Here is a 56600-nt window from a genome sequence, read left to right on the forward strand (position 1 = left end):
GTGTGCTGGTAAGTGGAGGGCCGCGGAAAGATCTTGGGTACGGTGTCGTCAATACCGGCCCAGGCGAGTCCCAGCGGAAGGATGCGGTTGACCCGGACCGAGTAGGTGTGGTCGCTTTCAATGAAGCCCGCGTTGATCCACTTGTTGACCCGCTTCCGCATGGCATCAATGGTGGTGTCAAAGTGGTAGGCGAAGTGAGCAAGGGTCAGGAGCATGTAGCCGTGGAGCAGCTTCAGCCCCACTTCGTCTTGGTCGCGGAATGAGAGCCGGCTTCCGTCAGATGTCTTGACTGCCGGGTACTTCCGGTTGGAACGCTTGTTGACCTGTGTAACCTGCACACGCTGTGATGCCTTCTTCTGAACTACCGGCACCTCATCAAAGTCAAAGTTGTTCTTGCGGGGCTTACCCTTCACCGTCGTTGCACTGACGTTGTGCTGTTCCAGTTCTTCCGCAGTCATGGGCTGACGCTTACTGGTTGCTGTTTCCTCCGGGGCGGCGAGAGTGGACACTGCATCGTCGGACACGGTTGCTACCGGTTCAGTGCTTGCAACGAGGCGTGTGGAGTAGTCGGCAACGGGTGCTTCTGATGTGTGTACACCTGCATGTGTGAGTGAGTCCTGTGTAGCTTTCAGGCGAGTTCGGGGAGTGTACAACTTAGCCATTGTTGTGGGGCCTTTCTTTTGATGCGGGAATCTGTCGATTCTGATATCGGTAGAAACCCGTCAAAAACCTCCCTGTGAATGAGAGTTGCACCAGTTTTTCGAACGGAGGACTTTTTCAACTCGATCCCAATAGCCAGTAAGGCCGCTTCAAAACTGTATTCGGCAGTACTACACCCCACTATTGAATGCAAAATCTAAGCCATTCGCCATACACACCCCTCTAATACCCCTCAGAAGCCACAGGAAGCCCGTACAGGCGTTTCTAAGGCATATACACATGAGGAGTCCACAAATGTAAACAAATTGCTTAGAAGGGCATACGGGGCTTACAGGCGATTACACATGCAAGCACGGATTACAGCCAATGGCTTAGAAAGGCACACAGCCCCTCAGGAGACTGCCTACACACGTAAGCAAGCAACCACTGTCAGCAGGATTGCACATAAGCCGCATAAGAGAGTCCCGTACCTATGAGAGGTATATGCATAAGACCAGGCACCTGTAATCAAATATGAGAAGAACTCATATGAGGGATAGTCATATACCTATGAGGAGCCATGACTCGTGTATGTGTAATGACTAAAGGCTGAGTAGTCCTGTGAGTAGGTGAATACACTGGAGGCAGGTAAGCACTATGCAAGCAGTATGGATACACGAGCATTTATTGTTGCCACTATGTAAGCGTTCATATGTGGCTATTAAGCATGTAGGGCTTATGTGTATAGGGCTTATGTGTATAGGGCTTGAGTAAGAGCCTGGACTGTGTAGGGAATGCAGCGGTATTCCTTTGAGGCTGCGTCGGGATGCCTACTTGTCAGCAGGAGGAGTACGACACAACCTGTTCCGTTGGGGGAGCAGGGAGGTTGCGTACATCCGGGGGGAGGCAAGCCTGCCGATGACGGTGGGAGCCACATCCATGCGAGAACCATGTGTTGGTGTTGGCAGTGGCAGCGTGTAGTCACCGTTGCCACTGCTTACTGTCGTTGTGGTTCAGCCGTATCGCGGGCTTGCGCACTCTGATGGAGTCCCGGCTCCCCGTTCCTTCGTCACTCCCCGGCATATGGCTCGCCGCCCTATGTACCCGCATGCTGTTCCGTCAGCATCCACGGCATAAGGTGGCTGGCCGCCCTTATGTATCCTGGCTCTTTTTATTGGGGGAGTATCGCTTCCCCCAAGCCCCCTTGCTCTCCTTTGGGTGTGCTGTATCGCCAGCACCGGACCCTTCTGTTGGGTTGTTGTGGGGGAGAGGGTTATGGGTTGTGGGGTTCTGATGGTTGGTGGGTTGGCTGTTGGGGTTTCTTCTGGGATAAAAAGTCATCGCACAGCAGCAAGGAACGCAACGATGGGGATGGCTTGCTTGTTTTCCTTCGGGGACAGAAACCTGCACGGAGTGAGATGAACTAGTTGTTCGCATTCTCTTCTGACACGGATTCAGGCTGGTGCTTCGGGTAGGGTTCGGGCCGGTACTCCTCATAGGGGTAGTCGGGATCAAGGTGGCTGTACCAGCCGCCATCAACCGGACCCTCGAAGTGAAACCGCCTGTGGTCGGCAGATGATACCCATGATGCCCTCTTGATAAGAACGTCGTTTATCATTTCCACGGCTTCCAGTAGATCTACTATCTCGTGCCAATCAACTTCTATTCTTTCCCGCTGTGGAGGGTAATCAGGCGGTAGATAGTCCGCTTGGAAGTAGCGGAACGTTCTGGCCGTAGTCAGCATCTGAGTATCGCGGATGGGCGAAGCGTCACCTTCCCCAAACCATTGCAGCAGTTCGCATTGCTGAATCCTGGTGATGGCGGTATGGATATCCGGCCCGAGGTTCTCGGTATGGTTTGCGACAACGGCAGCGTTAGTCAGAACTCGTGCGATGTCGTACCTGAACAGCGCCCGGACGGTTTCATTCTCAGGGACGGACGTAAGTACTTTTTGAAAATGGTCGCGGTTGAACTTGGGGCATCGGGGGCTGCGGCTGATGAGTTCCAGACTCCGCAGTAAGTGATGGCCGCTGCGTACTAGTTGCGTGAGGTTGTAAATCATCAGTGCGTACGTTTCCCGCCGTTGCCTGTAGCGGGGGATGGTGATGACCAGCAGGTTGAAAAAGTAGGCGGCCAAGATGCCGAGGCTGAGATCGTAAAAGATGGGCCTGTCATTTGGTTCCACCTTGAAGCCCCAGTCGTTGTTGCCTATGAGTGTGGTGGCAACGAGGGTGATGAACGCTATGCCTGCGATGACATGGATGCCTACGTCAGATGCCCATCTCAGGAACCACATGAACCACTTGCGCCTCCACGCCGTCATGCTGAACGTTGAGTGGAGTAACCATGCGGCGTTCTCTTGCCGGAACCACTCACGGAACTTCATGGCGAAACCATACCCTCACTGCCGGCGTGGGAGTGGAAAGCAGTTCAATGGTTGGGATGGCTTGCTTCTTTTCCTTCGGGGACAGAAACCTGTACGGGGAGAGAAGAACTGCCTTCCTATGCGTTTGGCTCCCGTGACTCCCGCATACGTCGTGAATGCTCAAAGTGTTCTCCCACTGCCTGTTCCTCAGCCTCATCCGCTTCGTTCTGGGCAATACGTTCCTCTGCTGTGGGCAGCGGCGTGGGTCCGGGATTTGCTGTGAGGACTTCCAATGATTTGTAGTTCAGGGCTGTTGGCGGGTACTCAGTGACGGGATAGGGCTCTCCCTCTGAATCCTTGCCGGCGTTTTCAGCATCCCGTTCCCACACGAGGTAGGTCAGGGTTGGCGTGTTCCTCCAGCGGCGGTCGGTGGGCTTGAGTGTCATCCTGCTGTTGGCCACTTCTTTCGCTATGACCCGTGTTGCCTCGTAGTACTCAATGAATTCACGTTGATGGGAATGCCACGTTTCCCGGATGTAGTCCTCCGGTTTATCCAGATGCGGGTCCCATGGGTGGCGTTCCTCTACCCTGGCTTCCTTGAGGGTGATGGTCCAGTCATGGGTACTGACGGCGTTCCTGACCAATGGGTTCTGCCTCAGCACCTGTACAGCGTGCTGGATATCCTCGCTGAGGTATTGGCTGACGTTGGCGAGATCCTCAATTGCGTTCCACGTATCCGCCATCTTGCTTTCCAGCAGGGTTGTTGTGGCGGGGTTGATGTTGGTGGCCATGAGGACTTTGCTGATGTGTTCCTCTGTTGCCGGCACTTGGTGGGGAGACCTGCTGATGAATTCAAAGTCCCGCAGGAGTTGGCCGCCTGATTCAGCGATGGTGAACAACTGCGGGCGGAAGACCTTAAAGTACTGCTTGAGTTTGCGGCGGGCAGGCAGTGATATCAGGAGCTGCTGGAATATCCATGCCCCGAGGATGGCCAAGGACAGGTCGTACAGGAAGGGGCGGTCCTTGGGTTCCAGGGTGAAGGGGGCAGGTTCCATGGAGCCAATGATGGTGGTGACTATCAGCAGGATGAGGGCGAGGGCCGCTGTGATGTTTACGGCGTAGTCAATGAAGCGATCCCCGACCGGTGAGAAGAACCGTTTGATGGCGGTACCGGTTCGCTTCAACAGCCTCTGGGTTCCATTGGTCATGGTTGTACGGTACCTACTGATTAAGGGGAGACAGGTGTTGGCCTTTCCTCTCGGGGACATAAACCTGCACGGAAGGAACTACGACTTCCTGACGAAGGGGAAGTCAGCCACAGGCACAGGCTCATCAATGAAGGCCGTGGACGCTTCAGGCGGGTAGGTGACGTAGGGCCATGTGGGATCGTTGACGTTGAGCAGGAACAGATGCATGATGCGGCCGGGCTTCACTGCCTCATCATCCAGCCGCTCATGGTTCTTGGGCAGGTACTTATCCAGCAGTACCTTGATGGCCTCGGTCGCCTTGTAGTAATCCATGATGGTTGATGCCTGAATGGCCAGCGTATCCCTGCGGTATTCTGGCCCCTTACCCGGAACCAGGAACGTGATGCGTTCAATGCTCCTGAGGTCTTGGATACTGCCGCCACGGAAGTCCTTGGTGATAGGCATGATGTCAGTGTCATCAAACTGCGTGTAAATCCAGTTCTGGCTCTCAGCCTGAAGTTTCTCCTGCAAGGGCAATGGCAGGTCTGCTGCGAACGGGATGAGCTCCCTGTATGCGGTCTTGGCGTTGGCGAGGCGGGTGGCGATGAGGTTCCGGACGTAGGCGTTGTTGTTCAGGGCCATGCATACCTTTTCCAGATGCTCCACGGTGGGGCGGTAGGCAGGGCAGTGGGCTATCTGCTCCAGTTCGCGGATGAGATCCAGACCGTTGTGGGCGATGGCTGAGAGGTGGTTTTTGAGGAAGAGGATGCGGGAGGCTTCTTTCCGCTTCGCCGGCAGGACCACGACGAGCAGGTTGAAAAAGTACGCACCGATGATCGCAAGGCACAGGTCGTACCAGAGCGTCAGTTCGGTAACTTCCATCGTTCCCGGTTCCGGGACGGGCTTGGGTACAAGGCTCAACCAGTAAACCCAGCCGACAACGATCAGGGAGATGCCGAAAGCCACATGGATGCCCCAGTGCGTCAGCAGGTGCTTGATTTGCTTCACCGGTTGAGATTACCCGGGCCCCTGCGGCAGGAACGAAAGCGTTGTTCTCCTGTGGCAGGATGGCAGCAATATGTATGCGGGGGAGTGCATCGTTCTCTCTCCTGTGTACGGTTCCCGTTCCTCCTGTGAGAGAGTTCCCTTCCTATGGCTGAGACCACCACCTTCAAGTACCTGGCCCCGGACATCTTCCTGCCCGAGGCTTATGAATCCGATGAGGACTTCTCACCTGAGGAAGCCATGTACCTGTGGGAGCGGGCTGCTGATGAAGCCTTCCTTGAACTGCCGGCTGATGGGACCACCTGCGAGGAATGCTCCAAGCCATGGAATGAATGCACCTGCCCCGGGGGAGCAACCTACGACTCCGATGTGTTGTCAACCGCGAGGACGCTGAGGAGATAGCGGGATTGTTCCTTGGTGCGTGGGAGTACTCACAGCATGTGGGTATGGATGCTCTGGATGAGATTGACCGCTCCTCCGACATCTGGCACGGGGTGACGATTGTGGTGAAGGACCTGGGCGTACTGCCGGGAGCGTTCAGGGAGGACATCATGAAGGTGAAGGCGTTCGTGGATGCGTGGGCACCCGAGGTTGAGGAGATAGGGGAAGGGTTAGCCGAGTAAGGGGTTCTTCCTCCATTGGGGATGGATGCGTGTGGGGTTGTTTGCCTGCGTGTATCCATCCCCTTTCCTGTACCCGTGAGTTGTGGGGTTGTGGGGCGTGTATCCACATGTGGATAGGGAAAGTAGACGTGAGGGTTCTTCCTCGGGCGCTGTGGGATGTTTCCATGTGGGGAAGTTCCGTGGAGCGGACGAGTACACCCACGCACTCTGTTGTGTAGGTTCCATCCCCTTCGCCTTACCCTCTGTTGGGTAGGTTCCATCCCCGTGTACTTCCCCTTGCTTCCGTGGATGTGTAAGTAGAGGGTTTCGCATGTACACCCTGCCTGCTTCCCAGTACTGGAGCGGATTTACCCTATGGGGCGGGGATGTTTTGTGCTCCTCTGAGGCGTGCTCATGTGAAGGGGAAGTGGATGAGGGTGAGGGTTGCAGGCAGGGGTTTCCATGGAGGGGAAGCTACACGCAGGCTGGATGTGGGGAAGTAAAAGTGGACGTGGGGAAGTGGAAGCAGGCGAGGGTATTTCCCACACTTGAATCCACATCAGGGGCGAGGGTTTCATCCACGCATGTACTTCCCCTACCAGTTAGGCGGGGATTGTAGGGTGAGGCTTTTCTACTCGGGCTTCCGTGAAGGAGTGGATTCCGTGCTGTGGGCAGGGGGTCTCTTACTCTCTTGACCCTTACCCTGCTTGGCACCCTCATCGTTAGCCGGATGGTCGGGATGGTTAACCGGGATGTTGATGCCTTTGGGTCGCTCAATGAATGAGGCCGGGTGGACAGCCACTATCCCGCTGACAATGCGAGGCTCACTGGATGGGGGTTCATCGCTGATGGCAGCCCTCAGACCCACTGCTTCCATCACGGATAGTTTCTTGCTTTCCTGATGCAAGGTGCGGACTTTCTTGAGCAGGCTGTTCATGTTGCGAACCTCCATCTTGCCCATCAGTTGTTTGATGATGTGTAGGACATGAGATGGCTTGACTGAAAGGCGGGTAGCGATACTGCCAAGTCGCCTTCCCCGGTACAGCCCCTCCAGGACTACCGCTTCGTATTCTGAGAACCCCAGTCCCTTGAGTTGGGATGCCGTGAGTTTGGGCTTGAGGATGCGGCGTACCCTTCCCGAACTGATGTCAGGTGGAGTGATGGGAGTATCACTTTGCTGGAACACAGGTCTGGCTGCCCCAACCCGTGCGGAGGAAGGCTTCGCTCCGACTTCAAAAGACTGCACTGGGAACCATTCGCCGTTGACGACAACATGATCTTTTCCAGCCTGTGGAGTTGCCGATTCTCCTGCGTTGTAGGACTTCGTGATGATGTTGGTGGGGGTCCAGCTATCCAGGATGGACTTGCGGGTGATGAAGTACGGATTGGAGCGTTGCTTGGGGGCTGAAGGAGTGGTGGTGACTTCGATGGATGGTTGCCCTGCGGGGCTTCCAGTGTTGGCTTCCTGCCCTTGGGATATGCCGAATGACTTATCCTGCTCTTCCTTCAGGTACCGGTAAACAGGTGCTGTGGTCCGGGACGAATGGAGTTCTTCCTGAGCCTCATGCTCAACTGCAACGGCGGCCTTCTCCTCAGCCCTTTGCTGGACAGTGCCTGCTGGAACCTGTGCTTCCTTGGCAGGTACTACGAGGAGTTCCAGTTCCTCCCGGACAACAGCCCTGAACCGTTCCTCCTCTGCCTTCTGCTGTTCACTGGCACTGGCAGGTTCCGCGGAGGACTGGAGGGTGACGGTGGCCGTGGCCATTGGTGCTTCAACGGGTGGCCTATATACGGGCCGGAGTGTGATGGCGTTGGCGAGATCTCCCCAGAAGGAATCCGCATAACTCTTGGGCTTCTGTTTCATGAGGTTGCTCCTGTGTTCTGACCCTGCGGGGGAGTGGAAGCGGGAACAGGTGCTGGGTTGTGGTCAGGAAGCATGTTGCCTGCGAGGAGGGCGAGGACCGCCATGGCTGAGATTCCTTGCATAAAGTTTCCTGCCTTGCCTTCAAAGCCCCATGAGACGGCTGCTCCCAGCAGTGCGAACAAAATGCCTGCAACGAAGTGGGCGAGGATGAACCGCCCGTACTTCAGGTTCGGCTGGGAGTGGTCAAGGCTGATGAAGGTGAGGATGAGCCGGCCGAGTGCGAGGCATGCACCTCCGAGAGCTCCTTGCAACCAGGCCTCCGTGAGCATGAAGTCAAAGTTCAAGAGTTCCCCTATGTGATGGTGCTGGCCTCTGTTCTCAGATTACAGGGCCTACATGCCTATCTACCTGACAGGCACTGCTTGTGCGAGGGGTGGGTCAGGGACGAGAAATAGGGCTGGAGCTCGTGCGGATCACGGCTTCCCGCCATGGGTACCTTTCCCTTGCTGGCTCCGGTGCTGGTCTACTCCTCCTTCTTCTTGCGGGCAGTATGAGTCGTGGAGTCGGACATATCCGCGTTGAAGTAGAACTCGGGCTTTTGCTGCACGGTCGTCTTAGTCTTGAGGTTGGGTTTCCGGCCGAGAGACACGAGCAGATAGCTGGCGACCTTCTGGTAATCCTTGGTATCAAAAACCCCCTCAAAGGTTCGTTCAACCTCTACCAGCCGATCCGCTGGAAGCCCGGTATCCTTTACGACTTCCTCACGCTTGAGGTTGCCATTGAGGATAGAAAAGGCAACAACAGTAAATTCTGGGCCAAGTCCGATATGTTGCACTTCTTCCCGCGTGACAGGAATATTCCACTTGTTCCGCTTCCCGGGACCGGAAACTGTTGCGATGTTGTGAACCCACGAGGGTATCGGATGGAAGGACTGTTCCCGCAGCTTGGTCAGGTTGGTGGATTCCCGTGCCTGCTTTTCAGAAGTAGCAGAGGACTCCCGTTCCCTGTGCAGTGTCCAGATGATATCGAGAAGCCGGTCAGGACTGGTCACCCCGAACCTGTCCATCAGTCGCGTGCGTGTGGAAAGAACAGCAATGATATCCAGACCGCTTCGAGATGCGACCTCCTCAATATCCTGACCACGGAACAATCCATAAACGACGTGTGCTTCTGCTTGGGTGAGACCCAAATCTATTAATTGTTCAAGGTCCAGCTTCCGCCAAGGACGGAAGAAGAATCTGGCTACGGATGCTTTCTTCCATCCTTCCCATGTCTGGTCGGGGAGCCCAGAGCCAATCGCCGCTGGCGGGGAAAACGCGACACGACGCTCTGAGATTGGATGATGGACTACCCCGCCTGAAGGATTCCTCAGGGCGAGCTCCTTACGGTGAGACCCATAGTGCCCGGGCGGCGTTGTTGTGGGGGCAGGTTCCTCGGACGGTGCTTGGTCCTGAGATTCAGAGGAGATTACCTCGTTGATATCCGCAATGACATACGTATCACCCTGTGCTGGCACAGCATCTTCCGCCAGGGTTTCGAATGCGAACGCCATTCGTTTCATTTCCTCTGGCCCGGGATGCTGTGGCTGGGAAAGGATGGTGTCCGGGGAGGAGTTCTCGCTGCTGGCTTGCTGGTCCGAGTGCCGGGGCCGGCGTTTTTCTGCCTTACGTTCGTCCATACGCCGGGCTGTCGCCTCAGTGTCCTCAAGCAAGTCCCTGGGGTCCTGCTGTTCCTGGCGAGGAGAATTGCGGGCAGACTTGGCCTTGGGCTTCCTGTATACGCTCCGCAGCATCAGGGTGTTGGCTAGGTCAGCACCCGGGGTGTCCTTGAGAATGAGTGGTCTATCCCTCATCGTCGGCTCCATGGATCTTGGGCATCAGGTCTCCTGCAAGCAGCGAGAGTAGGACAAGGGCTGCGATACCCGAGAAGATGTTGGCTGCTCTGCCTTCCGTTGCATAGGTAATGATGCCGCCAATGAGGGCGAACAGCCCGATGCTGACGAAGTTGATGAGCAGGAACTGAATGTACTTCGTTTCGCCCCGGGCATGGTTGATTTGCCCGAAGGTGACGATCATCCTGCCAAGCCCGAGGACGATCCCACCGAGGCCGCCTTCCAAGAAAGACTGATTCCATTGAATCCATCCGAACCACTGGCCAATGAGACTCTGAATGTCCATCTTCTCCCACCCTGCTCCCGCTGGCTATCAGGCTACAGGGCGGGCGATCTACTCAGTCGTAGGAGCGGTGGATTACTCCGTGCCCGATGAGAGAGTGCTGCCTGTATTCGGTGTACCAGGTGGGGCCTTGAGCTTTGCTTCAACAGGCGGGTTGCTCCAGCCCTGCGGATGGTAGAAGACAAAGTTCACGGCCTTGGACAGCACTGAGTACATTCCGGTGATGGCGGTGGCGGTCTTGATTCGCAGGATCTTGGTGGTGTCCTCAAGCCCGGGTTTGTTCAGGAAGGCCCGATGGATGAGGGCATAGTCTGTCATCTCATCCCGGATGGTTCGGACAGTGACGGCGTGGACTTGGTTTTGCATCCTGGGTTCATCGCTGTGCAGGTCAAGGGCCGGCAGGGTTCCATCCTTGATTCGCCGCCAGTAGGTCTTGTTCCATGCCTTCACGGACCTATCCAGCAATTGGTATAGCCGCACCTTGCGGGTGTTGCCGTTGATGATGCGGGAGGACTCATACACGGCGATGGTCGCACCGAGGGCAAGGGCTATCTGGTCCCTGACCGCACGGTTCTCCTTGGCCCGCCGTTCCTTGGTCCGCTGCAGCCACTCCCTGAGCTCCGGCGAATCCTCCAGAGCCTGCTTCACGCCAGCGAGACTGTAATAGCGGGAGGGGGTCTTGAAGTTATTCCTAGGAGCTCCCAGGATGAGGCTCTCAGGGTCGGCATCAGAGTCCCGCTGAAAACCCGGAGGCATGAACAGACCGGACTCATCACTGCTCCAGTCGTCATCCCAGTCATCATCCTCATCGGACTCGGGGGTATCCCTGTCGGGGGTGAGGTAGTGCTCAATGGCATCGTAGGAGAAGCCCAGCAGGAAGAGTTCCTCTTGGGTTAGGTTTCTGGATTCAGGGATGTCGTCAAGAGACATGTCACCATAGGCCAGCTGGAGGGAAGTGTTGTCGGCTAAGAGGGGTTCATCCTGTTTGGAAAACCGTTCCTCTACCCATCGTTCCTGCTCCTGAGATTCCATGGGTCCAGTATCGAGCCCGTTGTTGTTTGGAACCAATTTGGTGTAGGTGTGATTAGACAGGATTCGTGCCTATGGAATCAGGTCACCGATGGGCCGTCTTGCCCGCAGATCACGCGGTTTTTGGAGTGCTGGAGGTGGCTCATCGAAAGCACACCACGAGAACTTAAAATCCGCGTGTTGTGGGTTCGAGTCCCACCTGGGGTACACATGTTCCGCCATCACGGTGCCGCCACCGACTGGCGAAAGCCGCCTGCCCAGCAGGCGGCTTTCGGCGTTTAATGCCCCACAGGAAACTACTGTTATAAGGCTGTGACCTCAGTCACTTAGTTTCCTGCCGTCTATGCACTAGCTTGAACCTAAATCAGGAATACCTGGTCCCGCTCCGGGCGCCACCGCGCCCGTTCCGCACCCGCATCGCACGGTCCTGTTTCGGAAGGCAGATTAATGTACCGAAAGAAAGTCCTCACTTCGTTGGCAGCGGCAGCCACGTTCAGCATGCTGCTGTCGGCCTGCGCCAACCAAGCAGGCCCCAGCAACACCGAGAGCTCCGGCTCGTCCAACAAAGTGAACATCCCCGCCATTTCGAAAGTGGACGTCCCCGCCGACGCTGTCATGCCTGCTGGCGACGGCAAGGCAACCTGCCCCGCCACCACCACGCTGGCTTACGCCGGAGCACAGACCGGCCCCAACGCCCAGCTCGGCGTCAACATCTTCAACGGCATCCAGCTGGCCATCGACCAGCACAACAAGGCCAACCCCGGCTGCCAGGTCCAGTTCAAGAAGTTCGATACGGAAGGCGATCCGAACAAAGCCACCGGCCCCGTCACCCAGCTGGTGAGCGAGCCGGACATCCTGGGTGTTATCGGCCTTCCGTTCTCCGGCGAATCCAAAGCCACGGGCAACATCTTCGAGCAGAAGGGCCTGGTCCACATCACGCCGTCGGCCACCAACCCCGGCCTGACAGGCAACGGCTGGACCACCTTCTTCCGGGGCCTCGGCAATGACGCCGTCCAGGGCCCGGCGGCCGCCAAGTTCCTCACCGGGAAGCTCGGCGCCAAGAAGGTCTACCTGGTCCAGGATGACTCCGACTACGGCATCGGGCTTGGAACTTCCACTTCTGCCGGCCTGGGCAGCGCGCTGGCCGGGACGGAAAAGGTGACCACCGGCCAGAAGGACTTCTCGGCAGTCATTTCCAAGATCATGAACGCCAAGGCAGACGCCGTCTTCTACGCCGGCTACTACGCTGAGGGCGCACCTTTCGACCAGCAGCTGGTGGGCAAGGGGTTCACGGGAACCTTCGTGGCACCGGATGGTGTCAAGGATGACCAGTTCATCAAGCAGGCAGGCGACGCGTCCAGCAACGCGTACTTCACCTGCCCCTGCATCCCGGGTGAACTGATCCCCGAATTTGCGTCCGCGTACAAGGACATCGCCAAGGGAGCAGAGCCCGGCACGTACTCCATCGAGGGCTACGACGCAGCGACCGTCCTCCTGTCCGGGATCGACGCAGGCAAGCAAAGCCGCGCCGACCTGCTGTCCTGGGTCAAGTCCTACGACAAGGCCGGCCTGAGCAAGCATTACAAGTGGGATGCCAAGGGCGAGCTCCAGGCCCCGACCGTGTACGGCTACAAGGTGGAAAACGGCAAGATCGTTCCCGTCGGCCCCATCGGGGAGTAGCAGCCCGGCGAAAGGCAATCGGCTGTGGGGGCCAGCATCAGCAGGCCCCCACAGCCTTTTCTTCGCTTCGGCAGCAGCCCAGGACCAAGTTACGTCATTAGACACAAGTCCCACGGCCGGGCCCACAAGGCCGCGTGCAACTGGATCAGGATGTTCCCATGCTTCCCTCTCTTGTCCCACTACTCCCCACTGAAAACGACTGGATCACCTTCGACATACCGTCCCTGGCCCAGAACTTCTGGAGTGCCACCTTTGACGGCCTAACCTTCGGGGCCATCTATGCGCTCGTAGCGCTTGGTTACACCCTGGTTTACGGCGTGCTGAACCTGATCAATTTCGCCCACTCGGAAGTGTTCATTGTGGGCTGCTACGCAGTCTTCTTCACCCTCAGCACCCTGGGCTTCGGCCCCTCAGTTCCCCGGCTCGACATCTGGGCCATCATCCTGAATCTGCTGCTGGCGCTGGTCCTGGCCATGGTTGCCTCGGCCGTCACAGCCTTCCTGCTGGAACGCATCGCGTACAAACCCCTTCGGAAACGGAACGCCCCCCGCCTGGTCTTCCTGATCACCGCCATCGGTGCTTCCTTCACCATCCAGTACCTGATCTACCTGTGGCGCGGCCCCAGCCCCGAGCTTGCACTGACCATGTTCCGTCCCACGCCGATCTTCGACGTCTTCGGCACCATCGTCGATTCCCAGCAGCTGGTGATCATCATCGCCGCGGTGATCATGATGGTGGGCATCGACAGGTTCATCAGCAAGTCGCGCACGGGCCGCGGCATCCGGGCTGTTGCCCAGGATCCTGATACCGCAACATTGATGGGCGTCAACAAAGAGCGCATCATTATTACCACCTTCATCATCGGAGGCCTGCTCGCAGGAGCCGCCGCCTTGTTCTACGTCATGAAAATCCCCTCCGGTGTCCAGTACAGCGGTGGATTCGTCCTGGGTATCAAGGCGTTCGCCGCCGCTGTGCTCGGCGGCATCGGCAACGTCCGCGGCGCCCTGCTGGGCGGCCTGCTGCTCGGCCTGATCGGCAACTACGGCCAGATCCTGCTGGGCAACTCGCAGTGGACCGACGTCGTGGCATTCGTGGTGCTGGTGCTGGTGCTGCTGCTGCGGCCCGAAGGCATCCTGGGAACCTCCCTTGGAAGGAGCAAAGCATGAGCATGACGGACGGCCCCACGCCGCTGCAGACGGCGGCTGCCGAACAGGCAGCAGAGGAACGCGAAGCGTCCTCGAAAGCCGCAGGAAAAAGCGATCTCGCCCAGCGGGGCAAACGCAAACCGGGGTACTTCTCCGACCGGTGGCACGCACTGTCCCGGCAACAGCAGTGGGCGTTCCTGATCATCGTCGTGGTACTGGCCTACCTGCTCCCGCTGATGAACCCGCCCATCATCACCACCGAACCCGGCAACAACTTCGCCCTGGCCTGCTTCGACATGGCCCGGTTCGCGCTCATCGCCGTCGGCCTCAACGTGGTGGTGGGCTACGCCGGCCTGCTGGACCTTGGATATGTCGCCTTCTTCGCGGTGGGTTCCTATTGTGCGGCCATGCTGACCAGTCCCGACTCACCCTTCCTGCATATTCCGTACCTGTGGACCATCCCGATCGCCATGGCGGTCACCATGTTCTTCGGCGTGGTGCTGGGCGTGCCCACCCTGCGCCTCAGGGGTGACTACCTTGCCATCGTGACGCTGGGGTTCGGCGAAATTGTCCGCATCCTGGCCACTATCATCCCGGCCATGAAGGGCCAGGTGGGCTTCCAGAACGTCGGCCATCCTCCGGGTACCGAGGCTGACGGAACGCCGATCTTCTCCAATTCGAACGGCGTACCCTGGTACTGGCTGACGCTGACCATCATCATCATCGTCACCCTCCTGGTGGGCAACCTGGAACGCAGCCGGGTGGGCCGCGCGTGGATCGCCATCCGTGAAGACGAGGACGCCGCTGAGATCATGGGCGTTCCCACCTTCAAATACAAGGTGTGGGCCTTCGCCATCGGCGCTGCGATCGGCGGCCTGTCCGGGGCCCTCTTCGCCGGCCAGGTGGGGTTCGTCAACAACCAGAAGTTCGACGTCACCACCTCCATCCTGTTCCTCGCCGCCGTCGTGCTTGGCGGAGCCGGCAACAAGGTGGGCGCCATTCTGGGCGGCGCCCTGGTCAGCTACATCCCGCTCCGGTTCACGGCCATCGCGGAATACAAGTACCTGATCTTCGGCATCGCCCTGGTGCTGATCATGATCTTCCGTTCCCAAGGGCTGCTCCCGGCACGGCAGCGGTTACTCGCCTACGGACGGACTGCCCTGAACAAGGTCACCAGCCGTGAGGGCACTGAACCCAAGGACACGGACAATCCATCAGCCGGCGCCGGCACTCGTGCGGCCGGACAGAGAGGAGCGGAGGCATGAGCTCCGAGGAGAGGCATGCAGGCTCCAGCAGCGTGGAGGAGCAGCCGGCAGTTGACGGCTCCGCGGCTGTTGCGCCCGAGATCGATATTGAAGCCCTGGCCGAGGCCGGGGTTGATCCGGAGCTTGCCGAGAAGGTGGCCCCGGACCGCGATATCGCAGTCAAGGTTGGCGACAACATCGTTGAGGTGCAGAACCTGACCATCAAGTTCGGCGGCCTCGTTGCATTGGACAACATCAGCTTCAACATCAAGCGGGGCGAGATCCTGGGGCTGATCGGCCCCAACGGCGCCGGCAAGACCACCTGCTTCAACGCGATGACGGGCGTCTACAAGCCCACCAGCGGCAAGGTGGTGCTGGAGGGCCAGGTCCTGAACGGCATCAAGCAGCACAAGATCACCCGCCTGGGCCTGTCACGCACCTTCCAGAACATCCGGTTGTTTGGCGAAATGACGGCCCTCGAGAACGTTGTGGTGGGCCTGGACGCGCGGCACAGGACCAGCGTTGGCGGGGCGCTGCTGCGCCTGCCCACGCACATCCGGGAGGAGAAGTCAGCCATCGAGCGGGGCATGGCCCTGCTGGACTTCGTCGGCATCGGCAGCCACGCGCACGTCCTGTCCCGGCAGTTGCCGTACGGCTATCAGCGCCGCCTTGAGATCGCCCGGGCCCTGGCCACCGATCCCAAGGTGCTGTGCCTGGACGAGCCTGCGGCCGGCTTCAATCCTGCCGAGAAGGAGGAACTGATGGCCCTCATCCGCACCATCAGGGATGAGGGCTACACGGTGTTGCTGATTGAGCACGATATGAAGCTCGTGATGGGCGTGACGGACCGGATCGTCGTGCTGGAATTCGGGAAGAAGATCGCGGATGGACTGCCGCGCGAGATCCGCGAAGACCCGCGCGTTATTGCCGCCTACCTAGGAGAGCCCGAAGATGACGCTGCTTGAACTTAAGGACGTTTCCGTCCACTACGGCCGCATCCAGGCGCTGCGGAACATCTCCTTCACTGTGGACGAAGGTGAAGTCGTGGCCCTGATCGGCGCCAATGGAGCCGGCAAGACCACCACCATGCGGACCATCTCCGGGCTCTTGAACTGCTCCGAAGGCAAGGTCACCTTCGCCGGCCAGGACATCACCAAGATGAAGGCACACATCCGGGTGGTCCATGGAATCTCCCAGGCCCCCGAAGGGCGCGGGATCTTCCCGGGCATGACCGTCATGGAAAACCTGGACATGGGGACCTTCGGACGCAAGGACCGCAGCGGAGTGGGGAAGGACCTGGACCGTGTATTCGATCTCTTTCCCCGGCTTAAAGAGCGGGAAAAGCAGTACGGGGGCACCATGTCCGGCGGCGAGCAGCAGATGCTGGCCATCGGACGGGCCCTGATGTCCAACCCGAAGCTGCTGCTGCTGGACGAGCCGTCCATGGGCCTGGCACCGCAGTTCATCCGCCAGATCTTCAAGATCATCAAGGAAATCAACAACCAGGGCACCACCGTCCTGATGGTGGAGCAGAATGCCAACCAGGCCCTGGCGGGGGCGCACCGCGCCTTCGTGCTGGAGACCGGGGAGATCACCCACAGCGGCACCGGGAAACAGCTGCTCGAGGATCCGTCCATCAAGGAGGCCTACCTGGGGGTGGGGTAGTTCACTCGACGGGGTCCGGTGCTTTAAGAGCGCGCAACGGTCACGGTTCGGTTGCAACCGGGCCCCACGGGAACTTTCCCTGTGGCCCCCACGTGGGAATTGGTAGCGTAACAAGAAGCTCATCACCCACATCCACATGGAGGAATCCCGCAATGGCACTTGGCGGCAACCCGATCTTCAACGGAAAGACTTTCCGTGGAACCACCCAGGCACCGCCTGTCCCGCAGGCTCCCTACGGCACTCCCTATGGCCAGCAGCCTTATGGCGGCCAGGCGCCCTACGGACAGCAGCCTTACGGCCAGCAGGGCTGGGGCACGCAGCCCCAAAGCATGAGCGACGAACAGCTGCGCCAGATGTACAGCCAGCCGTCGGCCGGCCCCGCGGACACCGGGCGGATGACGTTCGACGACGTCATCATGAAGACCGCTGCCTGCCTCGCCGCTGTGGTTGCCGGCGCCGCAGTCACCCTTGTGGTGGCACAGGGCCTGGCCTCCCTGCTGATGATCGTTGGTGCCCTGGGCGGTTTCGTGCTGGCCCTGGTCAACACCTTCAAGAAGCAGCCGTCGCCGGCGCTGATCCTCGCCTATGCGGCTCTCGAGGGACTGTTCCTTGGCGGCTTGACCCGGATCCTCGACGGCATGTTCCCCGGCGTCGGCCTGCAGGCCGTCATCGGCACACTGTCCGTCTTCGCCGTCACCTTGCTGCTCTTCAAGAGCGGCAAGGTCCGCGCCACACCGCGCGCCATGCGGTTCTTCATGATCGCAATTATCGGCTACGCCGTGTTTGCGCTGATCAACATGATCATGATGTGGACAGGGGCCGTGCAGAGCCCCTTCGGCCTGCGCACCAGCGTCGAGATCTTCGGCATCCCGCTGGGCGTCTTCATCGGCCTGCTGGCCATCGGCCTCGCCGCGTTCTCGCTGATCATGGACTTCACCAGCATCGAAGAAGGTGTCCGCAGCGGAGCCCCGCAGCGCTTCTCCTGGACAGCCGCCTTCGGCCTGACCGTCACACTGGTCTGGCTGTACGTGGAGATCATCCGCCTGCTGGCCATCCTGCGGGGCGACGACTAGGCACCCCGGCAGCTTCCGCCGTCGTAAACCAAACAACCGTGGGCCCCACCAGACTGGTGGGGCCCACGCTCGTTAACTGCTGCCGGCCTCAGGCCGTTCGGCGCGCGCTACGCGACGCGCATGGCTCCGGCGGCAGGGGAGACGGTGAAGATATCCGGCGTCCTGTAGCCGGCGTCGGCGAAGGCCTTGACGACGGCGGCACGCACCGCCTGCTCGGCGTCCACCGGGGTCAGCGCAATGGCCGCGCCGCCGAACCCGCCCCCGGTCATGCGGGCGCCGATGGCACCATGGGACCTGGACGTGTCCACGGCCAGGTCCAGCCCTGGGCAGGAGATTTCAAAGTCGTCGCGCATGGAAGCGTGGCTGGCATCGAGCAGGGTGCCGATGGCGCTTGGCCCGGCGCCGCCCAGGAGCTCTACGGTCTGGAGCACCCGGTCATTTTCGGTAACCACATGGCGCACCCGCCGGAACGTGACCTCATCGAGCAGACCGCTGGCCTCCTCAAGGTCAGCCACCTCGACGTCCCGCAGCGCCTTGACCCCCAGCACCTCCGCTCCCAGCTCACAGGAGGCCCGGCGTGAGGCGTAGCCGCCGTCGGCGTGGGAGTGCGACACCTTGGTGTCGATCACCAGGAGCACCAGGCCTGCGGGTTCGGTTTCGAAAGGAACCAGGGTTGCCTTCTGGTCCCGGCAATCGAGGAAGACCGCGTGGCCCCTGGCGCCGCGAAGGGACGCCGACTGGTCCATGATCCCCGTGGGTGCACCCACGAAATCGTTTTCCGCCCGCTGGGTTGCCAACACCATGTCCTCGGCGGCCAGCCCGGCGCCCGTGAGGTCATTCAGCGCCGTGACGACAGCACATTCGATGGCGTGCGACGACGACAGGCCGGCACCGAGCGGCACGTTCGAGTCCAGGAGCAGGTCCACTCCGGGAACGGTGATGCCCCGCTCCCGGAGGGCCCACATGACGCCGAAGGGGTACTTGGTCCAGCCCTTCGCTTTGCCGGGCTGCAGGGAGTCGAGCGTGGTGGTGACCACGCCCTGGTCGCCATACGTGGACAGGAGCCGCACGGTTGAATCCGGCCGGGCGGCGACGGCCACCCGGGCGGTGCGGTCGATGGCGAACGGAAGGACAAAGCCCTCGTTGTAGTCGGTATGTTCGCCGATGAGGTTCACCCGCCCCGGAGCCTGCCATACGCCGTCGGGTGCGGTTCCGAATTCATGTTCAAAGCGGGCGCTGAGATCCTGGGCGGCAGGGGCCGCCTTGGCCTGGTCCTGGCTGGTCACGCGGAGGCTCCTTCCGGGGTGGCCGCCATGGCGGCGGCAGGAACGGACGACGGCGGGACGGCAACAGTGCGCAACCGTTCCGCCACCGTTTCGGGGGTGGTGTCATTGATAAAGGCGCCCATGGCCGCTTCGGAGCCGGCCAGGTACTTCAGCTTGTCGGCCGCCCTGCGCGGGGAGGTCAGCTGGAGGTGGAGGTAGCCCGCCGGCCGGAGGAGATCATCCAGCGGCGCCTGGTGCCAGGCGGAAATGTAAGGAGTAGGCGTGGGGTAGAGGGCATCCACCCGCTTGAGCAGGTCGAGGTATACCTGTGCCAGCTCATCCTTCTCCTCTCCGCTCAATGCGGCCAGGTCGGGGACATGGCGGTGCGGGACCAGGTGGATCTCCAGGGGCCACCGGGCCGCGAAGGGCACATAGGCGCTGAAATGCGTGCCTTCCAGGACCATCCTGCTGCCATCCTCCCGTTCGGCCCGCAGCAGGGAGCCGGTCAGGGTGTCCGTGCCGTCCTGCGCATCGTAGTACTTCCGTGCCGCCGCGCCCAGGGTGCCTGCGCGTGGCGTGACATAGGGGTAGGCGTAGATCTGCCCATGCGGGTGGTGCAGTGTCACGCCGATGTCCGCGCCGCGGTTTTCGAACGGGAACACCTGCTTGATGCCCGTCATGGCGCTCAGGGCGGCGGTGCGCTGAGACCAGGCCTCAATCACCGTCCGGGACCGCTCTGCGCTGAGCCCACTGAAGGACCCGGTGTGCTCGGGGGTGAAGGACACCACTTCGCAGCGGCCGTACGCCGGGCCCTTCGTTCCCCACACTGCGTTCTCCGGGACGGGTCCCAGGGCCGGGCCCAGCGAGGGAAACCGGTTCTCAAAGACCACGACGTCGTAATCAGCGGCAGGAATTTCGGTCGCATTGGCAGGAGTGGTGGGACAGATGGGGCACTGGTCTGCCGGCGGCAGGTGGGTGCGGGCCTGCCGGTGCGCGGCCACAGCCACCCACTCGTCCGTCAAGGCATCGAAGCGCACCTCGCCGGGCTCCCCTCGCGCGGGCAGGCCGCGGTGGTCGGTGGTGAGGTGTTCGGCGCGGGAGGCACTGGTGCTGTCGTCGTCAAAGTAGATCAGCTCCCGCCCGTCGGAGAGTCTGGTGCTGGTAATCCCTGTCATCCAAAGAGTTTCCCATATACGATCAAGAATGAATAGTTAACAACAAAAAGTAACAGTTGCCGATGGAATGGTGCTGCTTGATTCCGACGGCGGCATGTACGGTAATGCCCATGACAGCCTCTTCCGAAGACGGAACCGCCACCCGCTCATCCATCCGTTCCTGCGCCACCGGGCGGCAACACGAGCTCCGCCGGGGCGACGCCGTGGCAGTGGTCACCGAGCTGGCCGCGGGGCTCCGCTCGTTCAGCCGGGCCGGGATCCAGCTGACCGAAACCTATGGTGATGACCAGATCGCTCCCGGCGGGGCAGGCATTACGCTGGCACCCTGGGCCAACAGGGTGGAGGACGGGGTGTGGTACCTGGACGGCAGCAAGCAGCAGCTGGACATCACCGAGGTGTCCCGCAACAATGCCAGCCATGGCCTGCTGCGAAACACCGGCTACGCGGTGGTGGGGGAGTCCCTGGAGGCCGTGGCCCTTGAAGCGACCGTTTTTCCGCAGCACGGCTACCCGTTCCTGGTCCGGCACAAGGTGGAGTACCGGATCTCCGAAGACTTGGGACTGCAGGTAAGGCAAAGCCTCACCAATGACTCCGCGGCAGCCGCCCCGTTTGTCCTCGGCGCCCACCCCTACCTTCGGCTTGGCGACACTCGGGTTGAGGATTTGCAGCTGACCGTTTCCGCCGCCACCCGGCTGGTGACTGATGAGCGGTTGATTCCGCGCAGCTCCGCCCCTGTCGACGGGGATGTCGACTTTCGTTCGGGCAGGCACATCGCGGACCTGGCAGTGGATGTTGCCCTGACAGACCTCCACTTCGAGGACGGCGCAGCCCGCCACACCCTCGCAGCCGCCGACGGCAGCGCGGTATCGCTCTGGCAGGACGAGGCCTGCCGGTACGTCCACATCTACGTGAGCAAGATCTACCCTGGCCGGAGCCGGGCAGTGGCGGTGGAACCGATGACCGGGTCGGCCAATGCATTCAACTCCGGCGACGGCCTGCGGTGGCTGCCGCCGGGGGAGTCCTTCAGCATGGAATGGGGCATCGACTACAAACCCGGCGCGGCAGGGCGGTAGTTTCCCATTGGGCCACCGCTGCGGAAGTATTGGCATATGACGCCAAAAGAGGACGACGTTACCCTGGCCCACCCGGTCCCCGCACCCGCGCCGGCTGCGCCGCTGCGGGTCCTGACGGACCGTGAACTGGACAAGGACATACCGTACGGCATCCGCATCGCGGCTTCCTGGTCCTGGCGGCTGGGCCTGATCCTCCTGATGGTGGGGACGCTTGTGTGGCTGCTCAGTCACATCACCCTCCTGATCATCCCGGTCATGGTGGCCGCCCTCCTTGCCGGTCTGCTGAGCCCTGTCACGGCGTGGCTGAAGCGGCACAGACTGCCGCCAGGCCTGGCCGTTGCCGTGACAGTCCTCGGGTTCATCGGTGTTATCGTCGGCGCCGGGGCCCTTGTGGGCAGGCAGCTCGTGGTTGGTTTCGGCGAGCTCTATTCCCAGGCCCTCGAAGGTGTACGGCAGGTCCAGGACTGGCTGTCGGCCGGCCCGCTGCACTTGACCGCCGCACAGATCGACCAGTACATCAAGGAAGCCACCGACGCGCTGCAGAACAACAGCAGCAGCATCCTCAGCGGTGCCCTGTCCTTCGGCAGCACCGCCGGCCACTTCGCCGCCGGAATGCTCCTCTCGCTGTTCATCCTCATCTTCTTCCTCCTGGAAGGCGACCGGATCTGGGCGTTCCTGGTCAGGATGCTTCCCCGGAAGGCCCGGGCGGCGACGTTCGGTGCAGGCCGCAAGGGCTGGGCGTCCATGGTCAGCTACGCCCGCATCCAAATGTTTGTCGCGGCTGTCGACGCGCTTGGCATCGGCGTCGGCGCCGCCATCATCGGTGTCCCGCTTGCGCTTCCCCTGGGCGTGCTGGTTTTCCTCGGCTCCTTCATCCCCGTGGTGGGTGCGCTTTTGACCGGCGTCGTCGCCATTCTGCTGGCCCTCGTGGCCAATGGCCCCATCAACGCCCTGATCATGCTGGCCATCGTCCTGCTGGTCCAGCAGCTTGAAGGCCACATCCTGCAGCCCCTGGTCATGGGCAAGGCAGTGTCGCTGCATCCGGTGGCAGTCATCCTCAGTGTTGCGGCCGGTTCCTACCTCGCCGGGATCCCCGGCGCGCTGTTCTCCGTACCCATCCTGGCCGTAGCAAACTCGGCTGTTCGCTACATCGCCGCCAGAACGTGGGAACATGAACAGGTGCCGGTAATTGCCGGGAAGCCCATTACGGCCGGAGCGGGCGGGGACAACACCATCAAGGACGTTGAACCGCCGTCTGCACCTGGTTCGGGGCGGGACGCGGCGTCCGGCACCCCTGCCGAACACCGTGATGCCCGCGCTTCCTCCCCGGAAGGCACCGGAGCAGAACCCAGAGGAGAGTAGTCCGTGAAGATCCTTGAAACCCTTCCCGTCACACTGGACGATGTCCTTGAGGCGCAGAAGTTGCTTGACGGGATTATTGCGCGCACTCCCGTGGAATCGTCGCGGGCGCTGGGGAGCATGGTAGGCGGCGACGTCTTTTTCAAATGCGAAAACCTGCAGCGCGCGGGCTCGTTCAAGGTCCGCGGCGCCTACGTAAGGATGGCGCGGCTCTCCCCTGACGAGAAAAAGAGGGGAGTGGTGGCAGCTTCCGCCGGCAACCATGCCCAAGGCGTTGCCGTAGCCGCCAAGAGCCTGGGCATCAAGGCCCGGATCTACATGCCGCTGGGTGTGGCACTGCCCAAACTCGCCGCCACCCGCAGTCATGGTGCGGAAGTGGTCCTTCACGGGCACAATGTGGACGAGGCGCTCGCCGAAGCCCAGCGCTACAGCAACGAAACCGGCACGGTCTTCGTCCATCCCTTCGACAACGTGGACGTGGTGGCCGGCCAGGGCACCGTGGGCCTGGAGATCCTGGAGCAGGTTCCCAATGTTGACACGATCCTCATGGGCGTGGGCGGCGGGGGGCTCCTGGCTGGGGTGGCCGTCGCCATCAAGGCCCGTGCCAGGGAACTTGGCCGGGAGATCCGGATCATCGGGGTACAGGCGGAAAACGCTGCCGCCTACCCGCCTTCGCTCGCAGCCGATGCATTGGTGCCGTTGAAGAAGGTCTCCACCATGGCGGACGGCATCGCAGTGGGGCGCCCGGGGCAGCTGCCGTTCAGCATCATCCGCGAATTGGTGGACGATGTTGTCACCGTCAGTGAGGACTCCCTGGCCCGTGCCCTGATCTTCCTGCTGGAACGGGCCAAGATGGTGGTTGAACCGGCAGGCGCGGTGGGTGTTGCAGCGCTCATGGACGGCAAGATCGAGAACCCGGGAACCACCGTGGCGGTGCTTTCCGGCGGGAACATCGACCCCATGCTGATGCTGAAGGTGATCCAGCGGGGCCTCTCCGCTGCCGGCCGCTACATGACGGTGCGGATGATGCTCGATGACCGCCCCGGCTCGCTGGCAACCATTGCCCGGATCATTGCTGAAAACGATGCCAACGTCACCGGCCTGGACCACACCCGCGTGGGAGGCTCCATCAGCATGGGAGATGTCTCCATCACCGTGAACCTGGAAACCAAGGGCCACCAGCACGGGGAGCAGGTCCTCAGCGCACTCCGTGCCGAGGGCTTCCAGCCGATTGTTGTGCATTAGGAGCGGCGGTGGCCGGACTCATGGGTAACGGGCGTATCCCCGAACGGCAGGCCATCGCCTCCCGTGCCAAGGGCGGGCTGGTGGTGCTGGGTGGTTTTGTGGCCCTGCTGTTCGCCATCGAAGTGGTCAACACCCTGATGATGGGGGCCCTCACCCGGACCTTCGGCCTGCGGCCCAGGAGCGCCGATGGGCTGCTGGACATCTTCACCTTCCCGCTGCTGCACGCAAACCTGGGCCATCTGCTTTCCAACAGCCTGCCCCTGGTCATCTTCGGCTTCCTGGTGTTCCTCTCCGGGTTGCGCGTGTTCCTCACAGCCCTGGCTTTCAGCTGGCTCGGCAGCGGGCTGACGGTATGGCTGATCGGAAACGGTGTTACTGTGGGCGCCTCAGGGCTGGTCTTCGGGCTTTTCGCGTTCCTGCTGGTCAGGGGTTTCTTCAACCACAGCTGGCGGCAAATCCTGCTCGCCGTGGTCCTCTTCATGGGCTACGGGAGCATCCTCCTGGGCGCCCTGCCGTTTGTGGCGGGCTACGTGAGTTGGCAGGCCCACCTTGGCGGGGCGGTGGGCGGCGTGGTGGCGGCGCTGCTGCTCCGTCGCCGTGGGCCCGCTTTGTCGCGGCAGTCTTAGCGCCCGGGTATCGCAGGCCCGGGACATTAAGCGGAAGCGGCGGCCGTTCCCTGGGGGGACGGCCGCCGCTTCATGCTTTTACGCTGGCTGCTGTTGAGCCGGACGCTGGGGAGCTAGGGGGCGTAGGGCTTGGCGGAGAGGATCTCCACCTTGATGTCCTTGCCGTTCGGCGCCACGTAGCTGAGGGTCTCGCCCTCCTTGTGGCCCAGGATGGCGGCGCCAAGCGGCGACTTTTCGCTGAAGACATCCAGGTCCGAGTCGCCCGCGATTTCGCGTGAACCCAGCAGGAAGGTCTCCTCATCGCCGGCGATCCTGGCCACCACAATCATGCCGGGCTCCACGATGCCGTCGTCGGCAGGCGATTCCCCTACATGGGCGTCGCGGAGCAATACCGTCAGCTGGCGGATGCGGGCTTCAATTTTGCCCTGCTCCTCTTTGGCTGCGTGGTAGCCCCCGTTCTCCTTGAGGTCCCCCTCTTGCCGCGCTGCTTCAATCTTCTGGACGATCTCCGCCCGGCCTGCGCCGGAAAGGTGGTCCAGCTCTGCCTTCAGGCGGTCAAAAGCTTCCTGGGTGAGCCAGGCTGCAGATGCGCTGTTGGTGGTAGACACGGACTTCTCCTCTAGTGGTCCTACATGCAAAAGACCCCGCCACGGTGGCCACTTGTGGAACAGTAACCAGCTCAGCGGGGTAAAGGTATCTCCCTATTGTAGTCAATCCTCTGGAGATAACCCAACACGGAAGCGTTCCACATCACATCGCTCAGGACGTCCCGCCGGGAATCCAGCAGCTGTCCACCACGCCCGATACGGACTCCGACTCCGTGCGCAAGGCAACGCGCTGAGCCACCGTCCTGCCGCCGTCGGCCGTTCCATCCGCTGCCGACGGCGGGATGTCCACCACTTTCCAGCCCACCACGGCAAACTTCGAATCAAGTGCCTTCACTGCACACTTGACGGGCTTGCCTGGTTCCCGCGTCACCTGGAAGTCCACTTCCGCGAGCGTGGCATCGGTGGTGCTGTAACCCACGTCCTTGAACGTCACTCCGGAGAGCGAGTTCGAAGTGGTCACCCACGCAAGGAAGCCTATTCCCGCAGCAAGTGTCAGGCCGATCGCAACCCGGGCGGCAGTGGGGGAGAGCCGGCGCTTTTTAGCACCATACCGATTGGCTAGGCTAGTGTCTGCGGGCGCGGATTGGGCCGGCTGGTCCGGGGAAGTCACCAGACCAGTTTAGTTCCCTTTCCGCCTGCGCTTTGCGGTGGCTGCAGCTGCCGGTGAGGCAGCGCACCCGCTACGCCATCCACAAGCTGCCACAAGCCGTGCAAAGAAGAATAAGGAGCCGTCCCCTTCATGACAGCGTCCAGCAACAACCAGGTGCCGCTCCGGCTGCTCGCAGTCCACGCCCACCCGGATGACGAATCCAGCAAGGGCGCTGCGACCATGGCCATGTATGCAGCTGCCGGCGTGGATGTCCTCGTGGCCACCTGCACGGACGGATCCCGCGGCGATATCCAGAACCCGGCGGTGGAGGGGGAACCGCACCCCAAACGGGATATGGCCGGTGCACGGAGGCTGGAGATGCAGCGTGCCGCTGCCATCCTCGGCATCCGCCAGCGGTGGCTTGGTTTTGTGGACTCGGGCCTTCCCGAAGGGGATCCGCTCCCGCCCCTCCCGGCCGGTTCCTTCGCCACCCTGCCCCTGCACCAGGCCGCGGCGCCCCTGGTACGGCTGGTGCGTTCCTTCAAGCCCCACGTCATCCTCAGCTACGACGAGAACGGCGGCTACCCCCATCCGGACCACATCATGGCCCACCGGGTGGCCGTGGAAGCCTTCGAGGCCGCAGGCGATCCCGAACGCTACCCGGAGGCGGGGGAGCCGTGGGAGCCGGGCAAGCTCTACTACGACCGCGCGTTCAGCCCCGAACGGTTCCGGGCGCTGCACTTTGCACTGGAAGAGGCGGGGCTGCAGTCGCCCTACGCCGAACGCCTGGCCGCATGGCTGGAGTCCGATGCAGAGGGGCACACCCCGCCGCCGGCCGCGCACGCCACCACCACCCAGATTGACTGCGGTGATTTTTTCGAGGTGCGCGACGACGCCCTGCGTGCCCATCGGACCCAGGTGGACCCGCTGGGTTTCTTCTTCGCCGTTTCCCCCGACATGCAGCGCCGGGTTTGGCCATGGGAGGACTATTCCCTGATCCATTCCAGGGTGCCCTCCGAACTCCCCGAAAAGGACCTGTTCGCCGGGCTAAGATAGACACGGCAGGCTATTTCTATCTTGCGTAGAAGATAGGTGCGGTGACGGCCGGTCCCGTCCGCTTCCTGCTTCATCCGTTCCACCAGAAGGTATCAACCGTGCAATCTCTGCTCCTCCGCCTCGCCACCACGCCGTCACCGCTGCCGACTCCGACGCTGCGGGAGGGGATTTCGGAGGACCAGGTCACACCGGGCCTGCTGGGGTTCATCATGACGGCTTTCTTCGTGGTGGCAACCGCCCTGCTCATTGTGGACATGGTGCGGCGGATCCGCAGGGTGCGCTACCGGGCCCAGGTGGAGGAAGAGCGCCTGGCGGCCGCCGCTGCCGCAGACGTTGACGCCGCGGACGCCCAGGACGGGTTCGACGGCGGCACGCGCCCGGGAGTGCACGGCTCCGAAGGGGACGGGGCCGGCAACGGTCAGCCGAGGCCGCGCGGGTAGGACCCTTCCGGTGGGCTGTGCCGGGCCCGGGCTGTGCCAGGGCTTTAGGCAAGGACCGCCATGGCGATCGCCGCGAAGTGGGCCGCGAACGCGAATACGGTGAACGCGTGGAACAGTTCGTGGAAACCGAAGTGGTGATAGCTGAAGTTCGGCTTTTTCAGCGCGTAGAAAATAGCGCCCGTGATGTAGAGGGCACCGCCCAGGCAGATCAGCACGGCTGATGGCGGACTGGCCTGGAAGAACTGTGGCAGGTAGAACAGCGCGCCGCAGCCCAGCGCGATGTAGATGGGTACGTAGAGCCAGCGGGGCGCGTCGGTCCACAGCAGCCGGAACAGCACGCCGAGGATGGCTCCGGCCCAGATGACCCACAGGAGAACCACCGCCTGCTGGCGTTCAAGAAGCGTCCATGCCAGCGGCGTGTAGGTGCCGGCGATGACCAGCATGATGTTGGTGTGGTCCAGCCGCTTCAGGACGAGCTTGACCCGCGGGGACCAGTTGCCGCGGTGGTATACCGCACTGACACCGAACAGCAAGACGCCGGTGGCGGCATAGATGGCGGTGGTGATCCGCCGGTCAGCGGTGGGGGCAAGGGCAACGAGGATGACGCCGGCGGCAAGGGCCAGCGGGGCGGTGACGGTGTGGATCCAGCCGCGCCACTTCGGCTTGATCATCAGGAGTTCCGCCAGGCGGACGGCGGCGTCATCCACGGCGCTGGTTTCTGGCTCAGCGCCTGGGTCCGGGTCCTCCGGCTGGGGCCCGCGGAAGGCGTGCGGGGAGTCGCTGTTCATGGCACCAGAATAACTTACGGACCGGTAAGTTACTGATGAGTAGCATTTGAGATAGGTCTCCTGCAGTTGCTGGCCGTCCCACCCCGCGCCGGGCGGTAGCCTAGGATGTGGATGTACGTACGGCAGGAAAGTCAGGTGAGTGGACGCGTGGAGTTGCCCGGGTTCCTCTATGGCTATTACGAACGCCGGCTGCTCAAGGATCTTCCGCGCGACCGCATTCCCCGCCACATCGGCGTCATGGTGGACGGCAACCGGCGGTGGGCCAAGCAATTTAACGCACCCACCAGCCAGGGCCACCAGGCCGGAGCGGACAAAATCCACGAATTCCTCGGCTGGTGCCAGGAACTGGGTGTCAAAGTAGTGACCCTCTACATGCTGTCCACGGACAACATGAACCGCTCCAGTGAGGAATTGGACCTCCTCATGGGGATCATCGCCAACACCCTGGACCGGCTGGACGAAGACGCGAACATCTCCGTGCATGCCATGGGCGCACCCGAACTGCTTCCGGACTACCTCGCCGATCGCCTCAACAAGCTCACCGCCCGCACGCCCATCCGGGAAAAGATCCACGTCAACGTGGCAGTGGGGTACGGGGGCCGCCGGGAAATCGTGGATGCCGTCCGGGAGCTCCTCCACGACGCCGTCGCCAAGGGCATGGACATCTCCAAGCTTGCGGACGACCTGTGCGTCGATGACATCTCACGCTTCCTGTACACCCGCGGCCAGCCGGACCCGGACCTGGTGATCAGGACGTCGGGTGAGCAGCGCCTGTCCGGCTTCCTCATGTGGCAGAGCGCCTACAGCGAGTTCTACTTCTGCGAGGCCCTGTGGCCCGCGTTCCGCAAGGTGGATTTCCTCCGTGCCCTGCGGGACTATGCCGGCCGCCAGCGCCGCTTTGGCACCTGAAACCCCCGGTTCATAACGAGTTCATACACCTGCAAGGGAAATCGCCGGATAATGGTTGCGGAAATTACCCCCGGTGGATTTACGTTATATCCATCAGCAGGCAAAACCGCCGGCTGATCGGGGAGGCCAGTACATGGAGCGAAACATCGCACCGGTTGTATGGGAGGCCGGACCCGGCCTCCTGGCCGAGCCGCCTCACCAATAACAATTCCGGGCTGGCGCCCGGGGCTGGAGTCGATGTGGCTACTTCTGAACAACTGCCCGAGGTCCTGTTTGGACAGGGCGGAAAAGCTACCTCTCGCGCCGAGCGAGCCACCTCTGAAGCCGGCGCAGCAACTGATGCTGCGGCCGGTTTTGCTGTCTCCGGAAGGGAAGCCGACATCCACACCTTCGTCATCGACACCTCCGTCCTCCTCTCCGATCCGCGCGCACTCCTGCGGTTCGCTGAGCATGAGGTAGTGGTTCCCGTCGTGGTCATCACCGAACTCGAGGCCAAGCGGCACGACCCCGAACTCGGCTACTTCGCACGGAAGGCCCTGCGGCTCCTGGATGATCTCCGGGTCAAGCACGGTGGCCTGAACCGGCCCCTCCCCATCGGCGATGAGGGCGGCACCCTGATGGTGGAACTCAACCACATCTCCTCCGAGGTGCTGCCGTTGGGCTTCCGCAGCGGGGACAACGACAGCCGCATCCTCGCCGTCGCCAAGAACCTGGCCAACGAAGGACGCAACGTCACCGTCGTGTCCAAGGACCTGCCCATGCGGGTTAAAGCCTCCGCCATGGGGCTCACCGCCGACGAGTACCGCAACGAACTGGTCAAGGATTCCGGGTGGACGGGCGTCGCCGAAATCGAAGCCGACGAACAGGACATTGCCACCCTGTACGGCCACGAACCCGCCTATATCCCGGCGGCCGCCGAGCTGCCCGTCAACACCGGCCTGGTCCTGCTGTCCAACCGCGGCTCCGCACTGGGCCGGGTGGGTGCCGACAAGCAGGTGCGCCTGGTCAAGGGCGACCGCGACGTGTTCGGCCTCCACGGCCGGTCCGCTGAGCAGCGGCTGGCCATCGATATGCTGATGGATCCCGCCGTCGGCATCGTTTCCATTGGCGGCCGCGCAGGCACCGGCAAATCCGCGCTTGCCTTGTGCGCCGGCCTGGAAGCCGTGCTGGAACGCCGCGAACACCGCAAAGTGATCGTCTTCCGGCCCCTCTACGCGGTGGGCGGCCAGGAACTTGGCTACCTGCCGGGCTCCGAGTCCGAGAAGATGAACCCGTGGGCGCAGGCCGTGTTCGACACCCTCGGGGCCCTGGTCAGCCAGGAAGTGGTGGAGGAGGTCATGGACCGCGGCATGCTCGAGGTCATGCCCCTCACCCACATCCGCGGACGCTCCCTCCACGACGCCTTCGTGATCGTGGACGAAGCCCAGTCCCTCGAAAAGAACGTCCTCCTCACCGTCATGAGCCGCATTGGCCAGAACTCCAAGATCGTTCTCACCCACGACGTCGCCCAGCGCGACAACCTGCGCGTTGGACGCCACGACGGAATCGCCGCCGTCGTCGAAACCCTGAAAGGACACCCCCTCTTCGGCCACGTCACCCTGACCCGCTCCGAACGTTCGCCCATCGCAGCACTGGTCACGGAACTCCTCGAGGGCTAAATCACCTAAGCAAAGGGCCGTGGCCGGGTTCGCCGGGCCGCGGCCCTTGTGCGTGTCCGTGGCTCCGTCCGTCCGCACCGAGCGCTTCGGCGTCGCTTAGCGCGGAGGTCCCTTCCCAAGGCTCGCAAGCTCGCCTCGGGTCCCTCGGGACGCCGCTTCCTCCCGGCGTGCGGCTCCGGTCGCTGGGCGACCTGCGCAGCACTCTGGTCGGCGATGCGCTCCTACACGAAGCACCCGGTCCGGACGTGTGCAGAGGCGCACCTCAACGCATGGAAGCCCACAAGCCGGGTTGCGGTCCTTCTTGTAGGAGCGCATCGCGGCGCATCGGACGCCGCAGGTCGCCCTATGCGTTGTAAGCGTCGTCCCGAGGGCCCCGACACGAGCTTGCGAGCGTTGGGAAGGGACCTACGCGCTAAGCGACGGAGAAGGACCGTGGCCCGGCATACCCAGACACGGACAGGCACTCAACGCACGCCAAGGAACCTCGCGGCTGCGTCGTGGCCTTGGACTTGGAGCTGCCAGTCCGGGCGTTTGAACGTATGCGGGGTGACGCGGACGTGCTGGAGTGTTTCGGCTTTGGGGCCCCAGGCTTTGCGGGTGGTGCCGTTGAGTTCGTAGCCGAGGGAGCGGGACACGCCCAGGGAAGCGCTGTTCCAGATGGCGGCCTCGAATTCGGCGACTTCTGCCCCGAGCCAGTCAAAGGCCCAAAGGACGACGGCGGCACGCATCTCCTTGCCAAGGCCGCGGCCCTGGACGGACTGCTTGAGCCAGGACCCGGTGGTGACAGTCCGTAGAGCCGCGAAGTCTTTGGCCCCGACATCCTGGCAGCCGATGAACTGGCCTTCGTGCCAGACCCCGAGGAGCAGTGTCCAGTTTTCGGGCCTGCATTCAGCGCGGCAGCGCCAGTACCAGCGCGCCATGTTGGGGCCCAGTTCCTCGTCGGGCAGCTCCGTCCAGGGAGTGCTGAACGGATTCCGGCCGGGGTCGTGGATTCCGCCGCGGGCCGCTGCCACCGCCGCCGGGATGTCCTGGTCGCTGATGGGGCGCAGTTCCAGCCGCGGGGTGGTCAGCGTGAGGTCGAACAGCGGCCAGATGGAGCCCAGGGTAGTCATCCGCGAAGCCTAGCCGATGGGTTCCGTGCGCGTTTGTCACGCTTTGGCGGGGATGTCCCACCTGATGTGGCGGCGGACGTCGGTGAGATTCATTGACTCGGCCAGGAACAGGTCGTCGAGCATGTACTCGTCCACGGCGAGGATCCGGATCCAGTGGCCGTACTCCTCTGTTTCCTGCTCCAGCGACTGACTGGACACGCAGACGCCGGTGCCCGTGTCCACCCGGAGGAGGGAACGCCCGGGAAGGCAGAGGGGAGCGGCGGGATCACCGGGGCGGTATGCGGCGTTGGGGGCTGCAACCGCCTCCAGGACGGGCCGGCCCTCGTGTTCGGCGAAACGGACATCCAGGATGTCCAGGGCATTGGTGCCTGGGAACTCAATGGGCACGGGGGCGTTGCCGGCCAGCTCCACCGGGTCCAGTGCGGCCGAAAACCGTGCGTTCCCGAAACCGGGCTCGCCGTACGCGGCCTCGGGCCGGCGGCGTACCAGTCCGCCGTCGTCGTATACAGGCGTGACCAGGTGCGGAGGCAGGAGCCAGGACTTGCGGGTGGCACTGACGTAGATGCCGTCGCGGGAGTCGTTGATTCCTGTGGTGCTGTGCAGTACGTGGCCGTCCGGGCTTTCAAGCCGGAGCGCCCCTGGACGGCGCAGCCAGGCACGGACGAACGGCACGCCGGGGGAGGGAGCTGACCCAAAGGCCTGGTCCCAGTAGTCAAAGCGCAAAGTCTGCCACTTCCATGGGGAAGACCGGCAAAGGTTCCGGAACATCGCGGCCAGGTCCGTGGGGACGCCAGGAGGGCCCGGAACCGGCCGGCGCCGGGAGTCCCAGGTCGACATATCCACATTTTACGCATGGGTGCTACGGCCGGAATGGTGGATCCAGTAGCATCCGAGGAGTGATCGGACGACTCGGTGAACTCTGGCAGCACACCCCGCTTGCGTTCTGGCTGGTACTGGCTGCCTGCCTCTACTTTGCAGTGATGGCGGTCCGGCTCACCATCATCGACGTCCGGCACCACCTCCTGCCCAACAGGATTGTCTTCCCGTCCTACGCAGTGGCCGGGGTGCTCCTCCTGGCGGCCGCCGCGGTTGCCTGGGCCAGTCCCGCCCCGGCCGCCGATGATGCCGGCGGGCTCCTGGCCATCCCCGCCCTCCGCGTGGTGGCCGGTGCCGCAATCCTGTGGCTGTTCTATTTTGTCCTGCGGTTCATCTACCCGCCCGGGATGGGCTTTGGCGACGTCAAGCTTGCCGGAGTGCTCGGGATGTACCTGGGCTACCTCGGCTGGGGACACCTCTTCGCGGGGACGTTCCTGGCGTTCCTGCTGGGCGGGCTGTGGTCCCTGGTCCTGCTGGCGGCCCGGCGGGGCACCCTGAAATCAGCCATACCGTTCGGCCCGTTCATGCTCGCCGGGGCCGCAGCGGCCATGCTGCTGCCCGCCTGAGCTGTCCGGGTTGCCGGGCGGCTTTTCGGTAGGCTGGCGGTATGCCTGCACCTGAATACGTCCTGAAGCTGCGCGAAAAGATCGGCAACGATCCCATCTGGGTCCCCGGCGTCCGGGGGGTTGTGGTCGACGACGCCGGCAGGATCCTGCTGGCCCAGCGGTCAGACAACCGGCAATGGGCGCTCATCAGCGGAATGCTGGACCCGGGGGAACAGCCTGCCCGTGGTCTGATTCGGGAGATCTTCGAGGAAACAGCAGTGGTGGCCGAAGCGGAACGCGTGGTCTCGGTGGGGGCGGTGGGCCCAGTCACCTACCCCAACGGCGACATCTGCGAATTCCTGGACGTGGTGTTCCTGTGCCGTTACGTCTCCGGTGAAGCCAGGGTCAACGACGACGAATCCCTTGCCGTTGGCTGGTTCGGCCCGGACGAACTTCCCGACCTCATGCCCGGCCACCTCACCAGCATCCGCCAGGCGCTGGCACCTTCCGCCGGCGTCCACTTCGAGCCCTAAAAAGCCAGGCGCCCGACGGCGGTCAGCGGCCCGGGGACACCAGCTCGCCGTCGTCGTCCTTCACCTTGGCAGCTGCGCCGGACAAGCCGGCGGCGAGCCGTTCGGCTTCCTCGCCGCCCACTGCCTCGCCGCGTGCCACCATGCCGGCGGTGTCCGAGAGCGGGATCTGCTTCAGCGTGAGGGCCAGGAGCAAGGCCACGGCGATGAAAGGCAGCAGGTACCAGAACACCGGTGCCAGCGAGTCGGCGTAGGCGTTCACGATGGCGTCCCGCAGCTGTTCCGGGAGCTGGCTCAGCGCCTGCGGATCCAGGGTCCGGGTGGACTGTCCGGCCTGCTCAGCGGATGCTCCTGCCCCCGTAAAGGCGCTGGTCAGCGCCTCGGAAAGGCGGGTGGTGAAGATGGAGCCGAACACTGCCACGCCCATGGCGGCGCCCACTTCGCGGAAGTAGTTGTTGGTGCTCGTGGCCGTCCCGATCTGGTCAGCCGGCACCGAGTTCTGGACCACCAGGACCACCACCTGCATGATCAGGCCGAGGCCCGCACCGAAGACGAACAGCTGGAGGCAGATGACCCAGATGGGGGTGCTCGCGGCGAGGGTGGTCATCCACAGCATGGCAGCCAGGGTGAGTACGGCGCCCAGGATGGGAAACATCTTGTACTTGCCGGTCTTGGAGATCCGGATGCCGGAGTAGATGGACGTGCCCATGAGGCCTGCCATCATCGGGAGCATCAGCAGGCCGGATTCGGCTGCGGACGTGCCGGAGGACATCTGCAGGAAGGTGGGGACGAACGCGATGGCGGAGAACATGCCCAGGCCCAGGGTGAAGCCGATGGCGGTGGCATTGATGAAGATCCGGTTCCGGAACAGGCTCAGCGGGATGATGGGGTCCTCCGCGCGGCGCTCCACCAGCACGAAAGCGGCCGCAGAAACCAGCAGCCCGGCGCCGAAGGCCCAGGTAAGGGGTGAATCCCAGCCTTCGTCCTTCTTGCCGCCAAAGTCGGTGAAGAAGATCAGGCAGGTGGTGGCGGCTGAGAGCAGCACCACGCCCAGGATGTCGATCCGCTTTTCGGCCTTCTTGTTGGGCAGCGTCAGGGCGAACCAGGCGATGGCGAACGCTGCAAGGCCCACCGGGATGTTGATGTAGAAGGCCCACTCCCAGGTGAGGTGGTCCACGAAGAAGCCGCCGAGCAAGGGTCCGGCCACGGCGGAGAGTCCGAAGATGGCGCCGAGCGGGCCCATGTATTTGCCACGCTCCTTGGCGGGAACGATGTCGGCGATGATCGCCTGGGAAAGGATCATGAGGCCACCGCCGCCCAGGCCCTGGATGGCGCGGAAGATGACGAAGCCCCAGAAATCGCTGGCCAGTGCGCAGCCAACGGACGCCAGGGTGAAGAGTGCGATGGCCACCAGGAAGAGGTTGCGCCGGCCCAGGATGTCACCGAACTTGCCGTAGATGGGCATCACGATGGTGGTGGCCAGCAGGTACGCGGTGGTGATCCAGGCCTGGTGTTCCACGCCGCCCAGTTTGCCCACGATGGTGGGCATGGCGGTGGAGACGATGGTCTGGTCCAGGCTGGAGAGGAGCATGCCCGCAATCAAGGCGGAGAAGATGATCCAGATGCGTTTTTGCGTGAGCAGCAGGGGCCCCGCGGCCGTCCTGGTGGTGGCGGTACTCATGATTGTCCTTTTGCGGAGTACGACGGCGGCCGTCACCTTTCGTTCAAAAGGTGCCGGCCGCCGTCGGGCGTCCAGGAGGTGGTGGGGACTATGCCTTGTGGGCCGGGGCCGTCATGGTGGTGACGTCCAGCGCCTTCTCGAGGTCGGCCACGGAAACCTGGCCCTCGCCGTCGCCCACGAAACCGAGCTTCTCGGTGGCCTGGCGGATGGTCAGGCCTTCCTTGACTGCGGTCTTGGCAATCTTGGCGGCGTTCTCGTAGCCGATGTACTTGTTCAGCGGCGTGACGATGGACGGGGAAGCCTCGGCCAGGAAGCGGGCGCGCTCCACGTTCGCCGTGATGCCGTCGATCATCTTATCCGCCATGACCCGGCTGGTGTTGGCCAGCAGCCGGATGGACTCGAGCAGGTTGGCGGCCATGACCGGGATGCCCACGTTCAGCTCAAAGGCCCCGTTGGTGCCGGACCAGGCGATGGCGGTGTCGTTGCCGATGACCTGGGCGGCCACCATGATGGACGCCTCGCAGATAACCGGGTTGACCTTGCCGGGCATGATGGAGGAACCCGGCTGAAGGTCAGGGATGGCGATTTCGCCGAGGCCGGTGTTGGGGCCGGAACCCATCCAGCGAAGGTCGTTGTTGATCTTCATGAACGAGATGGCGATGTTGCGCAGCTGGCTGGACGCCTCGATCAGGCCGTCGCGGTTGGCCTGTGCCTCGAAGTGGTCGCGGGCCTCGGTCAGCGGCAGGCCGGTATCCGTGGCGAGCAGCTCAATGACACGCTCCGGGAAGCCGGCCGGCGTGTTGATGCCGGTGCCCACGGCGGTGCCGCCCAGCGGAACCTCTGCAACACGGGGGAGGGAGGCGTTGATGCGCTCGATGCCGTAACGGACCTGCGCGGCGTAGCCGCCGAACTCCTGGCCCAGGGTTACCGGGGTGGCGTCCATGAGGTGGGTGCGGCCGGACTTCACCACGTCCTTGAACTCCGCGGCCTTGCGCTCCAGCGAGCCGGCCAGGTAGTCAAGGGCGGGGATGAGGTCGTTGATCAGAGCGGACGTGGCGGCCACGTGAACGGACGTGGGGAACACGTCGTTGGAGGACTGAGAAGCGTTGACGTGGTCGTTCGGGTGGACAACCTTGTCGCTGCCGGCGGCCTTCAGTGCGCGGGTGGCCAGTTCGGCGATGACCTCGTTGGTGTTCATGTTCGAGGACGTGCCGGAGCCGGTCTGGAAGACGTCGATGGGGAAGTCGCCGTCGTACTTGCCGGCAGCCACCTCGTCGGCAGCGTCTGCGATCGCCTTGGCCAGCTCGCCGTCGAGCACGCCCAGTTCTGCGTTGGCCTGGGCAGCAGCCTTCTTGACCCGGGCCAGCGCCTCGATGTGGGTGCGCTCAAGGGTCTTGCCGGAAATGGGGAAGTTCTCCACTGCCCGCTGCGTCTGCGCGCGGTACAGTGCGTTCACGGGGACGCGGACTTCGCCCATCGTGTCATGTTCAATGCGGAACTCTTCAGTGGAAGTCATGGGGCTAGCTTAGGGCGATCCGGTGCCCCATCGAAAACCGTTAAGGAAGCATTGCCGGCGGCCCGCTGGACCACCGGCACGTGGCTCCCGGCGCCCGCTAAAGCTCGCCGATTCCGGAAACAAGGTCGGCGCGGCCCTCTGCCAGCCGGTAGGAAAGGCCAACGACGGCGGTGCGGCCGCCTTCGATTGCGTCGGAAATCACACGCGAGCTGTCCACAAGGCGCTGCGCCGTCTGCTTGACGTGCTCCACCACCATGTCGTTGACCTCCGGCTGTTCATTCCGCAGGGACGTCAGCACGGAGGGCGTGATGCGCTCCACGAGGTCGCGAATGAAGCCCGCCGGCATCTCGCCGGTCTCCACGGCGTCCCTGGTGGCGGTGACGGCGCCGCAGCTGTCGTGCCCAAGAATGACAATCAGCGGCACGTTCAGCACGCCGACGCTGTACTCGAGGGAACCCAGGACGGCGTCGTCGATGACCTGTCCGGCGGTGCGGACCACGAAAACGTCGCCCAGGCCGACGTCAAAAATGATTTCCGCCGCGAGCCGCGAATCAGAGCAGCCGAAGATCACCGCGAAGGGATTCTGCGTCTCCACGAGCGATGACCGTCGCGAAGCATTCTGGTTCGGATGGGAGGACTCGCCGTTTACGAAACGTTCGTTGCCTTCGCGCAGGCGGCGCCAGGCCAGTGCAGGGGTCAGGTTAGTCGTCACGGCCCCACCTTACGGCGTGGGGGCCGCCGAGGGTGAAACTGTGACGGCGGGGCTGCTCTCAAGGGAGGTGACGACGGCGGCGGCGAGTGTTGCGAATTCGTCCAGTTGCGCCGCGCCGGACAGGATGACGGTGCTGCCCCGGTAGTTCAGCACCATCGATTTCTCACCCTTGCCGGTGTCGCGAAGTTCCCATTCCTGGCCGCCGGCATTCCGCGATCCGGTGACGGGGGCGTTTTTGGTCTGCTGGAGGAGCCAGGTGGGGTTGGGGTTCCTGGTCTGCACCAAACCGATGAAGGATGTTTTGGGGGTCAGGTAGCCGACCTCCCAAGTAGGTACGCCACTGCCGGTGCCGGCTTCCCACCGGGCGTAGTTCGCGCGGAAGGCGTTGCCGGTATCAGGGGCGACGGGTGTGAATCCTGCCACATCCGCCGCATTCCGTGCCACCGATGCAACGTCGATGTCCGGCCGGTAGCCATCGCCCTTGGGCTGGGGATTCATGAGGACAACGGGCAGGAACGCCGCAATGCTGAGCACCAGGGCAATGATCATTCCGATCACCGAGGCGTTCGCGCGTTTGGCGGCGGCCGCCGGAATCACGGGCCTAACCGCGGCGTCCGCACTGCTGCCGGCAGGGCCGGAACGTGCCTCGGGCTGTTCCTGGCCGGAGCTGGGACTGGTGGCTTCCTGCATGTCATTCACCCCTCTATAGTCGCCCATCCCGGAGCCGCACTTCCATTCGGCCAGGCCTGGAGCACGGCGGAAGCCGCAGCGCACATTGCGTGGTTGCGTCATGGGCCGCCCGCGGAGCGGTGCCGCGACTATGATCGATAGCAGAGGAATCACCGTCCTGCTGCACCGGCGGGCGGGTTCAATGATCGCCACTCGAAGAAGAGGTTCACGTGTCACCAGCGTCCATGACCCAGAAGTACTCCACGATTTCACCGTCCCTTGCGGTGGGCCACGACGAGCCGGACCGCAACCTCGCCCTTGAGCTTGTCCGCGTCACCGAGGCCGCGGCCATCGCCGGCGGCCACTGGGTGGGCTTTGGCGACAAGAACACCGCCGACGGCGCAGCGGTCGACGCCATGCGCTCCTTCCTGCAGACCGTCCACTTCAACGGTGTCGTGGTGATCGGCGAGGGCGAAAAGGACGAAGCCCCCATGCTGTTCAACGGTGAGCGCGTTGGCGACGGCACCGGCCCCGAATGCGACGTGGCCGTTGACCCCATCGACGGTACCCGCCTGACCGCCCTCGGCATCAACAACGCCCTGGCTGTCCTGGCCGTTGCCGAACGTGGCTCCATGTTCGATCCCTCCGCTGTGTTCTACATGGAAAAGCTCGTCACCGGCCCCGAGGCCGCTGACATGGTGGACCTGCGCCTGCCGGTCAAGCAGAACCTGCACCTGATCGCCAAGGCCAAGGGCGTGAAGGTCAACCAGCTCAACGTGATGATCCTTGACCGCGACCGCCACAAGCCGCTGGTGGAGGAAATCCGCGAAGCCGGTGCGCGCACCAAGTTCATCATGGACGGCGACGTTGCCGGCGCCATCGCCGCTGCCCGCTCCGGCACCGGCGTGGATGCGCTGATGGGCATCGGCGGCACCCCCGAGGGCATCGTGGCCGCCTGCGCCATTAAGTCCCTGGGCGGCGTGATCCAGGGCCGCCTCTGGCCCACCAGCGATGAGGAAAAGCAGAAGGCCATCGACGCCGGCCACGACCTCGACCGCGTGCTTTCCACCAATGACCTGGTCTCCAGCGACAACTGCTACTTCGCCGCCACCGGCATTACGGACGGCGACTTGCTCAAGGGCGTCCGCTACTCCAAGGACAAGGTCCTCACCCAGTCGATCGTCATGCGCTCCAAGTCCGGCACCATCCGTTTCGTCGACGGCGAGCACCGCGCCGACAAGTGGGAAGGTTACGCCCGCAAGAGCTGATCCACAGCCATTGCAGGATGTCAGGCCCCGGGGCGCCGCGTGCGCACCGGGGCTTTGCCGTTAACGCCTTGGTATAGGGTTTAAGCCATGATTCCTGCTGTTGTGCCCTGTACTGACCGCGCCCTTTGGGACGAAAATGTCGACCAGTTCCAGGGGCATCCGCAACAGCTGTGGGGCTGGGGCGAGACCAAGGCCATGCACGGCTGGTCCGTGGACAGGGTTCTGGTCAAGGCCGGGGAAGAAACCATCGGCGCCGCCCAGCTGCTGGTCCGCCGGCTGCCCCTTCCCTTCCGGGCGCTGGTCTACATTCCGCGCGGGCCCATGTGCTCCGCGGAGAACGCACAGGTGGTCCTCAACCGGCTGGCCGAGCACGCCGCCCTCCGCCACAGGGGAGTGGCCCTCAGCATCGAGCCCGACTGGGACAAGGACTCCGCCTTCGCCGGTGCCGTCGCGGCCGCAGGCTTCCGCGAGTCGGCCAACACCGTCCTTATCCCGCGCACACTCATCCTGGACCTCACCCGGTCCGACGACGAGCTGATGGCGGAGATGTCCAAGTCCACGCGGGCGAACATCCGCAAGGCCATGCGCAGCGACGTTGAATTCCGCAAGGTCAAAAACGACTCCGAGCTCGAACAGGTCCTGGCCATCTACCACGACACCGCGGCGCGGGCCGGTTTCGGCATCCACGAGGACCAGTACTACCGCGACATCTTCAAGAACCTCGGCGACGCCTCGCCGATCATTGCCGCGTTCGACGGCGAGCAGATGCTCGCCTTCACCTGGCTGTCCCGCAGCGGCGCCACCGCGTTCGAACTCTACGGCGGAGTGTCCGCCGAAGGCCAGAAGCAGCGCGTGAACTACGGCGTGAAGTGGGCAGCCCTGCAGTCAATGCGCGAGGACGGCTGCAGCCGGTATGACTTCAACGGCCTGCTCAACGACGGCATTTCCGACTTCAAAAAGCAGTTCGCCAAACACGAAAACATGCTGCTGGGCACCTGGGACAAGCCGCTGTCGCCGTTCTACCCCGCCTACTCCACCGCGATGCCGCTGGCCCGGAAGGGACTCCAGCAGGGGCGGCAGCTGCTGAAGACCGCGGCCGGGCGGGTTCTGCCGCTGGTCCGGAAGCTGCGCCCCGGCAGCTGACTGCGCCAAAACATAAGGGCGACGGCCGCACCCTGGTGGGTGCCGCCGTCGCCCTTTGGTGTTGCTGCCGGGCGGCTAAATGCCGGTGGTCACGGCGAAGGCCAGGGCCGTCCCCTCACTGCCTGCCGCGCGATGGACGTTGATCGGTGCTTCCGCAGCGGCGACGAATGCGCTGCCGCCCCGCGACAGCTCCAGGTCTCCCTTGGGGGAGTCCAGGTACACGTCGCCCGCCACCACGATGACCACGGCCGGTCCGGCCTGCGCCAGCGGAACGGGGCCGGCGTCCGGCCCCAGCTCGATGCGCTGCAGCTGGAACTCCCGGAACGGCGGACGGAAGATTTCCTGGTCCATCACCGTCTTTTCGGCAGCCAGCATCGGTACAGCCACGGGATGGAAGTCGATGGTGCGCAGGAGTTCGGGCACATCCACGTGCTTGGGCGTCAGGCCGCCGCGGAGGACGTTGTCTGAGGAGGCCATGACCTCCACGCCCAGCCCGTGCAGGTAGGCATGCACGTTCCCGGCCGGAAGATAGACCGCCTCGCCCGGCCTCAGAGAGATCCTGTTCAGCAGCAGCGAGATCAGGACACCCGGATCGCCGGGGTACTTTTCGTTGAGGCTGATGACGGTGCCCAGCTCGGCCTGGTACGGCTCAAGCGGAGTTTCGGACACCAGGGCCGCCACCACCAAGGCAGTTTCCTCTGCCACGCCCTGGCCGCCCTTGATCAGCCGTTCGAAGGCCCGCCGGAGCCCCGCGCCCTCATCCGGGGCATAGAGGTCTTCGAGAAGCGCCTGAAGCAGCTGCGGCGTCTGTCCGGCGCCAGGGAAGGCAGCCGCAATGTGCTGCAGGATCTTCCGGGTTTCCGCTGCCGGGCGGAACCCGCACAGTGCCTCGAACGGCGTGAGCGCGAAGATCATCTCCGGCTTGTGGTTGTCATCCTTGTAGTTCCGGTTCGGGGCGTGGGGATCGATTCCCGCTTCGTTTTCCCGTGCGAATCCCTCCCGCGCCTGCTCCAGGCTCGGGTGGACCTGGAGGGAGAGCGGCTGCGCGGCTGCAAGGATCTTGGCCAGGAACGGCAGCCGGGGGCCAAAGGCCCTGACGGACTCCGCGCCGAGGAAATGCTCCGGGTCGGAGGAGATCAGGGCATCCAGCGGGCTCCGGGACCCGTCACCGGGCACGTGCGCCACCGACGGAGAATCCGGGTGCGCCCCAATCCACAGTTCCGCCTCCGGGCGCCCCGATTCGGGACGGCCCAGCAGCGAGGCGATGGCCGTCGTCGAACCCCAGGCGTAGTCCCGGAGGACGTTCTCAATCTCGTACAAACCGTGTTCCGTTCCTTATGCATGGGCACCCCTATGGGCGGGTACCGAATGGCGGGCACTGATGGATGGGCGCCGGAAGCGGGCCCCATGGGATGGCTGCTACAGCGGGGCGCACTGTCCGTTGGTGGCCACGAGCTGGCGGATGGCTTCTTCGTCTCCCTCGAGCTTCAGCTGGGTCAGCATCTCCTCGGTGATCGGCTCGCCGTCAGGAGTGGTGGTGACGGGCGTGAAGTCCGACGGCGAGGGCTGCTGGACAGCGTTGCCGGCGGCTGGCAGGGTGGCGGGGACAGGCCCTGCCGCCTGGAGATGTCCGGCACCTGCCTGCGGAACTGCCATCCCGTCGTCGGGAATCCCGGCCGACTGCGCTCCCTTGGCGGATGCCGATGCCAGCAGCTGGTCCACCCGCTCGTGGATCTGGTCGAAGTCAGGGTTGGTGGAGAACGACGGATCGAAGTCCGGCGGTCCGATGGTGAGCCGCTTGACGTCCTTGCCCCTCGCTTTGATGGCGAGGTCCAGGAAACTGCCCAGCTGGGCGGAGGAGATGTTGGACTCCACCACCTTGGTTCCGGCACCGGCAATGTCCTCGAACTTGGACAGCAAGGTGGCTGGATCCAGCTGCTTCAGCATCGCCTGCTGCACGCACTGCTGGCGCTGGATGCGGGAATAGTCGTCCACATACTCGCGGGACCGCCCGTACCAGAGCGCCTGGGCGCCGTTGAGCGTCTGGTCTCCGGCGGGGATCCAGCCCAGGGGCATGCCGTGGGTCTTGGTGGCCTCGTCGAAATAGCCGCTCATGGGAACCCAGCCGCCGGCCTTGATCCGGATGCCGCCCATGGCATCGATGAGCGTTGAGAAGCCCTCCATGTCAACCAGGACATAGGCCTGGATCTGCATGCCCAGCGTGCCGGACACCGCCTCCATGGTCGCTTGGGCGCCGGGGTCTGCCACGCCGGGGTAGAGGTCGGTGTGCTCGTTGGTGACCTCAGTGTTGATGGCATTGATCAGGCATTCATCGCCGCAGTTGTAGCCGTCAGGGTAGATGGCACGCATGGGTGAACCTTCGCTGAAATGCGCGTTCTGGAAGTTCCTGGGAACGGAAATGATCGCGGTCTGGCCGGTTTCGGCGTCAACGCTCAGGATGGAGAGGCTGTCCGGGCGGCGTCCGGTACGGTCATCGCCGGCGTCGCCGCCCATCATGAGGAAGTTGTAGCGTCCGTCCACCGGCTTTATGGCCGGGCCGGAGGAGAAGATGTTGCCGATGGCGTTCCGGCCCACGTTCAGCAGGTAGGCTGCGTAGCCCACGGAACCGCTGCCCACCACCAACGCGAGCACCAGGGCGATGCCGACGGCGGGGCGCGCCTTCGGTGCCAGCAGGACAGGACGGATGAGCCGGAGGGTATTAAGGAAGAGGAAGGCCCAGCCCAGTGCCAGCGCCGCCAGCAGGACCACGAGCACCAGCGACGTAACGGGGTTGGTGACGATGTTGATGACCAGGCTCCGGTTGAGCAGCAGCAGGGCCACTGTCAGCAACAGGAGCGCCCATACGCACAGGGTGATGCGCAGGGCAGTGCGCCCCAGCTTCCGGTCGCCCGCGACGAGCTGCGCACTGCCCGGTACCAGGAGCGTCAGCAGGACCAGTACGAACGCACGCTTGGTGCGGACCTCGGAGGAGGCACTGACCGGATAGCGCACCGGATCTGTCATGGCGGCGCCGGAGCCGGTGTTGATTACGCTGCTGCTGCTGGCCATGCCCGCCGCCCTAACGGCTGCCCCGAAGGGCGCTGGAACCGCCGGGGAAGACTTCGCTGACTTTTTGCCGCAGGCTTGCGCCTTTCCGGGAAGCCACCGCGTTGAGGTCGGCGGCGAAGTCCAGGAGGTCCGCGCGCAGCGACGACGCCAGCTCGTCGGTGCCGGAGGCCAGCATCCGTACGGCCAGGAGCCCGGCGTTCCGCGCTCCTGCGATGGATACGGTGGCTACCGGTACGCCGGCCGGCATCTGGACGATGGACAGCAGGGAGTCCATCCCGTCAAGGGTCTTCAGGGGAACGGGAACCCCGATGACGGGCAGCGGCGTGACGCTGGCGAGCATGCCGGGCAGGTGCGCCGCACCGCCGGCGCCGGCGATGATTACCCGCAGGCCGCGTTCGTGGGCGGTCTGGCCGTAGCGGATCATCTCCGTGGGCATCCGGTGGGCTGAGACGACGTCGGCTTCAAAGGGGATGCCGAACTCAGCCAGGGCGTCTGCCGCAGCCTCCATGACGGGCCAGTCCGAGTCGGAGCCCATGACCAGGCCAACCAAGGGACTGGCACCGGAATCGGCGGCTGTGGTTGCTTCGGCGCTCATGCATTCTCCTCGAATATTGCGGAAGGTTCTTCGCTGCCAACCCGTCCGTCACGGATGATGCCTGCCACGGCGGTGGCCCGGCGGCGCACAGACTCGACTTCCGCCGTGGAGGTTCCCACCAGGTTGACGTGGCCGATCTTACGTCCGGGGCGCACGGATTTGCCGTAGCAGTGGACTTTGGCGGCCGGTTCGGCGGCAAGTGCCAGCGGGTAGGCGGAGTAGAGGTCCTGGTTGTCTCCGCCCAGGAAGTTCTTCATCACGGTTACGGGTGCCAGCGCATCGGTGGCACCCAAAGGCAGGTTCAGGACGGCACGAAGGTGCTGTTCGAACTGGCTGGTAATCGAGCCGTCCTGGGTCCAGTGGCCGGTGTTGTGGGGCCGCATGGCCAGTTCGTTGATCAGGAACCCGGCGCCGCTGCCCGGAGTTTCGAACAGTTCCACGGCAAGGACTCCGGTCACGTCCAGCTCGGCGGCGATGCGCAGGGCGGCGTCCTCGGCCGCGGCTGCAACCTCCAGCGGAATGTCCATTGCGGGTGCAATCACCTCGTCGCAGACACCGTCCACCTGGATGGTGTGGACCACCGGCCACGCCCGCGCCTCGCCGTCGGGCGTGCGTGCCACCAGTGCCGAAAGTTCGCGGGTGAACTCGACTTTGGCCTCAGCGAGCAGGGGACTCATGGCGGCAAACCAGTCTTCGGCTTCCGCGGCCTCCCCTGCCGAAGCCACGATCCTCACGCCCTTGCCGTCATATCCGCCCCGCGGGGTCTTCAGTACAACCGGCCAGCCGGTTTCGTCGCCGAAACGGACCAGCGCGGCGACGTCCGCCACGGACGCCCAGGCGGGGTTGGGCAGCTCCAGGCGGTCGATGGCGGCCCTCATGACCAGCTTGTCCTGGGCATGGACCAGGGCGTCCGGTCCGGGCTGGACGTTGACGCCGGCCTCCTGCAGGGCACGGAGATGGTCAGTCGGCACGTGCTCGTGGTCGAACGTCATCACATCCAGGCCTTTGGAAAAGTCCAGGAGCGTCTGCAGGTCCTTGTAGTCGCCCACAGGCGTTGCGGGTACGGCCGACACCGCGGAAACGTCGTCACCCTCGGCGAGGACGCGGAGTTCAAAGCCGAGTGCTGTAGCGGCAGGGGCCATCATTCGCGCGAGCTGGCCGCCGCCAACCACGCCTATCACTGGAAAAGTCACATCTTCCAGCCTACCGAAGAGGCGCCCAATCCCGCTTTTACGGCCCGGCAGGGGAGGAGATTTTACGCCGTTGGGACAAACCCCGGCCGCCTGACAGCACCGGCTCAAAGCTTTGGGGGCTAAAATAGTCATTTGGCCGAGTGGCCCACAGTTCATCACGGCCATGGAGGGTCATGTTTAGCGCATTTGCAGATCGTATCCGGGGGCTCGCCTCGCTTTTCTGGCGCGAGGTGGCCAAATTCGGTGCGGTAGGCGGCGTGGCCTTCGTCATTGACAACGGGTTGACCTACTACCTGATGCACGGTCCCATGTCTGACAGCGAGGCGAAGGCCCGGTTCGTGGGGGCCACCGTAGCCACTGTCTTCTCCTGGGTGGCCAACCGTTTCTGGACTTTCCGCCACCGCCGCCAGGCCAACGTGCTCCGCGAGTTTGCCATGTTCGTCCTCATCAACGGCATTGGCATCGGTATCTCCACCGGCTTCACCGCCCTGGCCAAGTACGGGATGGGCATTGACGACAAGAACATGCTGTTCCTGGCGGGCGTGGCGGGCATCCTGGTTGCCACGGTGGTCCGCTTCTTCGCGTACCGCTTCCTGGTGTTCAACGAGGAACTGGACCAGGAGCCGGAGTTTTCCCACGACCACGAACTCATCGAAGCCCACCCGCACAGGGAGCACGCACGTGCCGCCGAGAATCCGGCTCCCACTTCCGCCGACGGCGGCCCCAAGTCATAGGGTGGGCCGCTGCTAGCTGCCGTGGATGCGTTCGTCCGAGAGCAGTTTGTCAGTAAGCGCCACGTCAGCGTGGGTCAGCACCACTGAGCCGTCCTGCTGCCAGGCTCCCAGCGCGTTGGCCAACGCGGATTCGAGTCCTTGGTGCGCGGGAACGTGCACCCTGGCACCTTCCGAATGATGCAGAGCGAAACCGCTTGCCAGGTCGCTGTGCAGGATGGTGCGCCCATCGTGCGTCCGGATCGCGCAGGCTGACGGATCCGGATCGGAGTGCGGCATGAACACATCCCCGTGGGACCGTACCTCGGCGGCGTAGTCGAGGCAGCCGGCGGGAAGCTCCCCCGTCCAGCGCATTGCGAGGGCGGGCAGCGCAACTGCGATGACGGCGTCGTGCTGATCACCGGCGCCGCTGGGATCGTCCGTGGCGAGAAAGTTTGCCGGGCCGTCGTCGAGCACGCTTTCCAGTCCCAGTTGCCAGCCCGCCAGCGCCCAGACCAGGGCTTTCCAGTGGGCCGGAAGCGCAAGCCGCAGCCGCATGCCCGGCTCCGCGTCCAACTCGTCCTGCAACAGGTTGCTGGTTTTGGCCACCCAGTTGTCCAGGACCCGTCCCGATAGTTCCACCCGCTCTGAGTCCGGCCCGTACCAGGTCAGGCGTGGTGCGGTGGAGTTGCCGGAACGGAGGCGGCCCATCAGGTCGATGGCGGGGATAGTCGTCATGGGTTCATCCTGCCACTTCGGGAGTGTCCGGTCATGGGTGCGGATTGGCTCATCAGGCCGCGCCGATCAGGAGTGATATTAATCACTCCCATTGCTAAGTGTGCTTGCTATTTCGGTCTGGACCGGGTATTTTCCCCGCCGTTCCAAAGAATTCAGCGCTTTTTGGCTGCTGTAGGTCGTCCCGCCGGATCCGCCACGCCCGGACGGATGGAAATCCCGGGCGTGGCGTACGCAAACTTACCGGCTCCGACTGTCTATTATCCCGGCAACGGCTTGACTCGCCCTAGTTACACACGTGTAATTAGGTAACTAAAGCAATTGCGCAAATACCGGCACACAACCGAGTGCCCACGTATCCAGGCAGTGGCTGAAACATCAGGAGGGTCGCCGTGGGGCAAGCAGAGCGTATCCAGGAAGATGCCGTCGTGGCAGGTCAGGCAACGGCAAAATACCGTGCGCGGGGGGTGCCTAGCGATTGGTATGTGGACCCCGCCGATCCTGATGCTGCAGAGCGGTACAACACGAATTCGAGCAGTGTCCTCGAGGACCAGGCCACGGCCTTCCTTGCCGCGCATGAAGCCCTGCTCGACGGCGGTGCGGAGCCGGAAGACGAGCTTGATCCGCCGATGGAGCTGGCTGCGCCCGGCACCGCCCAGCCGGTTTGGATCGGACTGCCCCTCCAACAGGACTTCGACGACGAGGGCGAACTTGGCTGGCAGACGGACGCGCTGTGCGCCCAGACGGACCCGGAAGCCTTCTTCCCGGAAAAGGGCGGTTCCACCCGCGATGCCAAGAAGGTCTGTGGTGCCTGCAATGTCAGGTCACAGTGCCTGGAGTACGCGCTGGCCAATGACGAACGGTTCGGCATCTGGGGCGGCCTTTCCGAGCGTGAGCGCCGGCGGCTAAGGAAGCGAGCAATCTAATTCTTCAGAATGTCCATGTCACTGCCGTTGTGGTCGCCCACAACGGCAGTGCCTATCTGCCCAGAACCCTTTCGGCCCTGGCGGCCCAAACCAGGCCCGTGGACCATGCCATCGGCGTTGATACCGGATCGCGCGACGACTCGTACAGCCTCCTTCAGGGAGCCCTGGGTGGGGGTGCCGTTGTCAGCCACCCCCGTGGAAAGGGCGGCATGGGCGCCGCCGTTTCCGCCGGGCTGGGCGCACTGGCGCCCTTCCAGGCAACCGCTGACGGTGCCGGGACCGAGTGGATCTGGCTGCTGCACGATGACGCGGCGCCGGCGCCGGAGGCATTGGCGGAACTCCTGGGCGCCGTGGAGCGGGCGCCTTCGGTGACCGTCGCCGGCTGTAAACAGCTGGACTGGCATTCGCCGCGGAAACTGATGGATGTGGGCCTTTCCACGAGCCGGTGGGCCGAACGGCTTACCCTGATCGACGCCGATGAGATGGACCAGGGCCAGTACGATGGCCGCACCGATACCTTCGCCGTAAATTCCGCCGGCATGCTTGTCCGGCGCGACATCTGGGAACACCTGGGCGGCTTCGACCCCGCGCTGCCCGGCAGCGGCGACGACGTCGATTTTTGCTGGCGGAACCGGCTGGCAGGCCACCGCGTCGTAGTGGTCCCTGCAGCCCGCGTCTTCCATGTGGCGCACCGGCCGCATGCCCTTGGAAACCCGTCCGCGGCCCGGAAGGCGCAGGTCCACCTGCGCCTGAAGCACAGCCCGCTCTGGATGGTGCCCGTCCACGGCATCGGTGCACTGTTGGGCAGCCTCTTCAAGCTGGTCCTGAGCATTGTGGTCAAGGATCCGGGCCACGGTATCTCCCAGCTGGTAGCCACCTTCGCTGCCCTGGGCCGTCCCGGGGCCGTGGCGAGAGCCCGGCGGGCAGCCAAACGGACCCGGCGCATCCGCCGGTCCGTGATCCGCAAGCTCCAAACACCCCGCCGCGAGGTGTGGAGCCACCGCAGGTCGTTGATGGAGGCGCTGGGATCCGACGGCTCAGGCGGCGACCATCTCGTTCAGGATCCGCTCGCGCACCAACCCACCGGCGATGCAGCGGACGATTTTGCCGCCCTCGCCACCACTAAACGCGGCTGGGTGGGTAACGGCGCCCTTGCAGCCGTCATCATCGCAGCCGTCGCCTCGCTGCTGGCCCTGGCAGGTCTGTTCCGCGCAGGGGCCGTAGCCGGCGGCGCCCTGATTCCCGTCTCCTCCCACCTTGGGGACATCTGGCATAACGCCTCCAGCTGGTGGGTCAGCCTCGGCGCAGGCCTTCCCGGCCACGGCGATCCCTTTGACTATGTGCTGTGGATCCTCGGTGTCTTCGGCGGTGGTGACGCCAACCCCGCCATGGCATGGCTGCTCCTGCTCGGGGCCCCGCTGTCCGGACTCACTGCGTGGTTCGCAGCGGGCGGGGTAACCGTACGCCGCCGGCTCAGGTTCGTGGCGGCGCTCTTCTGGGCTGCCGCGCCGGCGCTCCAGATAGCCCTGAACCAGGGCCGCGCCGGTGCCTTGGTCGCGCACATCATGCTTCCGCTGGTGGTCCTGGGCCTGCTCCGGGCCACGGGGTCTGCGGTAGGCCATGGCCGCTTCAACCCTGCCCCGGCACTCGAGGGCCGGCCGGCTGAACTGCCTCCGGCCAAGGCAGGCATCAACGGCGTGCCTTCCTGGACGGCTGCCGCAGCTGCCGGCCTGGCCCTGGCAGTCACTACGGCGTCAGCTCCCTCCCTGCTCGTCCCGGCGGCTGTTGTCATCGTGCTCTGCGGCCTCCTGCTGGGGCGGCGCGGGCGGACTGTGTGGTGGGCCTTGCTGCCCACTGCGGCCTTGTTTGTCCCCTTCGCGCTGTCCACCCTTGACCGGCCCAGGGCACTGCTGGCGGATCCCGGACTCCCGCAGGAGTTCGATGCCGCCCCGCTGTGGCAGCAGCTCCTGGGCCAGCCCCTGTCGTTCGACCCAGCCGCAGGCCTCCACGGACTGGCAGCCTTCACCGGCGGAACGGCGCCCTGGGCCCTGCTGCTGGCGCTCCTCATCGCCGGACCGGTACTGGTCCTTGCCCTGGTGGGCCTCCTCGGCCCGGGGCGCCGGGCCGGGACCGCCAGATGGTTCTGGATTGCAGCCGTTATCGTATTGGCCGGCGGATGGCTGGCCAGCCACGTCGCAACCGGCCTGAATGCAGGGGTCATGGTGTCGCCATTCACCGGACCCGCCGTGTCCGCCGCGTCCTTCGCCCTCCTCGCAGCAGCCCTCCTCGGAGCCGAGCAGCTGCTGTCCGTAGCAGACCGGACTTCCGGTGGCCCTGCAAAGACCAGGACCGCGGCCCGTGCCGGCATCGCCCTGGGCCTGGTGGTGCTGGTGGCAGGACCACTGGCCGGAATGGCAGCCTGGTCAACACAGAACCTGCTGCGTCCGGCCGTCGCCGCCGCACCTGCGATCTCAACGGCGGGAAGTGCTCCCGGTCCAGCCGCTTCCGGCAGCGGGGGCGCACTGGGCGCTCCGCGGCTGGTTGAGGCCGCCCCCGGGCGGTCCCTGCCTGCTACGGCCATTGACCGGGGCGAGGGTCCTGAGCAGACGCGCACCCTCCTGCTCAGTACCGGCGATGACGGCACCTTCAACGCCTCCCTGATGCGCGGGAGCGGCACCACCCTGGACAGCCTCTCGGCCATCGCCTCCGCACGGAACATCATTGGCGCTCCGGGCGCGGAAGAGGTGCGTGAGGACGACGACGTCACCACTGCAGTCCGCCGCGTTGTGGCTACCCTTGTGGCCGGGCAGGGCGTGGATCCGCGTTCCGACCTCGAACAACTCGGTGTCGGCTTCGTGGTGCTCCGGTCCGCGGACACCGCAGCCCAGCTGACCGCCAGCCGGATGGATGCCGTTCCCGGCCTGGTGGCCGTGGGACAGACCGATGTTGGCTGGCTGTGGCGGATCAGCCCGCTCAACCAGCCCGTTCTGCAGGCTGCCGACGTTGCCCACCGTGTCCGCATTGTCGATCCCCGCGGTGCGGCCACCGCCCTGGTGGCCTCCGGGACCGAAGAGGTTAACGCTGCTGTCCCGGCAGGCGCGGAGGGCCGGTTGGTGGTACTCGCCGAGCGTGCTGATCCCGGTTGGACTGCGTGGCTGGACGGGCGGAAGCTGACCTCCACCACCTCCGGCTGGTCCCAGGCGTTCACCCTTCCGGCAGCCGGCGGCCAGCTGACCGTCCGTTATGAAAACCCCTGGTCGTTCTGGACGGCCGCCGCGCAGATCACAGTGATAGGACTGACGGTGATCCTTGCCATTCCCATGCCGGCCCGGCGGCCGCGGACCGGCCTCTCCCGTGACGAGGGCTCCCTGCGTAAGGAACACCAAAATGCATGACCACACCCCGCCGGCAGCGGCGACGCCACCAGCTGACGCCGAAACGCCGGCTGCAAGCAAACCGCCGCTTGCAGGAGACAAGACGGCTGCAGCCGCAAAACCGGCTCCGGAAGGAACTGCGGCCGGTACAGGCAGGAAGGCACCAGGGCGCGGCGCCACCATGCTGCCCGGCGGCAAGGGCCGCGCAGCATCCGTAGCCGGGGTAGCTGCAGGACTCCTTATCCTCGCCGGGGGAGCGGCCGTGGTGGCCGCCGGGTCATTGGTGCCGCATCCTGAAAGCAGCCGCATTGTGCCGGTGGCGGAAGCCGCGGTCCCCGCAGGTGCCAGCGTCGGCGTCTGCCCAGGTCCTGCCCGCCTGCTGGAAGGCACCGACGCGGGCACGGACGCCCAGTTCCGGCCCGAGTCCGCCACCGCGGCAACCAGGGTCAGCGCCGCGGTGCTCAGCGCGGGCGGTGTGCTTCCCGGGAGCCGGCTGGCACGCCTCGACGGAACAGCCGCCGTCGAAATCGCCAAGGACCCGGGTCCGGCGCCCACTGCCGTCGCACCCCAGGAACTCCTTGCCGGAGTAGTTGCCGACCGGGCGGCGGACCAGGTCAATGTCCTCAGGGCAGATGCCCTGGCAAACCAGAATGCCTCAGCTGCAGGGGCCATGAAATACACCGCCAGCGACGGCGATCTGCAGGGCAGTGCCGCTGCGACGTGCGGGCAACCCTCGAACGATCAATGGCTGGCAGGTGCCGCCACCACTGTTGGCCGCACCTCCGTGCTCGCCCTGACCAACGCCTCCAGCACACCTGCCACCGTGAGCCTGGAGCTTTTCGGGGCAGGCGGGCAGATCCAGGCTCCGGGCAGCCGCGGCCTGCTGGTTGCGCCCGGCACCACCCGCAGCGTCGTCCTCGCCGGCCTGGCGCCCAGCGAGTCCCAGCTCACCGTGCACGTGCGGAGCGCGGGTGGTCCGGTTGCCGCATCCATCCAGCAAAGCGTCCTGCGCGGCCTCACTCCCGGCGGCGTGGATTTCATTAGCCCGGGGACTGCGCCTGCAGTCCGCCAGGTGATGACGGGCGTGGACATCCAGGACCCTTCCGGGGTCGCCGCACTGACGGGGCAGCCGGGGTACGGGGACGCGGGGCCCGCCCTTGAGCTGACCGTTCCCGGTGCCTCGGATGCCGTGGTGGAGATCAAGCTGTACGGGCGGGACGGGCAGCACGCACTTCCCTCCGGCGGCGTCATCACCGCGAAAGCGGGGTCGACCACGGAAGTATCCCTGGCGGGCGTTCCTGCCGGCCAATACACTGTGGCGGCCTCGTCCGACGTGTCCTTCGTCGCGGCGGCACGGATGAGCCGCGGGCTTCAAGCGGGGCAGCCCTCGGATGTCGCGTGGGCGCCATCCGCTGTCCGGCTGGGAAGCCAGCACGTGGTTCCCGTCCCCAAGGGCGGGCTTCGCCAGTTGGTGTTCGGCGCCCTTGATGCCCGGGCCACCATCACCTACGCACCCATTACGGCTGATGGAAAGGTGCGGGCAGCCGCTGCTGCGGACATCGCCGGGGGGACAACCGCCTCCATCAGTGTTCCGGAGCAGGCCGACGGGGCCGACGTCGTGGGCTATGTAGTGTCCGCGTCCGGTGACGCCGCCTATGGAGCGGTTCTCGTGGGGCAGGACGGCCGCAACGACGTTTCCTCCCTGGCCTTCCTGGCTGCCGCCGCCGGCCGGGAGACAGTCCCGGTTGCATTGGGTTACTAAGGTTTGCCAGGCTTCCCGGCTGCCGGCGTCAGTAGCGGCGGCGGTATACGGGATCCAATGTCTCCGGCGCCACGCCGAGCATCTCCGCGGTGTGTTCCACCACCACGTCGTGAACCAGGTCCTGGAGCTCCTCCACGCCCGAGCAGGCCTGCTCCACCACCCGCCGGTACACCGTAATCATGGGTCCGTCCTCGCCGAAAGCGGGCGTGTATGAGCCCATGGGAGGCGTGGACGCATTCGCGGCCAGCTGTTCAAGGTCCGGCGGGATCTCGTCCACGCCAAAGCGCACGCCGTCGAGGGTTTTGCCCCAAATGTCGTGCAGCCGCTGGGCCGAATCCAGCACCATGTCGTCAAACCGGTCTGCGCGGGTCCGGTACCCGGGATGGGTGGGCAGCATTATCTCGCCCCGAAGGCCACGCCCGTGGCGGTTCCGGCGCCGCCTGAAGAAGCTCCTGCCCGCGGTCTCCACACCCGTTGCCACGCGGGCATCCGGGTCAGCCAACCGGACCGAAAAACCTGATTCATGGTTCGATGACTGCATACATCGACTGTAAACCCGGTGGCGGAATTACGCGATACATCCCTTTGGGTGCGGAGGCGCGTCGGCCAGTGCGGCAATGCCGGGCTTTTGCGCGGTGAAGGGGTAGTCTGTGATGTCGTGGGAGCTATCCGTCAGTGTTCAAGGTCAGCCTGCCGCCAGTCGGCGGTAGCCACCCTGACGTACGTGTATGCAGACTCCACTGCAGTCCTTGGTCCACTGGCCACCTACGCCGAACCGCACTGCTACGACCTCTGCGAGCAGCACGCCGACTCCTTGACGGTTCCCCGCGGCTGGGAAGTACTGCGCCTGGCCATGCCATCAACCCCACAGCAGCCGGGGCCCGATGACCTGCTGGCGCTGGCCAACGCCGTGCGCGATGCGGCTGCACTCCCGCCGGAAGCCCAGCCACCGGGCCAGCGGGGACACCATTCCGCCCTTGAAGCTCCTGCAGGCGCTGAAGGCGTACGCCGGGGCCACCTGCGGGTCCTTCGGGAACCTTCCTGACCTGCATCTGGCGGTAGGCTGGAAGCTGCACATCTTTTCCGCTACCGGCGCGAGCGCGCCCGCCAGGGAGCATGAACAAATGCCAAAGATCAGTCCCGAGCTGTTGTCCGTCCTGCGTTGCCCCGTGACCGGCTCGCCGCTGGTCCAGGAGGGGGAAGAGCTGGTGGCCACTGCCGCCGGTGATACGGGGGCCAGGAACCGGTACGCCATCGAAGACGGCATCCCGCTGCTGCTGCCTCCGGAACTGCTTGCCGCAGCAGCCTCGGCAGGGTCAGACCAGCACGATCCGGCTGCTGCAGGGCACTAGTTCACCTGCATCCGCCCGCACAGAAAAAGCAGAACGGGGACTGGACCAGGACCCGGACTAAGCAAAGGACCACGCATGACTTTTGACTACAAAGTTGCCGACATCTCCCTGGCGGAAGCCGGCCGGCACCAGATCCGCCTGGCCGAGCACGAGATGCCCGGCCTGATGTCCCTCCGCGAGGAGTTCGGCCCCACCCAGCCCCTCAAGGGTGCCCGGATCGCTGGTTCCCTGCACATGACGGTGCAGACCGCGGTGCTCATCGAAACCCTTACCGCGCTGGGCGCCGAGGTCCGCTGGGCGTCCTGCAACATCTTCTCCACCCAGGATGAGGCCGCCGCGGCCGTGGTGGTGGGCAAGGGCACGGTTGAGGATCCGCAGGGCGTGCCGGTGTTCGCCTGGAAGGGCGAGACCCTCGAGGAGTACTGGTGGACCGCCGAACAGATCCTTACCTGGCCAGGCGCCGAGTCCAACCCTGAGCTGGGTCCCAACATGATCCTGGACGACGGCGGCGACGCCACCATGCTGGTCCACAAGGGTGTCGAGTTCGAAGCTGTTGGCAACGTGCCCTCCGCCGATCCCGAGGATTCCGAGGAATATGGGATCTTTCTCGAGGTGCTGCGCCGTTCCCTTGCTGCGGACCCGCAGAAGTGGACCCGGACGGCGGCCACGATCAGGGGCGTCAGCGAGGAGACCACCACCGGTGTCCACCGGCTGTACCAGCTGGCGGACCAGGGCAAGCTGCTCTTCCCCGCAATCAACGTCAACGACTCCGTGACCAAGAGCAAGTTCGACAACAAGTACGGCATCCGACACTCCCTTCCCGACGGCATCAACCGGGCAACGGATGTGCTCATGGGCGGAAAAGTCGCAGTGGTCTGCGGTTATGGCGACGTCGGCAAGGGCGCGGCGGAAGCGCTCCGCGGCCAGGGTTCACGCGTCATCGTGACCGAGATCGACCCCATCTGCGCGCTGCAGGCGGCCATGGACGGCTACCAGGTGGCCAAGCTGGAATCGGTCCTTGCCCAAGGTGACATCTTCATCACCACCACCGGCAACAAGGACGTCATCATGGCCGAGCACATGGCCGGCATGAAGAACAAGGCGATCGTGGGCAACATCGGCCACTTCGACAACGAAATCGACATCGCCGGCCTGGCCCGCATCCCCGGCGTCAAGAAGGTCGAAATCAAGCCGCAGGTCCACGAATGGGTCTTTGACGAGGGCAGCGGCCAGGAGCGCTCCATCATCGTCCTGTCCGAGGGCCGGCTGCTCAACCTGGGCAACGCCACCGGCCACCCGTCCTTTGTCATGAGCAACTCGTTCGCAAACCAGACCATTGCGCAGATCGAGCTGTGGACCAAGCGGGACCAGCACGAGTACGGGAACAAGGTCTATGTGCTGCCCAAGGTCCTGGACGAAAAGGTGGCCCGGCTGCACCTGGACGCCCTGGGCGTTGAACTCACGGAACTGACCAAGGACCAGGCGGAGTACCTGGACATCGACGTCGCCGGTCCGTACAAGCCCGAGCATTATCGTTACTGAGCCGTAAGGGCCCGGGCGCCGTCGAGCGCCCGGGCCGTTATTTTCTGCACGTAGGATCGAAAACATGGAGCCTGATGTAACGCCCCGTCGCCGGGGGACTGCCAAGAAAGTCCTTGCCGTGGCTGCCGTCTGTGTCCTGGCTGCCGTGGGCGGGGTCTTCGCCGCCGTTGCCCCGGGCCTTGCCGGGGGACCGCTGGAATCGGAAGCAGGCTCTGCGCTGCGGACGTCCCCGGGCATTGCTTCCCCGGTTGTGCCGCCGGTGACTTTTGACGCGGTGCCGGCCAACGGCGCCAAGCAGGTAAACCCCGCGGCCCCGGTGTCCCTGAAAGTGGGCAACGGGACAATCCAGCGCGTCACCCTTGCCAGTACTGCGGGCAAGACCATTGACGGCAGCATCGACGCCGGCGGGACGGCGTGGTCCGCCACCGGGCCCCTGGAATTCAACACCGAATACAGCTACACCTACGTGGTCAAGGATGGCGCAGGACGCGAGACCAGCACCACGCAGTCCTTCAACACCGTGACAAGCTCACACGAGGCAGACGCCGCCATCTACCCGCTGAACGGCATGAAGGTGGGCGTGGGACAGCCCCTGCAGATCATCTTCAGCGAACCCGTGACCAACCGTGCCGCCGTGGAAAAGGCCATCAAAATCACCACGACGGCGGGACAGGCCGGCGCCTTCCACTGGTACAGCGACACCATGGTCAGGTACCGCCCGGAGAACTTCTGGGCCGCGAACTCAACAGTCACTATGGACATGGAGCTCTTCGGCGTTGACCTGGGCAACGGCCAGATCGCAAACTTCAACAAAAAGGTGAATGTCT

General features: G+C 64.0%; 54 protein-coding genes (2 of these 54 cut by a window edge). 28 read left to right on the plus strand and 26 right to left on the minus strand.

Going from position 1 to position 56600, the window contains the following annotated elements:
* The 4 genes from FBY36_RS15035 to FBY36_RS15050 all read right to left on the minus strand — a co-directional run.
* On the minus strand, window positions 1-458 hold the start of the coding sequence (locus FBY36_RS15035) for a hypothetical protein (protein ID WP_142120650.1). Its footprint begins 739 nt before the window's first position; only the first 458 of its 1197 coding nucleotides appear in the window; it begins with the start codon at window positions 456-458; its stop codon lies off the left edge, out of view.
* A 1604-nt stretch (window positions 459-2062) separates the two neighbouring features.
* Window positions 2063-3025 (minus strand): hypothetical protein, encoded by a 963-nt coding sequence (locus FBY36_RS15040; RefSeq protein ID WP_142120652.1) that lies wholly within the window; start codon window positions 3023-3025, stop codon window positions 2063-2065.
* A gap of 116 nt (window positions 3026-3141) precedes the next feature.
* A complete protein-coding gene (locus FBY36_RS15045; protein ID WP_142120654.1) occupies window positions 3142-4212 on the minus strand; it encodes a hypothetical protein in 1071 nt (356 codons plus the stop codon).
* Between the two features lie 78 nt (window positions 4213-4290).
* Window positions 4291-5199, minus strand: a complete 909-nt coding sequence (locus tag FBY36_RS15050; protein WP_142120656.1) for a hypothetical protein — start codon at window positions 5197-5199, stop codon at window positions 4291-4293.
* 144 nt (window positions 5200-5343) lie between these two features.
* On the opposite strand from FBY36_RS15050, the gene FBY36_RS15055 reads away from it, so the two are divergent.
* A complete protein-coding gene (locus FBY36_RS15055) occupies window positions 5344-5598 on the plus strand; it encodes a hypothetical protein (RefSeq protein WP_142120658.1) in 255 nt (84 codons plus the stop codon).
* Between the two features lie 44 nt (window positions 5599-5642).
* On the plus strand, window positions 5643-5819 hold the full coding sequence (locus FBY36_RS20580; RefSeq protein WP_160141900.1) for a hypothetical protein: 177 nt from the start codon (window positions 5643-5645) through the stop codon (window positions 5817-5819).
* A gap of 610 nt (window positions 5820-6429) precedes the next feature.
* On the opposite strand, the gene FBY36_RS15060 is transcribed toward FBY36_RS20580, so the two are convergent.
* The 5 genes from FBY36_RS15060 to FBY36_RS15080 form a co-directional block, all read right to left on the minus strand.
* Complete coding sequence (locus FBY36_RS15060; RefSeq protein ID WP_142120660.1) at window positions 6430-7662, minus strand: hypothetical protein; 1233 nt, start codon at window positions 7660-7662, stop codon at window positions 6430-6432.
* Window positions 7659-8006, minus strand: coding sequence for a hypothetical protein (locus FBY36_RS15065; RefSeq protein WP_142120662.1), 348 nt, complete (start codon window positions 8004-8006; stop codon window positions 7659-7661). Before FBY36_RS15065 ends, FBY36_RS15060 begins: the two co-directional genes overlap by 4 nt.
* A gap of 179 nt (window positions 8007-8185) precedes the next feature.
* Entirely contained in the window at window positions 8186-9340 is a 1155-nt protein-coding gene (locus tag FBY36_RS15070) for a helix-turn-helix transcriptional regulator (protein ID WP_142120664.1), read from the minus strand.
* Between the two features lie 163 nt (window positions 9341-9503).
* A complete protein-coding gene (locus FBY36_RS15075; protein WP_142120666.1) occupies window positions 9504-9839 on the minus strand; it encodes a hypothetical protein in 336 nt (111 codons plus the stop codon).
* Window positions 9840-9911: 72 nt separating this feature from the next.
* The gene (locus FBY36_RS15080) at window positions 9912-10904 is read right to left on the minus strand and encodes a hypothetical protein (RefSeq protein WP_142120668.1); all 993 of its coding nucleotides are present in this window, start codon (window positions 10902-10904) and stop codon (window positions 9912-9914) included.
* A gap of 408 nt (window positions 10905-11312) precedes the next feature.
* Between FBY36_RS15080 and FBY36_RS15085 the strand changes: the two genes are divergently transcribed.
* The 6 genes from FBY36_RS15085 (at window position 11313) to FBY36_RS15110 (ending at window position 17672) form a co-directional block, all read left to right on the plus strand.
* On the plus strand, window positions 11313-12545 hold the full coding sequence (locus FBY36_RS15085) for a branched-chain amino acid ABC transporter substrate-binding protein (RefSeq protein ID WP_142120670.1): 1233 nt from the start codon (window positions 11313-11315) through the stop codon (window positions 12543-12545).
* 158 nt (window positions 12546-12703) lie between these two features.
* A complete protein-coding gene (locus FBY36_RS15090; protein ID WP_142120672.1) occupies window positions 12704-13711 on the plus strand; it encodes a branched-chain amino acid ABC transporter permease in 1008 nt (335 codons plus the stop codon).
* Window positions 13708-14955, plus strand: coding sequence for a branched-chain amino acid ABC transporter permease (locus FBY36_RS15095; RefSeq protein WP_142120674.1), 1248 nt, complete (start codon window positions 13708-13710; stop codon window positions 14953-14955). The genes FBY36_RS15090 and FBY36_RS15095 overlap by 4 nt, the downstream gene beginning before the upstream one ends.
* Window positions 14952-15899: an ABC transporter ATP-binding protein gene (locus tag FBY36_RS15100; protein ID WP_142120676.1), complete on the plus strand. Its 948-nt coding sequence runs from the start codon at window positions 14952-14954 to the stop codon at window positions 15897-15899. The genes FBY36_RS15095 and FBY36_RS15100 overlap by 4 nt, the downstream gene beginning before the upstream one ends.
* Window positions 15886-16599, plus strand: a complete 714-nt coding sequence (locus tag FBY36_RS15105; protein WP_056332379.1) for an ABC transporter ATP-binding protein — start codon at window positions 15886-15888, stop codon at window positions 16597-16599. Before FBY36_RS15100 ends, FBY36_RS15105 begins: the two co-directional genes overlap by 14 nt.
* A 152-nt stretch (window positions 16600-16751) precedes the next feature.
* Window positions 16752-17672 (plus strand): Bax inhibitor-1/YccA family protein, encoded by a 921-nt coding sequence (locus FBY36_RS15110; RefSeq protein WP_142120678.1) that lies wholly within the window; start codon window positions 16752-16754, stop codon window positions 17670-17672.
* A 107-nt stretch (window positions 17673-17779) separates the two neighbouring features.
* On the opposite strand, the gene galK is transcribed toward FBY36_RS15110, so the two are convergent.
* The gene (galK, locus tag FBY36_RS15115; RefSeq protein ID WP_142120680.1) at window positions 17780-18958 is read right to left on the minus strand and encodes a galactokinase; all 1179 of its coding nucleotides are present in this window, start codon (window positions 18956-18958) and stop codon (window positions 17780-17782) included.
* Complete coding sequence (galT, locus tag FBY36_RS15120; RefSeq protein ID WP_142120682.1) at window positions 18955-20112, minus strand: galactose-1-phosphate uridylyltransferase; 1158 nt, start codon at window positions 20110-20112, stop codon at window positions 18955-18957. Before galT ends, galK begins: the two co-directional genes overlap by 4 nt.
* A 110-nt stretch (window positions 20113-20222) precedes the next feature.
* Here galT and FBY36_RS15125 point away from each other — a divergent pair, with 110 nt between their 5' ends.
* From FBY36_RS15125 to FBY36_RS15140, 4 genes are read left to right on the plus strand one after another with little or no spacing between them, the layout of a single operon-like run.
* Window positions 20223-21185, plus strand: a complete 963-nt coding sequence (locus FBY36_RS15125; protein ID WP_142120684.1) for an aldose 1-epimerase family protein — start codon at window positions 20223-20225, stop codon at window positions 21183-21185.
* A gap of 36 nt (window positions 21186-21221) precedes the next feature.
* The gene (locus FBY36_RS15130; RefSeq protein ID WP_200830511.1) at window positions 21222-22547 is read left to right on the plus strand and encodes an AI-2E family transporter; all 1326 of its coding nucleotides are present in this window, start codon (window positions 21222-21224) and stop codon (window positions 22545-22547) included.
* Between the two features lie 3 nt (window positions 22548-22550).
* Window positions 22551-23789 carry a threonine ammonia-lyase gene (gene ilvA, locus FBY36_RS15135; protein WP_142120686.1) on the plus strand — a complete coding sequence of 413 codons (1239 nt, stop codon included), beginning with the start codon at window positions 22551-22553 and terminating at the stop codon, window positions 23787-23789.
* 8 nt (window positions 23790-23797) lie between these two features.
* The gene (locus FBY36_RS15140) at window positions 23798-24415 is read left to right on the plus strand and encodes a rhomboid family intramembrane serine protease (protein ID WP_142120688.1); all 618 of its coding nucleotides are present in this window, start codon (window positions 23798-23800) and stop codon (window positions 24413-24415) included.
* A gap of 113 nt (window positions 24416-24528) precedes the next feature.
* On the opposite strand, the gene greA is transcribed toward FBY36_RS15140, so the two are convergent.
* Both greA and FBY36_RS15150 read right to left on the minus strand, forming a co-directional pair.
* Complete coding sequence (gene greA, locus FBY36_RS15145) at window positions 24529-25023, minus strand: transcription elongation factor GreA (protein WP_142120690.1); 495 nt, start codon at window positions 25021-25023, stop codon at window positions 24529-24531.
* 151 nt (window positions 25024-25174) lie between these two features.
* A complete protein-coding gene (locus tag FBY36_RS15150; protein WP_142120692.1) occupies window positions 25175-25633 on the minus strand; it encodes a DUF4307 domain-containing protein in 459 nt (152 codons plus the stop codon).
* 129 nt (window positions 25634-25762) lie between these two features.
* Here FBY36_RS15150 and mca point away from each other — a divergent pair, with 129 nt between their 5' ends.
* Both mca and FBY36_RS15160 read left to right on the plus strand, forming a co-directional pair.
* A complete protein-coding gene (gene mca / locus FBY36_RS15155) occupies window positions 25763-26668 on the plus strand; it encodes a mycothiol conjugate amidase Mca (protein ID WP_142030637.1) in 906 nt (301 codons plus the stop codon).
* A gap of 98 nt (window positions 26669-26766) precedes the next feature.
* Window positions 26767-27108 (plus strand): hypothetical protein, encoded by a 342-nt coding sequence (locus FBY36_RS15160; RefSeq protein ID WP_235008856.1) that lies wholly within the window; start codon window positions 26767-26769, stop codon window positions 27106-27108.
* 44 nt (window positions 27109-27152) lie between these two features.
* Here FBY36_RS15160 and trhA read toward each other — a convergent pair whose 3' ends face one another.
* On the minus strand, window positions 27153-27794 hold the full coding sequence (gene trhA / locus FBY36_RS15165) for a PAQR family membrane homeostasis protein TrhA (RefSeq protein ID WP_142122660.1): 642 nt from the start codon (window positions 27792-27794) through the stop codon (window positions 27153-27155).
* 249 nt (window positions 27795-28043) lie between these two features.
* Here trhA and FBY36_RS15170 point away from each other — a divergent pair, with 249 nt between their 5' ends.
* Complete coding sequence (locus tag FBY36_RS15170) at window positions 28044-28805, plus strand: isoprenyl transferase (protein ID WP_142122661.1); 762 nt, start codon at window positions 28044-28046, stop codon at window positions 28803-28805.
* A gap of 239 nt (window positions 28806-29044) precedes the next feature.
* Entirely contained in the window at window positions 29045-30463 is a 1419-nt protein-coding gene (locus FBY36_RS15175) for a PhoH family protein (RefSeq protein WP_056332353.1), read from the plus strand.
* A 464-nt stretch (window positions 30464-30927) separates the two neighbouring features.
* Here FBY36_RS15175 and FBY36_RS15185 read toward each other — a convergent pair whose 3' ends face one another.
* Complete coding sequence (locus FBY36_RS15185) at window positions 30928-31575, minus strand: GNAT family N-acetyltransferase (protein WP_142120694.1); 648 nt, start codon at window positions 31573-31575, stop codon at window positions 30928-30930.
* 36 nt (window positions 31576-31611) lie between these two features.
* Window positions 31612-32412 carry a hypothetical protein gene (locus FBY36_RS15190; RefSeq protein ID WP_142120696.1) on the minus strand — a complete coding sequence of 267 codons (801 nt, stop codon included), beginning with the start codon at window positions 32410-32412 and terminating at the stop codon, window positions 31612-31614.
* A gap of 59 nt (window positions 32413-32471) precedes the next feature.
* On the opposite strand from FBY36_RS15190, the gene FBY36_RS15195 reads away from it, so the two are divergent.
* Both FBY36_RS15195 and FBY36_RS15200 read left to right on the plus strand, forming a co-directional pair.
* Complete coding sequence (locus tag FBY36_RS15195; RefSeq protein WP_142120698.1) at window positions 32472-33017, plus strand: prepilin peptidase; 546 nt, start codon at window positions 32472-32474, stop codon at window positions 33015-33017.
* Between the two features lie 41 nt (window positions 33018-33058).
* Window positions 33059-33529, plus strand: a complete 471-nt coding sequence (locus FBY36_RS15200) for an NUDIX hydrolase (protein ID WP_142120700.1) — start codon at window positions 33059-33061, stop codon at window positions 33527-33529.
* Window positions 33530-33551: 22 nt separating this feature from the next.
* On the opposite strand, the gene FBY36_RS15205 is transcribed toward FBY36_RS15200, so the two are convergent.
* The 4 genes from FBY36_RS15205 to FBY36_RS15220 form a co-directional block, all read right to left on the minus strand.
* The gene (locus FBY36_RS15205; protein WP_142120702.1) at window positions 33552-35207 is read right to left on the minus strand and encodes an MDR family MFS transporter; all 1656 of its coding nucleotides are present in this window, start codon (window positions 35205-35207) and stop codon (window positions 33552-33554) included.
* Window positions 35208-35295: 88 nt separating this feature from the next.
* Window positions 35296-36723 carry a class II fumarate hydratase gene (locus FBY36_RS15210; RefSeq protein WP_142120704.1) on the minus strand — a complete coding sequence of 476 codons (1428 nt, stop codon included), beginning with the start codon at window positions 36721-36723 and terminating at the stop codon, window positions 35296-35298.
* A gap of 97 nt (window positions 36724-36820) precedes the next feature.
* On the minus strand, window positions 36821-37435 hold the full coding sequence (locus FBY36_RS15215; RefSeq protein WP_142120706.1) for a carbonic anhydrase: 615 nt from the start codon (window positions 37433-37435) through the stop codon (window positions 36821-36823).
* A 9-nt stretch (window positions 37436-37444) separates the two neighbouring features.
* Complete coding sequence (locus tag FBY36_RS15220; protein ID WP_142122662.1) at window positions 37445-38152, minus strand: DUF4245 domain-containing protein; 708 nt, start codon at window positions 38150-38152, stop codon at window positions 37445-37447.
* 197 nt (window positions 38153-38349) lie between these two features.
* Between FBY36_RS15220 and glpX the strand changes: the two genes are divergently transcribed.
* Together glpX and FBY36_RS15230 are read left to right on the plus strand one after the other, a co-directional pair.
* Window positions 38350-39372: a class II fructose-bisphosphatase gene (glpX, locus tag FBY36_RS15225; RefSeq protein WP_181422425.1), complete on the plus strand. Its 1023-nt coding sequence runs from the start codon at window positions 38350-38352 to the stop codon at window positions 39370-39372.
* 87 nt (window positions 39373-39459) lie between these two features.
* Window positions 39460-40515 (plus strand): lipid II:glycine glycyltransferase FemX, encoded by a 1056-nt coding sequence (locus FBY36_RS15230; protein ID WP_142120708.1) that lies wholly within the window; start codon window positions 39460-39462, stop codon window positions 40513-40515.
* 75 nt (window positions 40516-40590) lie between these two features.
* On the opposite strand, the gene manA is transcribed toward FBY36_RS15230, so the two are convergent.
* The 4 genes from manA to FBY36_RS15250 all read right to left on the minus strand — a co-directional run bounded on the left by manA (window position 40591) and on the right by FBY36_RS15250 (window position 45372).
* On the minus strand, window positions 40591-41835 hold the full coding sequence (manA, locus tag FBY36_RS15235) for a mannose-6-phosphate isomerase, class I (RefSeq protein ID WP_142120710.1): 1245 nt from the start codon (window positions 41833-41835) through the stop codon (window positions 40591-40593).
* A gap of 99 nt (window positions 41836-41934) precedes the next feature.
* Window positions 41935-43584, minus strand: a complete 1650-nt coding sequence (locus FBY36_RS15240) for an LCP family protein (protein ID WP_142120712.1) — start codon at window positions 43582-43584, stop codon at window positions 41935-41937.
* Between the two features lie 10 nt (window positions 43585-43594).
* Complete coding sequence (gene purE, locus FBY36_RS15245) at window positions 43595-44179, minus strand: 5-(carboxyamino)imidazole ribonucleotide mutase (RefSeq protein ID WP_142120714.1); 585 nt, start codon at window positions 44177-44179, stop codon at window positions 43595-43597.
* The gene (locus tag FBY36_RS15250) at window positions 44176-45372 is read right to left on the minus strand and encodes a 5-(carboxyamino)imidazole ribonucleotide synthase (RefSeq protein WP_142120716.1); all 1197 of its coding nucleotides are present in this window, start codon (window positions 45370-45372) and stop codon (window positions 44176-44178) included. Before FBY36_RS15250 ends, purE begins: the two co-directional genes overlap by 4 nt.
* Window positions 45373-45545: 173 nt before the next feature.
* Here FBY36_RS15250 and FBY36_RS15255 point away from each other — a divergent pair, with 173 nt between their 5' ends.
* Window positions 45546-46106: a GtrA family protein gene (locus FBY36_RS15255; RefSeq protein WP_142120718.1), complete on the plus strand. Its 561-nt coding sequence runs from the start codon at window positions 45546-45548 to the stop codon at window positions 46104-46106.
* 12 nt (window positions 46107-46118) lie between these two features.
* Here FBY36_RS15255 and FBY36_RS15260 read toward each other — a convergent pair whose 3' ends face one another.
* Window positions 46119-46820, minus strand: a complete 702-nt coding sequence (locus FBY36_RS15260) for a TIGR03089 family protein (protein WP_142120720.1) — start codon at window positions 46818-46820, stop codon at window positions 46119-46121.
* A 389-nt stretch (window positions 46821-47209) separates the two neighbouring features.
* On the opposite strand from FBY36_RS15260, the gene FBY36_RS15265 reads away from it, so the two are divergent.
* From FBY36_RS15265 to FBY36_RS15275, 3 genes are read left to right on the plus strand one after another with little or no spacing between them, the layout of a single operon-like run.
* Window positions 47210-47743: a WhiB family transcriptional regulator gene (locus FBY36_RS15265; RefSeq protein ID WP_142120722.1), complete on the plus strand. Its 534-nt coding sequence runs from the start codon at window positions 47210-47212 to the stop codon at window positions 47741-47743.
* A gap of 29 nt (window positions 47744-47772) precedes the next feature.
* Entirely contained in the window at window positions 47773-51138 is a 3366-nt protein-coding gene (locus FBY36_RS15270; protein ID WP_142120724.1) for a glycosyltransferase, read from the plus strand.
* Window positions 51131-52879: a DUF5719 family protein gene (locus FBY36_RS15275; RefSeq protein ID WP_142120726.1), complete on the plus strand. Its 1749-nt coding sequence runs from the start codon at window positions 51131-51133 to the stop codon at window positions 52877-52879. Before FBY36_RS15270 ends, FBY36_RS15275 begins: the two co-directional genes overlap by 8 nt.
* A gap of 28 nt (window positions 52880-52907) precedes the next feature.
* Here FBY36_RS15275 and FBY36_RS15280 read toward each other — a convergent pair whose 3' ends face one another.
* On the minus strand, window positions 52908-53420 hold the full coding sequence (locus FBY36_RS15280; protein WP_142120728.1) for a metallopeptidase family protein: 513 nt from the start codon (window positions 53418-53420) through the stop codon (window positions 52908-52910).
* A 117-nt stretch (window positions 53421-53537) separates the two neighbouring features.
* Here FBY36_RS15280 and FBY36_RS15285 point away from each other — a divergent pair, with 117 nt between their 5' ends.
* The 4 genes from FBY36_RS15285 to FBY36_RS15300 form a co-directional block, all read left to right on the plus strand.
* Window positions 53538-53924: a DUF3499 domain-containing protein gene (locus FBY36_RS15285; RefSeq protein ID WP_142120730.1), complete on the plus strand. Its 387-nt coding sequence runs from the start codon at window positions 53538-53540 to the stop codon at window positions 53922-53924.
* A 79-nt stretch (window positions 53925-54003) separates the two neighbouring features.
* The gene (locus tag FBY36_RS15290; RefSeq protein WP_142120732.1) at window positions 54004-54231 is read left to right on the plus strand and encodes a Trm112 family protein; all 228 of its coding nucleotides are present in this window, start codon (window positions 54004-54006) and stop codon (window positions 54229-54231) included.
* Window positions 54232-54306: 75 nt separating this feature from the next.
* Entirely contained in the window at window positions 54307-55773 is a 1467-nt protein-coding gene (gene ahcY, locus FBY36_RS15295) for an adenosylhomocysteinase (protein ID WP_142120734.1), read from the plus strand.
* A gap of 64 nt (window positions 55774-55837) precedes the next feature.
* Window positions 55838-56600, plus strand: the 5' portion of a protein-coding gene (locus tag FBY36_RS15300; protein ID WP_142120736.1) for a L,D-transpeptidase. 476 nt of this gene lie beyond the right edge of the window; only the first 763 of its 1239 coding nucleotides appear in the window; the start codon lies at window positions 55838-55840; its stop codon lies off the right edge, out of view.

Origin of the sequence: Arthrobacter sp. SLBN-122 (assembly GCF_006715165.1) — a bacterium.
In the GTDB taxonomy this organism is placed as follows: domain Bacteria; phylum Actinomycetota; class Actinomycetes; order Actinomycetales; family Micrococcaceae; genus Arthrobacter.

What these genes read in the sequence shown, in the direction of transcription:
- FBY36_RS15130 (WP_200830511.1), top strand. Translation starts at nt 21,222, where the DNA reads ATGACGCCAAAAGAGGACGACGTTACCCTGGCCCACCCGGTCCCCGCA.
- FBY36_RS15110 (WP_142120678.1), top strand. Translation starts at nt 16,752, where the DNA reads ATGGCACTTGGCGGCAACCCGATCTTCAACGGAAAGACTTTCCGTGGA.
- FBY36_RS15280 (WP_142120728.1), bottom strand. Translation starts at nt 53,420, where the DNA reads ATGCAGTCATCGAACCATGAATCAGGTTTTTCGGTCCGGTTGGCTGAC.
- mca (WP_142030637.1), top strand. Translation starts at nt 25,763, where the DNA reads ATGACAGCGTCCAGCAACAACCAGGTGCCGCTCCGGCTGCTCGCAGTC.
- FBY36_RS15095 (WP_142120674.1), top strand. Translation starts at nt 13,708, where the DNA reads ATGAGCATGACGGACGGCCCCACGCCGCTGCAGACGGCGGCTGCCGAA.
- FBY36_RS15100 (WP_142120676.1), top strand. Translation starts at nt 14,952, where the DNA reads ATGAGCTCCGAGGAGAGGCATGCAGGCTCCAGCAGCGTGGAGGAGCAG.
- FBY36_RS15075 (WP_142120666.1), bottom strand. Translation starts at nt 9,839, where the DNA reads ATGGACATTCAGAGTCTCATTGGCCAGTGGTTCGGATGGATTCAATGG.
- FBY36_RS15085 (WP_142120670.1), top strand. Translation starts at nt 11,313, where the DNA reads ATGTACCGAAAGAAAGTCCTCACTTCGTTGGCAGCGGCAGCCACGTTC.
- FBY36_RS15255 (WP_142120718.1), top strand. Translation starts at nt 45,546, where the DNA reads ATGTTTAGCGCATTTGCAGATCGTATCCGGGGGCTCGCCTCGCTTTTC.
- FBY36_RS15190 (WP_142120696.1), bottom strand. Translation starts at nt 32,412, where the DNA reads ATGTCGACCTGGGACTCCCGGCGCCGGCCGGTTCCGGGCCCTCCTGGC.
- FBY36_RS20580 (WP_160141900.1), top strand. Translation starts at nt 5,643, where the DNA reads ATGGATGCTCTGGATGAGATTGACCGCTCCTCCGACATCTGGCACGGG.
- purE (WP_142120714.1), bottom strand. Translation starts at nt 44,179, where the DNA reads ATGAGCGCCGAAGCAACCACAGCCGCCGATTCCGGTGCCAGTCCCTTG.
- FBY36_RS15045 (WP_142120654.1), bottom strand. Translation starts at nt 4,212, where the DNA reads ATGACCAATGGAACCCAGAGGCTGTTGAAGCGAACCGGTACCGCCATC.
- FBY36_RS15070 (WP_142120664.1), bottom strand. Translation starts at nt 9,340, where the DNA reads ATGGACGAACGTAAGGCAGAAAAACGCCGGCCCCGGCACTCGGACCAG.
- FBY36_RS15090 (WP_142120672.1), top strand. Translation starts at nt 12,704, where the DNA reads ATGCTTCCCTCTCTTGTCCCACTACTCCCCACTGAAAACGACTGGATC.
- FBY36_RS15205 (WP_142120702.1), bottom strand. Translation starts at nt 35,207, where the DNA reads ATGAGTACCGCCACCACCAGGACGGCCGCGGGGCCCCTGCTGCTCACG.
- FBY36_RS15055 (WP_142120658.1), top strand. Translation starts at nt 5,344, where the DNA reads ATGGCTGAGACCACCACCTTCAAGTACCTGGCCCCGGACATCTTCCTG.
- FBY36_RS15185 (WP_142120694.1), bottom strand. Translation starts at nt 31,575, where the DNA reads ATGACTACCCTGGGCTCCATCTGGCCGCTGTTCGACCTCACGCTGACC.
- galT (WP_142120682.1), bottom strand. Translation starts at nt 20,112, where the DNA reads ATGACAGGGATTACCAGCACCAGACTCTCCGACGGGCGGGAGCTGATC.
- FBY36_RS15260 (WP_142120720.1), bottom strand. Translation starts at nt 46,820, where the DNA reads ATGACGACTATCCCCGCCATCGACCTGATGGGCCGCCTCCGTTCCGGC.
- FBY36_RS15200 (WP_142120700.1), top strand. Translation starts at nt 33,059, where the DNA reads ATGCCTGCACCTGAATACGTCCTGAAGCTGCGCGAAAAGATCGGCAAC.
- FBY36_RS15230 (WP_142120708.1), top strand. Translation starts at nt 39,460, where the DNA reads ATGATTCCTGCTGTTGTGCCCTGTACTGACCGCGCCCTTTGGGACGAA.
- FBY36_RS15105 (WP_056332379.1), top strand. Translation starts at nt 15,886, where the DNA reads ATGACGCTGCTTGAACTTAAGGACGTTTCCGTCCACTACGGCCGCATC.
- glpX (WP_181422425.1), top strand. Translation starts at nt 38,350, where the DNA reads ATGACCCAGAAGTACTCCACGATTTCACCGTCCCTTGCGGTGGGCCAC.
- FBY36_RS15220 (WP_142122662.1), bottom strand. Translation starts at nt 38,152, where the DNA reads ATGGGCGACTATAGAGGGGTGAATGACATGCAGGAAGCCACCAGTCCC.
- ahcY (WP_142120734.1), top strand. Translation starts at nt 54,307, where the DNA reads ATGACTTTTGACTACAAAGTTGCCGACATCTCCCTGGCGGAAGCCGGC.
- FBY36_RS15125 (WP_142120684.1), top strand. Translation starts at nt 20,223, where the DNA reads ATGACAGCCTCTTCCGAAGACGGAACCGCCACCCGCTCATCCATCCGT.
- FBY36_RS15240 (WP_142120712.1), bottom strand. Translation starts at nt 43,584, where the DNA reads ATGGCCAGCAGCAGCAGCGTAATCAACACCGGCTCCGGCGCCGCCATG.
- FBY36_RS15275 (WP_142120726.1), top strand. Translation starts at nt 51,131, where the DNA reads ATGCATGACCACACCCCGCCGGCAGCGGCGACGCCACCAGCTGACGCC.
- FBY36_RS15210 (WP_142120704.1), bottom strand. Translation starts at nt 36,723, where the DNA reads ATGACTTCCACTGAAGAGTTCCGCATTGAACATGACACGATGGGCGAA.
- FBY36_RS15290 (WP_142120732.1), top strand. Translation starts at nt 54,004, where the DNA reads ATGCCAAAGATCAGTCCCGAGCTGTTGTCCGTCCTGCGTTGCCCCGTG.
- FBY36_RS15060 (WP_142120660.1), bottom strand. Translation starts at nt 7,662, where the DNA reads ATGAAACAGAAGCCCAAGAGTTATGCGGATTCCTTCTGGGGAGATCTC.
- FBY36_RS15040 (WP_142120652.1), bottom strand. Translation starts at nt 3,025, where the DNA reads ATGAAGTTCCGTGAGTGGTTCCGGCAAGAGAACGCCGCATGGTTACTC.